This is a genomic window from Streptomyces sp. NPDC001231, assembly GCF_042896885.1.
GTDB lineage: Bacteria > Actinomycetota > Actinomycetes > Streptomycetales > Streptomycetaceae > Streptomyces.
In genome coordinates this window covers 1-54,392 of the sequence record NZ_JBIAXS010000045.1, presented here as the reverse complement: position 1 = coordinate 54,392, position 54,392 = coordinate 1, and the positions used below count along the sequence as shown (strand labels likewise).

The following is a 54,392-nucleotide window of genomic DNA, read 5'->3' as shown; positions in this document are numbered from 1 at the left end:
GCAGTACGACCACACGCGCGCGGAGCCGCCGGCCACTCCCTCCAGGTCGCGCCGGTGGCCGGACTCCAGGGTCTTGCCGTCGCGCAGGTCGCGGCAGGACGAGACGAGCCGGTTCCAGCGGTCGACGGAATTGCCCTGTTCGTCACCGGAGCCGGTGGCGGCGCCACGACCGGGGGCGGCGCTGCCCTCGCGCGGGGTACTCCCGGCGTCGTCGGTGGCGCCGGTCGTGGCGCCGCCGGACGTCGGAGTGCCCGGACCGCTGCCCGTGGAGCCGCCGGGCGAGGGCGACGCCAGCGGGTGTTCCGGTGCCGCGGGGACGGAGACGGAGGTGCCGGGGGCGGGCTCGTCGCCGCGGAACGGCGTCGGCAGCACGCCGGTGGTGGCCGCCGCCGCGACCCCGCCGACCGCGCCCACGGCGAGCGCGGCCGACACCGCGAGACGTACCGGCCGGCCCCGGCGCCGCGCCCCGGCACGCCGGGCACGCCCTCCCGTACCGCCACGCGCGTGCGTGCCGATCCGGACGAGCCCGACCTCGCCGGAGCGCGCGGAACGCGGACGGGAGTGCGCTCCGAGGGCCGCGCCACGCGCGTCGGTCCCCTCCTCGGCGCGCTCGTCGGCGCGTTGAGCGCGCGCCGTGCGGAAGGCGGCCAGCGCGGCGGCCTCACCGGGCAGCGCGGCGTCGGCGGAGTCGTCCGGGTACGCGGAGGCGGGAGAAGCGGCCGGGTCCGGGAAGGCCCGGGCGGCCGGAGGCGGCGGATACGACTCGGCGGACAGGGCGCCGAGCGCCTTGGCGAGCCGTTCGGCCTGGTGACGGACGGTGATGTCGACGGTGTCCAGTGGCTCCCCGCGCAGCAAACGCTCCGCGGTGTCGCGGTCCAGCCACCTGTGCTGCTCCTCGGCCATCACATGTCCTTCTGCGTCCGGGCACGCATATGCGTCACACCGGCGGACGTCACCGCGCGACCCCGCGGTTCTCGCGGAGGCGGCAGCGCGTCGAGCGCGTGGGGGGATTCCGGATCGTCACCGAGGAGTTCCGCGAGCCGTTTCAGACCGCGGTGCGCGGCGGTGCGCACGGCGCCGGGGCGCTTGCCGAGCGTCTCCGCAGCGGTCTTCGCGTCGAGGCCCACGACCACGCGCAGGACCACGGCCTCGGCCTGGTCCTGCGGGAGTTGGGCGATGAGCGAGAGGGTGCTGCCGGTGGCCAGGGCCTCCATGGCCTCGTCCGCGGTGTCGGACTCCGCGGCCCGGCCGGCCAGTTCTGTCTCGTCGCCGCCGATCGCGGGGCGGCGGCCGCGCATGCGTATGTGGTCCAGAGCACGGTTGCGGGCGATCCTGGCGGCCCAGCCGCGGAACCGGTCGGCGTCCCCGCTGAACCGTTCCAGATCACGGGCGATCTGGAGCCACGCCTCGGACGCCACATCCTCGGCGTCCGGCTCGCCGACCAGCGTGCGTATGTACCCGAGCAGCCGCGGGTGCACGGCACGGTACACAGTCCGGAACGCGGTCTCGTCCCCGTCCTGCGCCGCGAGCACCGCGGCGGTCAGCTCCGCGTCGTCCCCCAGCACCCGTGGTGCCCTTCCTTGCGACTGAACCGGCACCGCTGTCGCGGACCGGGCTCTGGCCGTCGTGGTTCCTCAGTTGATGGTTGCGGTGTTCGAGGCGGCAGATCGTTGCGGTGGCCATGCCCGCCGCGCCTCGGCGCGAAAGGCACGTTACGGCCTGAAACCGCCTTCCGTCCATGACCGTACAACGTGCAACCAACCGGAGCCGGGGTGAGGTGTGACAGAAACCGCACTCTCGGCGCTGTAAGGAGTACGGGCCGCGCGGCCCGTGCCGCGCGACGGCCGGGGCCTCTCCTGTGGGGGGTGGCGGCCCCGGCCGTTGCCTCGGTACTCATCGCTCCCCCGCCCCGTCCCGGGCCTCCTCCTCGAGCTGCCGCGCCAGCCGTTTCAACCCCCGGTAGGCCGCGGTGCGCACCGCGCCCGGCCGTTTGCCGAGGACGCGCGCGGCGGCGGGGCCGTCGAGGCCGACGACGACCCGCAGCAGTACCGCCTCCGCCTGGTCGCGGGGCAGCCGGCGGACGAGGTCGAGAGCGCGCTCGGTGGTCATGGACTCCAGGGCCTGGTCATGGGTGCTGTACGGGCCGGGCAGCTCCAGGACGTCCTGTTCCAGTGTGGCGGCCTGGGGCCGCACCCGCCGCCGGCGCAGATGGTCGAGCGCCCGGTGCCGGGCGATGGTCGCCGTCCAGCCGCGAAAGCCCGCCCCGTCGCCCCGGAACCGGCCGAGGTCCCGCGCGATCTCCAGCCAGGCCTCGGACGCCACGTCCTCGGCGTCGTCGCCGACGAGACCGCGCACGTACCCGAGCAGTCCGGGCTGCACCAACCGGTACGCGACGGCGAAGGACTCCTCGTCGCCTTCCTGGGCCCGCCCGACGGCCGCACCCAACTCCCCGTCGTACGCCTGCGCGCGGCGGGGTTCCCCTCCCTGGCCCAAGAACTGTCCTCGTCCGTAGCGAGTCCCCAGACGTGCGCACCACCGACCGGCCGTGTCCACGCCCCCACGGTCATCAGCGTCCGCTCCCACAGAAGTGTCACAGCTCGTCAGCGGCCCCACGGCCACGACTCAAGTCCGCTCGGTCCCCATCGCGTCCCGGCACAGCAGCCGCAGCGACCCCTGACCCGTGAAGCACCGCCCGGCCTCCTCGATGGGGTCCCACAGCCGTCCGTCCGCGGTGCGCACCCAGTGCTCGCCTCCGCTCGCCCACCACTCGGCCCGGCCGCCATGACGGACGATCACCTCGCCGGCGTACGCGCCGAAGCCGCGCAGCACGCTCCGCACGGCCGCGTGCGGAGTGCCCTCGCGGCGTATCTCCTCGATCGTCCGGTCGACGCGCCACAGGCTCTGCGCCGAGTAGTCCAGGCGCAGCCGGGCGCCCTCGCGCATCGCCGTCACGGTGTCCGCCGCCCACCGCACCGGTTTGGTGGCGGCCTGGGGCCTGCTCTGCTGATGAGTCGTCACATGCTGGACTGTCACATAGGGAAGAGCGCGATCCGCCCGCGGTTCGTCACCCGCGATCGCGATCTTGCCCACAACCGGCGCACGACCGACGCAGGACCACCGCACCGCACCCGCAGGACGCGCACAGATCTCCGCCGCGCACCCGGCCCGTCCGGGGCCCCCGGCTCACACCCGGCCGCGGGCCCGGCGGGACACCACCGCCCGCAGGACGCGGCGCCCCTCCGTGGAGACCTCCAGGGCCTGGCGGAGTCCGGCCCGCCCGTGTCCGGCGACCAGTTCCAGGACGGTGATCTGCCGGCGCAGCTCGCCGGCGACCAGCGGCGACATGCCCTCGACGGGGCCCGGAACGGGGTTCGCCCCGGCGCGGACGGAGTCGAGGGCCTCGGGGAGGGAGCCGTCGGGGGCGGCGTCCTCGGCCGGGTCGAGGAGCCGGTGGATCTGGAGCGAGGCGACCGAGCAGGCGTCGGCCCACTGCCGCACCTCGGCCGTGGACCGGGCGGCCGGCGCGGCGGCCAGCATCCGGCGGGCCAGCAGCGCGGCCTCGTCCCCGGCGTCCCCCTCGCCCAGCGCGCCGCGTGCCTGCTCCAGCCGCTCCGCCCAGTCGCCGTCCGAGGAGTGGGCGGAGTCCTCGGCGAGGCTCCCCCACAGCGGCCGCAGGACCTCGTCGTCGCCGCCGAGCAGCGGCACACACCGATCCAAACAAGCCAGCCCGCTGGCGGCCAGTCCGCGCTCGTCGGCCTGCGCGATCAGTTCCACCAGGCTCATCCACGCCTCCTCAAAGGGCGCCGACCTCTACGGAGCCCGCACTTGCCCTTACTGCGTGCGATCGGCCGGTAGTTTCACACGGGTCGCACGCAGAGTCGAGCAAGTTGGCATAAGAGAAGGTTTCGGCCAACGACCGAGATCGGCGGCCGGCACGGGGGAAGCGAGGTCAGGCCGCGGCCGGCGCCGGTCCCCGCAACGCCTTCTCGTGCTGCATACGGGTCAGCCGGAGCACCACGAGAACGGCGAACACGGCGGCGACGACGTCGAGGGTGTCGCTGAACATCATCTCCCCGGCGGCCTCGTGCAGGTCCTTGGCCGCGACGGCCTGGTTGTAGTGGGTGGACGCCAGCCGGCCGGCCAGCAGCCCGATGACCCACAGCGTCCACCAGGTATTCACCAACCAGTTCGACCTGGGCCCGTCCGCCGGGCTGCTGGCCTCCCAGATGTCCACGGCGATCCTGCGTGGGAACCACAGGTTGACGACCGGGGTGAACCACGCGCCGATCGCCCAGCCGCGCTTCATGCTGTGCCCGGAGGGATCGAACACCTCGGCGTTGACCCGCACCCGGTAGAACCAGCACAGGAAGACGACACAACTGGCGAGCAGCGTGACCACCTGGGTGACGCCCGCGACGGCGTAGAGCCGGTCGGCGTCGTCGGCCCGCCGCATCACGTCCGCGCCGACCGAGCCGTTCGCGAGGTCGCCCGAGACGTCGTACATCACGATGTCCGTCCAGACGGCGAACAGGTCGGCGGCGGCGGCGAGGAGAAGCATCGCGGCGGCGGCCCGGCCGAGTCCGACCGGCGAGCGCAGCCAGGCCCGCGGCTGCCCCGCGTACGGCGGGGCGGCCGGCGGCGGGGCGGCTGGCGCCGGAACGGCCGCGCAGCTGGTGCAGAGAGTGCCGCCGGGTGCCGCCGCCAGGTGGTGACAGCGTGCGCAGATCATGGTGGGTCCCCCCGAGGTGTCGTAGTGGAGCCGTCCCGGCTCCCCCGGAGCGCGGGCGCGGCACCCGGAACCTACGGCGCCCACCCTTCGTACGTCCACTCGATCCGGCGTCAACCCAGCTTGTCGGCAAGCCCCTTGAACTCCGCCCAGGACATCGCCGGTTCGCGCGGGTCCCACAGCTTCTGGACGGTGGCCCGCAGCGGCATCCGGATACCGGCCGCCACCTGGTCCTGGGTCTGGGAGTTCGCCAGGTCGCACCACACGGCGAACGAGCCGCCCAGTATCTGCGCGTCGTACTTGCCGGGCACCGCCTCGGTGCCGCGCAGCACGCGCGGGGTCCACTGCTCGTAGATCCGCCGGCCGGTCGGGTAGACGAAGGTCTGCGGCTCGCCGAGGACGTAGTAGAGGAACTCGTCGTTGTAGTTGAGCACCTTGCGGCCGGCGCCGAGGTACTCGAGCGGCTGCCGGGCGCCGTACTCCTTGCCCGTCCAGTAGGCGACCTCGATGTCCCGGTCGGGCGGCACCGACGAGCTCCGGAAGAATCCGTCGTTCCAGGCGCGCGGGGTGCGGTCGTGTTCGCGGACGGTGGCGGCGCGGTCGTTCAGCCAGCCCGTCGTCAGGTCGGCCACGTTGCCGCCGGCGCCGTAGGCCTTCCGCGCGGCGGCGGCCAGCTGCGGGTAGGACGCCTCGGGGTCGCGCGCGGTCAGCGCCTGGTACTCGTCGCCGCCGAGGTGCCAGTGGCCGCCGGGAAAGAGGTCCGCGTACTCGTCGAGCAGGTCGTCGACGATCGCGGCCGACCGGGGCTCGGAGATGTCGATGGCGCCGCGTGTCGCCACGCCCTGCGCGTTGCGCAATTGCAACTCGGGGTGGGCGGCGATCACGGCGCCCAGATGGCCGGGCGAGTCGATCTCGGGGACCACGGTGATGTGCCGGCCGGCGGCCAGGTCGACCAACCGCTTCACCTGGGCCTTGGTCAGGTGGTCCGCGGAGACGACCTCCGGGTGCGTGTCGGACTCGATGCGGAAGCCCTGGTCGTCGGAGAAGTGCAGGCCGAGCTCGTTGAACTTCAGGTCGCCGAGTTCCCGTACGCGGTCCTCCAGCCAGTCGGCCGTGTACGGCTTGCGGGCGATGTCCAGCATGAAACCGCGCCGCGGCTTGTCCGGCGCGTCCTCCACGACCCCCTCGGGGGCCGTGCCGCCGCCGTGCACCTCCTGCTTCAGGGTGCGGGTGCCGTAGAAGACCCCCGCGTCGGCCGGCCCGCTGATGGTCACCCGGCCGTCGCGCACGGTCATGGTGTACGACTCGGGGTTGCGGCCCGCGCCCTCGTCCAGCGCCAGCCGGACGTCCCCCGGACGCACGTCGCCGCCCCGGCCGGAGTAGGTGAGACCGAGTTCACTCGCGATCAGCTTCCCCTCGTCGGCGAGGGAGGCGTCGTCCACCACGACCCGGGCGCCTGGCTCCGGGCGCCAGCCGGGGCCGCGGGCGGCGGTGTGGGAGCGCACGGCGGGGATGGTCCGCGGCGCCTGCGACAGCGGGTAGCTGCGGGTGGGGCCGGGACTCCCCGAGCCGGAAGGCCCGCCCGGCGCCGCGTCCGCAGGGGACCCGTCGCCCCCGAAGGACCACACGGCCAGTCCGATGGCCAGTCCGACAGCGGTGACGAACCCGCCCACGGCGACAGCCCGCGTGCGCGGCGGCTTGCGTGCCGGAGCCCGGCGCCTGTGCTTGCTCACCCGGCCAACCTAACGGCCCATGACGACCGCCCGTGTCCACCGCACGTTCTCAAACTCTCCCGTCCGAGTGAAATTCAAGCACCCGTCGAACACGTCATGAGCACACCCGATAACGTAGCGGCGCATCTCTCACGGATTCCCCTGCCGACCCCCCTGCCGACACGCTGCCGGCATCCTGCCGACATCCCTGCCGACCTAGGACCCACGCTGCCCGCGCAGAACCTGGAGCGCTTCAACACCGCCCCCGCCCCCGAGGTCCACCGGACCCTCCTGACCTGCCTGCACAGCCCCCGCTGGGCCCACCGCGTCGCCGCCCACCGCCCCTATCCGGGCCTGCCGTCCCTCCTCGCGGCGGCGGACGAGGCGACGTACGACCTGGGCCCCGAGGAACTCGCCGGGGCCCTGGCGGAAGAACCCCTGCCGAAGCTGCCCGACCACACGTACGCGGCCGCCTCCACGGCCCTGAGCGCCGGCTACGCCGCCTACGAGGCCAGATTCGGCCACACCTTCGTCATCTGTCTGGACGGCACCGCCCCGGACGAGACCCTGGACCGGGTCCTGCCGGCGATCCGGTCACGTCTGACCAACGATCCGGAGGACGAGCGGGCCGTCGCCCGGGAGGAGCTGCGGAGGCTGGCGAACGGGCGACTTCGGGGCTTTCTGGGCGCCGCCACTGCGCCGTCCGTGCACCTTTGAGGGCGACTTCGATCACACGGGCGGCCCCCCCGTAAGGCCCCCGCCAGCACCTCGGTACGATACTGGGGGCCGGTGGACCGTACCCGGCCGGGCCCGACCGACAGTGAAGCCGGCGCGGCCCTAGTCCCCGCTCCCGGAGGGTTCTTCCGTGCCGGCTGGAACGCTGTACCGCGGCCGGGAAGGAATGTGGTCCTGGGTGGCTCACCGAGTCACCGGCGTCCTCATCTTCTTCTTCCTGTTCGTTCATGTGCTGGACACCGCACTCGTGCGTGTGTCTCCCGAGGCCTACGACAGGGTCGTGGCCACCTACAAGACGCCGATCGTCGCCCTACTCGAGTACGGGCTGGTCGCCGCCATCCTCTTCCACGCGCTCAACGGCCTGCGCGTCATCGCCGTCGACTTCTGGGCCAAGGGCGCGCGGTACCAGAAGCAGATGCTGTGGACCGTGGTCGGCGTCTGGGTCCTGCTCATGATCGGGGCGATCTACCCCGTCCTCGGCCACGCCGCTCGTGCAGTATTCGGGAGCTGACGCACATGTCCACCACTGAAACCACCGCTTCCGGCATCGGCCCGGTCGAGGGCGGCTCCGTCTACGGCGTGGACAACCCCGCCCCCCTCATCGAGGCCCCGCGTCAGCGCACCAGGAAGACCCCGAAGTCGACCCGGGGCAACTTCGAGATGTACGGCTGGCTGTTCATGCGGCTGTCCGGCATCGTCCTGGTCGTCCTCGTCATCGGCCACCTGCTGATCCAGCTCGTCCTGGACGGCGGCGTCTCCAAGATCGGCTTCGCCTTCGTGGCGGGCCGCTGGGCCTCCCCGTGGTGGCAGGTCTGGGACCTCGCCATGCTGTGGCTGGCGATGCTGCACGGCGCCAACGGTCTGCGTACCGTCATCAACGACTACGCGGAGCGGGCCAACACCCGGCTGTGGCTGAAGGCACTGCTGTACACCGCCACGGTGTGGACCATCCTGCTGGGCACGCTGGTGATCTTCACCTTCGACCCGAACATCCGCTAGGCCCCGGGACCGAGGTATTTTCCTGATGAAGATCCACAAGTACGACACCGTCATCGTCGGCGCCGGTGGCGCCGGTATGCGGGCCGCCATCGAGGCGACCAAGCGCAGCCGCACCGCGGTCCTGACCAAGCTCTACCCCACCCGCTCCCACACGGGTGCCGCGCAGGGCGGCATGGCCGCCGCGCTGGCCAACGTGGAGGAGGACAACTGGGAGTGGCACACCTTCGACACGGTCAAGGGCGGTGACTACCTGGTCGACCAGGACGCCGCCGAGATCCTGGCGAAGGAGGCCATCGACTCCGTCCTCGACCTGGAGAAGATGGGCCTGCCGTTCAACCGGACGCCGAACGGGACGATCGACCAGCGGCGCTTCGGCGGGCACTCCCGCAACCACGGCGAGGCCCCGGTCCGCCGCTCCTGCTACGCGGCCGACCGCACCGGCCACATGATCCTCCAGACGCTGTACCAGAACTGCGTCAAGGAGGGCGTGGAGTTCTTCAACGAGTTCTACGTCCTGGACCAGCTGATCACCGAGGTCGACGGCGTCAAGAAGTCGGCCGGCGTGGTGGCGTACGAGTTGGCGACCGGCGAGATCCACCTCTTCCAGGCGAAGTCCGTGATCTACGCCTCCGGCGGCTGCGGCAAGTTCTTCCGCGTGACGTCCAACGCGCACACGCTGACCGGTGACGGCCAGGCGGCCGTGTACCGGCGCGGGCTGCCGCTGGAGGACATGGAGTTCTTCCAGTTCCACCCGACCGGCATCTGGCGCATGGGCATCCTGCTCACCGAGGGTGCCCGCGGTGAGGGCGGCATCCTGCGCAACAAGGACGGCGAGCGCTTCATGGAGAAGTACGCGCCGGTCATGAAGGACCTCGCCTCCCGCGACGTCGTCTCCCGCTCCATCTACACGGAGATCCGCGAGGGCCGCGGCTGCGGTCCCGAGGGCGACCACGTCTACCTGGACCTGACCCACCTGCCGCCGGAGCAGCTGGACGCCAAGCTGCCGGACATCACCGAGTTCGCGCGGACCTACCTGGGCATCGAGCCGTACACCGACCCGATCCCGATCCAGCCGACCGCGCACTACGCGATGGGCGGTATCCCGACCAACGTCCAGGGCGAGGTGCTCGCGGACAACAGCACGGTCGTGCCGGGCCTGTACGCGGCCGGCGAGGTCGCCTGCGTGTCCGTGCACGGCGCCAACCGCCTGGGCACCAACTCGCTGCTGGACATCAACGTGTTCGGCAAGCGGGCCGGCATCGCCGCCGCGGAGTACGCCGAGAAGGCCGACTTCGTGGAGCTGCCGGAGGACCCCGAGTCCCTCGTCGTCGAGCAGATCGAGCGGCTGCGGACCTCCACCGGCACCGAGCGGGTGGCGAACATCCGCCGGGAGCTGCAGGAGACCATGGACGCCAACGTCATGGTGTTCCGCACCGAGCAGACGATCAAGACGGCGGTCGAGAAGATCGCCGAGCTCCGGGAGCGCTACAAGAACGTGGCGATCCAGGACAAGGGCAAGCGGTTCAACACGGACCTCCTGGAGGCCATCGAGCTGGGCAACCTGCTGGACCTGGCCGAGGTCATGGCGGTCTCCGCCCTGGCCCGCAAGGAGTCCCGCGGCGGTCACTACCGCGAGGACTACCCCAACCGCGACGACGTCAACTTCATGCGCCACACCATGGCGTACCGCGAGGTCGGCGCCGACGGGTCCGAAACCGTCCGTCTCGACTACAAGCCGGTCGTCCAGACCCGCTACCAGCCGATGGAGCGTAAGTACTGATGGCAACCCCCGTTCTGGACAAGGTGGAGGCGGAGTCCGCCGCTTCCCCCTACATCACCGTCACCTTCCGCGTCCGCCGGTTCAACCCGGAGGTCTCGGCCGAGGCGACCTGGGAAGACTTCCAGCTGGAGATCGACCCCAAGGAGCGCGTCCTCGACGGCCTGCACAAGATCAAGTGGGACCTCGACGGCACCCTGACCTTCCGTCGCTCCTGCGCGCACGGCATCTGCGGCTCGGACGCCATGCGGATCAACGGCAAGAACCGTCTGGCCTGCAAGACGCTGATCAAGGACATCAACCCCGAGAAGCCGATCACGGTCGAGCCCATCAAGGGCCTCACGGTCCTGAAGGACCTGGTCGTGGACATGGAGCCGTTCTTCCAGGCGTACCGGGACGTCATGCCGTTCCTGGTCACCAAGGAGACCAACGAGCCGACGCGGGAGCGCCTGCAGTCCGCCGAGGACCGCGCCCGCTTCGACGACACGACGAAGTGCATCCTGTGCGCGGCCTGCACCTCGTCCTGCCCGGTCTTCTGGAACGACGGCCAGTACTTCGGCCCGGCGGCCATCGTCAACGCCCACCGGTTCATCTTCGACAGCCGTGACGAGGCCGGTGAGCAGCGCCTGGAGATCCTCAACGACAAGGACGGCGTCTGGCGCTGCCGTACCACCTTCAACTGCACCGACGCCTGCCCGCGCGGCATCGAGGTGACGAAGGCGATCGCGGAGGTGAAGCGGGCGCTGATCACGCGCCGCTTCTGACGTTCCGCCGTACGTGACGCCGAGGGCCCCGTTCCGTCCGGAACGGGGCCCTCGGCGTGCTGTGCCCGGCCGCCGCCGGGTGCGCGGACGGGTCAGCCGCGCAGGACGCGACCGTCCTTGTCGGTGCGGTCGTTGCTCGTGAAGAAGAGGATGGCGTCGATCAGGGCCCAGATGCCCAGACCGCCGCAGGTCAGCAGCTGGGCGATGCCCACACCCACGGAACCGACGTAGAAGCGGCCGATGCCCAGGCTTCCGAGGAAGAGCTGGAGGATGCCCGCGACGATCTTCGACTTGTCGGAGTACGGGCGGCCCTGCGGGTCGTAGCCGTAAGGCGCGTCAGGGGTGGGGACAGTCATGGCTGGTGCTCCTGGGGAGTGGTGAGAAACCCCGGAGTGGGAACCTCCAGGGCCAGGGAGCCGACTGCCCGGTCACACGGCATCCGTGCGTGGTTCCACGCGCGTCGACCGGATGCGGCCGTCCCCCTGCGCGTTGGGAGCATAAAGATCCGGATGGGCGGCGCGGGAGAGGGTTCGAAGAAACGTTCCCGTTCCGTGATCAAATTCGGCCACATTGGCGGCATTTGACGCCGCACCCGGCTCCCGGCCCGTCCACCCGCCCTCGTCGACGCCGTACACGCTCGTTGGCGCCGCACGCCCTCGCCGACGCCGTTCCCGCCTTCCCGGCGCCGTACCGACCGCCTCTGGACGACCTCTAGACGCCTCTAGACGCCTCTAGACGCCTCTAGACGATGTTGCGGACCACGGTCCACGCCACGGCCACCAGCAGCACCGCCGCCTGCGCGCGGGGGCTGAGCCGGGGGTGCCAGCGGCGTCCGCGGAGCCCCTCCAGGGCCCATTTACCGAGCAGCGCCAGCGCGAACGGCGCGGCGAGCAGGAGCATCCTGTTGTCCAGCCAGGCCTGGGTGAGGTGGCCGTGCATCAGGTCGTACACCATGCGCGTGCCGCCGCAGGCCGGGCAGAGCAGCCCGGTGACGTACCGGAAGGGGCACTGGGGCAGGAGGTGGCCGGGCTGGTGCGGGTCGGTGACGTAGAGGTACCCGGCGCCCGCCACCCCGGCGCACAGCACCGCGAGCGGAGCCGCGGCCGGATGCCGCAGCAGCCGGCCGCGCACCGCGCCGGACACCGCGTCAGCCACGCAGGATCCGGCCCTGCGCGTCGGTGTTGTCGTTGCCGGTCAGCAGCATGATGCCGTCGATCAGGGACCAGATGCCGAACCCTCCGCAGGTGAGGAGCTGGGCGATGCCGATCCCGACGTGACCCATGTAGAAGCGGCCGATGCCGAGGGTGCCCAGGCTGAGCTGGAGGACACCGGCGACGATCTTCGACTTGTCGGAGTAGGGGCGGCCATAGGGGTCGTAGCCGTAGGGGGCGTTGGGGTCGTACTGCATCCCCGGGGGCGGCGGGTAACCACCGGGGGGCGGGTAGCCACCGGGAGGCGGCGGGTACGCGCCGGGCGGCGGGTAACCACCCGGGGGCGGCGGGTAGCCGCCGGGCTGCTGGTTGGGATACCCGTATCCCGGGGCCTGGTTGGGCTGCTGCGGCTGCTCGGACACGTGGCTCCACTCTTCGACTGCCGACGAACTGACGGTCATATTGCAGGAAGAGCGGCCGAAGCGAAACATCGGGGGTCCCGCTCGGCGCCCGGCCGCCCGGCCCGAACGAGTGACCCCGCGCCCGCTGCGCGCTCGGCCTCCCAGCCCCGGCGGATCCCCCACCTAATCTGATGGTATGTCAGATGACGAGTCGTACGAGCTGCTCGGGTTCGACAACGTCCTGCTGCCCGTGGGGAATCTGGGCGAGGCCGTGCGGTTCTACGAGCGGGCCGGGTTCGCGATGGCGTTCCGTCTGGACGAGGCCGGCATCGCACTGCTGAAGGTCGGGGGCGAGACGCCTGGGATCCTGCTGCGCGAGGAGGAGTTCGGGCACCGTCCGCCGCCGTGGCCCTCGCCGCGGGTCTGGCTGGAGGTGCCGGACGCGCGGGCGGCGGCGCGCGAGCTGACGAAGGCCGGGATCGCCCTGCTCGACGAGCCCTTCGCCGTGGCGACCGGCTGGACCGTCGAGATCGCCGACCCGTGGGGCAACGTCCTGGGCTTCACGGACTACGGCAAACGACCGGAGCTGGGGCGCAGGCCCTGAGACGTTCCGTCACCGCCGGACTCCCCCACCCCTCGTATTGAACGCGTTCAAAAACAGGTCTAGAGTCACTCCCGCCAGCGTTTTGAACGCGTTCAAAAGAAGGGGTGGGGGGCATGGACCGCACGGTCATCGCCTACGTCATCTATCTGCTCGTCAGCATCGCCCTGACCGTCTGGGTGGCCCGCACGCTCAGTAGGAACGGGCGGATCTTCCTCGCCGACGTGCTGCACGGCGACGACAAGCTCGCCGACGCCGTGAACCACCTGCTGGTGGTCGGCTTCTACCTCGTCAACCTCGGCTTCGTCGCGCTGTACCTGAGCGGCGATCAGAGCATCGACGACACACGCGGCATCTTCGAGGCCCTGTCGACGAAGCTCGGCGTGGTGCTGCTGGTGCTCGGCGTGATGCATCTGGGCAACGTGTACGCGCTGAACCGGATCCGCCGCCGCGGGGTGCTGGAGCGCGAGCAGGTGCCGCCGGTCCCGCCGCAGGACTGGGCCGCCCCCTCGGCCGGGGCGTGAGCGCGATGCCGGCCCCCGCCGGCCGGGACCGGGACGCCTCCGTGCGCGTCCCGGTCCGCGGGCTGACCGTCCTGTACGACGCCGAGTGCGCGCTGTGTTCGTTCGTGCGCGACTGGCTCGTCAGGCAGCCGCAACTGGTGCCCCTGGAACTCCTCCCGGCCGGCTCCGAGCAGGCCGGGCGGCGTTTCCCGGGCCTCGACCACGGCGCCACCCTGGACGAGGTCACGGTCGTCGGCGACTCGGGGCAGGTCTACCGGGGCGCCGCCGCCTGGATCGTCGTCCTGTGGGCGCTGCGCGAGCACCGGCCTCTCGCCCACCGGCTCAGCACCCCGGCGGGCGCGCGGCTCGCCAGGGGCGCGGTGCTGGCCGCCGCCAAGTGGCGCGGCGGGCGGTGGGGCGGGGGTGCGTACCGGCGCGGGGACGGGTGGTCCTACGACCCGCGCGACGGCTGGACCTACGACCCACCCGGCTGTGACGGCGGCGCCTGCGCCACTGGCTAGGCTCTGTCCGTGCCCACGAAGAACGACGACGGCCCCGGTGGGGGCGTGCCCGCCAGCAAGTCCGAGCAGACCCGCGCGCTCATCCTGGAGACGGCCATGCGGCTGTTCCAGGAGCGCGGCTACGACAAGACGACCATGCGGGCCATCGCCAAGGAGGCCGGGGTCTCCGTCGGCAACGCGTACTACTACTTCGAGGGCAAGGAACACCTGATCCAGGGCTTCTACGACCGGATCGCCGCCGAGCACCGGGAGGCGGTCCGGGAGGTCCTGGCCCGGGAGACCGACCTGGAGGCACGGCTGGCGGGCGTGCTGACGGCGTGGCTGGACATCGCCACGCCGTACCACGAGTTCGCTGTGCAGTTCTTCAAGAACGCCGCCGACCCCGACAGCCCGCTCAGCCCCTTCTCCGCCGATTCGGAGCACGCGCGCGCGGAGGCCATCGACGTCCACAGGGAGGTGCTGAACGGCGCGCGGACCAAGGTCCCGGCGGACCTGCGGGAGGTGCTGCCCGAGCTGATGTGGCTCTCCCAGATGGGGCTCGTCCTGTACTGGATCTTCGACCGCACGGAGGGCCGCGAACGCAGCTACCGGCTGGCCGAGCGGGGTGCCCGGCTCACCGCCCGCGGGGTGTCCCTGGCCCGCTTCCGGGTCCTGCGCCCCCTGGTGCACGAGGTGCACGACCTGTTCACGGACTTCCTCCCGGGGATGACCCGAATGCTGCCGGACCCGGCGGGCAGGGGGCGGAACACTGCGGCCGAGTGATCACCTTCGGGTGAACGGGCGCGAACGGGACACCCGGCGGGCGGCCTGCCTACGATGATGCTCTCGACACCAGCCCACGGGAGGCACGTGATGTCCGCTGCAGCCGTCGAGCAGTCCCATGGCGACCGTCCGTTGATCGCGGAAGCCAACCGGCTCATGGACCGCAATCCGGGGTATCGCGTCGAGATCATCGGAGGCCAGATCCTCGTGTCCCCGACGCCCAACGCTGCTCATGCCCGTGCTCTGTCGAGGTTGAGGACGCTCTTCACCGCCTCCGGTCTGGCCGACGGGGAGACCGAGGTTCTCGAAGGCATCGGGCTCTGGCTTCCCACTGGAGCCGAGGACTACGCAGTCCCCGACCTGGTGGTCGTCGATGCCGATATCGACGACCACCTCGTCGAGAACAATTGCTACGCCCCCGTCTGCTTCCGTCTGGTCCTCGAAGTCACCTCCAGCAACTGGAAGACCGACCTGCGGAACAAGGTCAAGGCGTATGCGGGCGCCAAGATCCCGGTCTATGTGATCGTCGACCGCAAACACCAGCGCGTCCACGTTCTGACCGACCCCGCCGGCGACGACTACGAGAACCACCGCCCGTACTCCCCCGGCGAAGTCGTCCCCCTGCCCGCTGCCATCGGCGCCGAGGTCACCCTGAGCGTCGATGAGATCCTCAAGGCCGGCCAAGTGCGGACTGGTTGACCGCGTCCACCTCGTCCTCCCTTAGTTCCACATCGTGGACCAGGGGGCCGTCGGTCACGACGACGTGGTGGGCGCGGGACCCGCGGGGCGATGCCGTGGCGGCGAGCAGGTAGGTGCCCGGACCCGGTACCGCGACGATGTAGGAGCCGTCGGCCAGGGACGTCACCCGGTCCAGTTGCCGGCCGCCCTTGGACAGGAGGGTCACGGCCGCGCCGTGGACGGGCTCGCCCTCCTCGGTGCGGATGAAGCCGTGGATCACCGCAGCGGGACCCGGCTGCCGCGGGACCGGTGCCTCCTCGGGCTCCTCCTTGGCCTCCACCGCCAGATGCGGCAGACGGCGCTCCAGCCAGGCCGGCAGCCACCAGTTGGCCCTGCCGAACAGATGCATCGCCGCCGGCACCAGTGCCGTCCGCAGCACGAACGCGTCCAGCGCGACCGCCGCCGCCAGGCCGACGCCCGCCATCGCCGCGCCCTGGTTTCCGCTGAGGACGAAGGCGAGGAAGACGCAGACCATGATCAGGGCCGCGGAGTTGATGACCCGGCTTGTCTCCGCGAGGCCCACGCGGACCGCACGGGCGTTGTCCCGGGTGTGCACCCACTCCTCGTGCATCCGGCTCACCAGGAAGACCTGGTAGTCCATCGACAGGCCGAAGAGCAGGGACAGCATGATGACCGGCAGGAACGCCTGGATCGGTCCCTCCTTGCCGAGGCCCAGCAGGTCCAGGCCCCAGCCCCACTGGTAGATCGCCACGAGGACGCCGAAGGACGCGGCGGCGGCGACCAGGTTCATCACGGCCGCCGTCAGCGGCACCAGCAGCGAGCGGAAGGCGACCAGCAGGAGCAGGAAGCCGAGGCCGACGATGGTCGCGACGAAGGACGGCAGACGGTCGCCCGTGACCGAGGCGAAGTCCTTCGAGACCGCCGTGACACCGCCGACGTGCGCCCGCGCCCCCGCCTCGGGGATCACCTCGTCGCGCAGGGTGTCGATGAGCCGGTCCGTCCGCTCGGACTGCGGCGAGGTGGTCGGGACGACCTGGATGACGGTGACGCCGTGCGCGGGCGGCAGCGCGGCCACCCGGGCCACCCCGCGGGTCTCCTCGATGCCCTTGACCAGCGCGGTGGTGTCACCGTCGGTGGAGACCACCTGGAGCGGCCCGTTGAAGCCGGGTCCGAAGCCCTCGGCCAGCAGGTCGTACGCCCTGCGGGTCGTCGTCGTGGCGTCGTCGTTGCCCTGGTCGGTGGCGCCCAGCCGCAGTGACAGCACCGGCAGCGCGAGCAGGACCATGACGACCAGCGCGAGGCCCGCGATCCAGGCGGGACGCCTCTGCACCGTGCCCGACCAGCGCGCCGCGAGCGTGCTCGCCCGCTCGTCCCGGGAGGGGCCCCCGGCCGCGAGCCGCCGCCGCTGGCGCCGGCTGAGCACCCGCGGCCCGAGGACTCCGAGCAGCGCCGGCAGCAGGGTGACGGCCGCGAGCACGCTCAGCACCACGGTGAGCGAGGTGCCGATGACCACGCCGTCCAGGAAGCGCAGGCCCGTCACCAGCATCCCGGCGAGCGCGATGCACACCGTGCCGCCCGCGAACAGCACCGCCCGGCCCGAGGTGTTGAGGGCGACGACCGCCGACTCCTCCGGTTCCAGGCCGCGCAGCAGTCCACGCCGGTGCCGGGTGACGATGAACAGCGCGTAGTCGATGCCCACGCCGAGACCGATCAGGGAGGCGAGCAGCGGGGCGATGTCGGGCACGTCCGTGACGTGGCTGATCATCTGGGTGGAGAACAGGCCGATGCCGACGCCGAAGACCGCCACGGCGATCGGCAGGAGCATCGCGAAGAGCGAGCCGAAGGCGAGGAACAGCACGACCGCCGCCGCCGCGAGGCCGACCAGCTCGGACAGACCCGTGGGCGGCTGCTGGATCCGGGTGATCGCCTGACCGCCCAACTCCACCCGCAGGCCGCTGCGTTCGGCCGCCCGCGCGGTGTCTACGACATCCTGCACGAGCTGCTTGGGCACCGCGTTCGCCCGCTCGGTGAAGGTGAGCTGCGCGTACGCGATCGTCCCGTCCCTGCTGATCTGCGCCGCGCCCCGGGCGCCCTCGTACGGGCCGCTGACCGCGCCCACCCCCGGCATCCGGCCGATCTCCGCCAGGGCGGGCTCGATCCGGGCGCGCACCGACGCGTCCCGGACCGATCCCTCGTCGACCTTCCACACCACCGTGTCGGTGTCGCCCGCGGCCTTCGGGAACGCCTTCTCCATCAGGTCGTACGCGGACTTGGAGTCCGTGTCCGGCAGGGAGAAGACGTTCGCGTAGGCCGTGCCCCCGGCGGACGCCCCCACGCCCGCTCCGAGCAGTGCCACCACCCACAGCAACAGGACCAGCAGCCGGTGCCGGTAGCACCACCGCGCCAATGTCGTCACGCTCTTCGCTCCTTCATCCGGGTCCCCCGGGTCCTGGGACACCAGCATCCGCAGCGGCGGGCGCGGACCGGCACGTGCCGCCCCGACTCTCAAGGAACTCCAAAGCACCCGCGGCCCCGCCGCCGGTCCCGCCGCGGATACTGGGGACATGACCGTCAACGAGGCAGCGCACGAAGGGGCGACGGTCCTCGTCGTCGAGGACGAGGAGTCCATCGCGGACGTCCTCGCCATCGCCCTGCGCTACCACCGCTTCCAGGTGATGACCGCGGGCACGGTCCGCGAGGCGTGCGCGCTCGCCGAGCGCACCCGGCCCGACGTGGCCCTGCTCGACGTGATGCTGCCGGACGGGGACGGCCGGGCGCTGGGCCGTGAGCTGCGCGCCCGCTGCCCGGACCTGGCGCTGGTCTTCGTCACCGCGCGGGACGCGCCCGCGGAGATCGTCGGCGCGCTCGGCTTCGGCGACGACTACATCACCAAGCCGTTCAACATCGACGAGGTCGTCGCCCGCGTACGGGCCGTGCTGCGCCGCACCCGCCCCGCCGACGTCCTCCCGCAGCGCCCGCCGCTGCGCTACGGCGACCTGGAGCTGGACGAGACGACGTACTCGGCGCACCGCGCGGGCCGTGCGGTCGAGCTCACCCCCACCGAGTACGCGCTGCTGCGCTTCCTGGTGCGCAACGGCGGCCGGGTCGTGCCCAAGGAGCAACTCCTCAGGCACGTCTGGCAGTACGAGCACACCCCGCCCGAGTCGACCGTCGTCGAGACCTACATCAGCTATCTGCGCCGCAAGCTGGACACGCTCGGACCGCCGTTGATCACGACCCGGCGGGGCGTGGGATACGGGCTGGCATGAGGCCGCGCAGACCGCGTCCGCGGCGCCGCCGGCACGGGATCCACTCCCTGCGCGGCAAGCTGACCCTGGCGAACGTCGGGCTGCTCGCCGTGGGCGTCGTGGTGGCGACCGCCGCGAGCCTGATGGGCATGCGGCACTACCTGCTCGGCCAGATCGACACCCAGCTGATCAAGACCCGTGAGTCCGTGGCGGACTCCCGGCTCACCATGCGGCAGATCGACTCGCTGGCCGCGCTGACCCTCATCCGGGACCACTTCGTACAGCCCACCGTCAACAGGCCCCGGCCGGAATCCGTCTTCACCGCCGTCGGCAGCAGCGGCGAGGCCGTGCCCATCGCCGGCTTCGCGCCGACCGACGCCCAGCGTGCCCTGGCCGCCGCGATCGGCGACCCGCACGCGCTCGCCGCCGCCCCGGCACCGCACGAGGTGACGCTGCACGGCGCCACCTACCGGGCGACCTCCGCCCGTCTGACCGACGGCAACTACCTGGTGTTCGCCACCTCCACCGACGCGCTGCACCAGGGCATCGCCAAGGCCCTCAGACTGGACCTGGGCGTCGGCACCCTGCTGCTGGCGCTGCTCGCCTGCCTGACGATGTTCAGCGTGCGCCGCCGGATGCGGCCGCTGGAGGACATGGTGGAGACCTCCTCGGCCATCGCCGAGGGCGACCTGACCCGGCGTGTGCCCTCCAGTCACCATCCCACCCAGGAGGTGGAGCAGCTGCGCGTCGCTCTGAACTCCATGCTGCACCAGGTGGAGTCGGCGTACCGCACGCGCGAGCGCAGCGCGGCCCAGCTGCGCCGCTTCGTCGCCGACGCCTCGCACGAGCTGCGCACGCCGCTGTCGGCGATACGCGGCTACCTCCAGCTGTACGACAAGGGGATGCTGACGGAACCGGACGAGCGCAGGCGCGCCTGGGACCGGATGAACGCCGAAGTGGACCGCATGGGGCGGCTCGTCGACGAACTGCTCACCCTGGCCCGCCTGGATCAGCGGCCGCGGCTGCGGCTGCGGAACGTCGACGTCGTCCGGCTGGTGCGGGACGCCGCCGAGGACCTGCGCGCACAGCAGCCGGAGCGGCCCGTGACGGTCGGCGCCGAGGGCGTCCTCCTCGTGCACGCCGACGAGTCGGGGCTGCGGCAGGTGCTCGGCAACCTGGTGGCCAACGTGCGCGTCCACACGCCCGCCGACGTTCCGGTGCGGCTCTCGGCGGAGCACGCGGACGGTGCCGTACGGCTGTGTGTGCGGGACAAGGGGCCGGGGCTGGCCGAGGAGGACGCGGCGCGTGTCTTCGACCGCTTCTTCCGCACGGGCGGTGGCGCGGGCAGTGGCCTCGGCATGGCCATCGTCCAGGGGGTGGCGGAAGCGCACGGCGGGCAGGTGGCCGTCCGCACGCACCCCGGTGAGGGGTTCGCGGTGACGGTCACGCTGCCCGCGCAGGCCCGGTCGTAGCGGTCAGATCCAGTCGAGCTTCCAGAGCCGGAAGCTGCCCGTGCCGTCCGACAGGTACTGGCCGCCGCCGACGTCCTCGCTGCTGACCACGTACTCCTTGCGCTGCCACAGCGGGATCAGCGGCACGTCGGTGGCGACGTTCGTCTGGAGGCTGCGGAAGTCCGTGGCGATCCGGCCCCGGTCGGCCAACTGCCGGGTGTCCCGGATGAGGTTGTCGACGGTCTTGCTGCTGTAGCCGGTGTTCATGGTGCTGTCGGTGCCGACGAGGGCGGAGCCGAAGGTGTCGGGGTCCGGGTAGTCGGGGACCCAGCCGACCGCGTACGCGTCGAGCTTGCCGCCCGCCCAGCGCTTCTGGAAGTCGGACCACTCGTAGCCCTTGGTGTCGACCTTGAACAGGCCGCCGGCCTCCAGCTGCCGCTTGAGCTCTTCGGCCTCCTCGCCGGCGGCGCCGCGCCCCTCGCCGTAGCCGTAGGTGAACCGCACCGGGATCGACACGCCGGCCTCGGTCAGCAACTCGCGGGCCTTCTCGGTGTTCTGCACCGGGTAGGCGTCGAAGAACGCCGTGTTGTGGCCCGTGATACCGGCCGGGATCAGCGAGTACAGCGCGTCCACGGTCCCGTCGTACACGGTGCCGGCCAGTTGCTCCCGGTTGATCAGCCAGGCGATGGCCTGCCGGACGCGGGTGTCGTGCAGCGGCGAGGAGGCACGGGTGTTGAGGTACAGGTTGCGGGTCTCGGCGCTGTCGGACACGGACACGCGCATCCTGGGGTCGCTCGGGTTGAGTCCGGCGAGGAGCTTCGGGGGCAGGTTGCGCGTGGCGACGTCGACCTGCTTGCCCTCCCATGCCTTCTCGAGCTCGGCCGGGCTGTCGAAGTAGCGCAGCTCGACCGGTCGCCCGGTGCTGCTGATGGCGCCCTTGTAGGAGCCGTTCGGCGTCAGCTCCGCTCTCTTGTCCTTGGCGTACCCCTTGAGCCCGTACGGCCCGGTGCCGTCGATCGCGGTGCCGGTGCGCAGTCCGTTGGCCGGGTAGCGGGTGTGGTCGACGATGGAGCCGGCGCCCGTGGCCACCTTCAGCGGGAAGGTGGCGTCCGGGGCCGACAGGTGGAAGGTGACGGTCATGCCGCCGGCCTCAACCGAACCGAGGGTCGACAGCAGCGAGGCGGGGCCGACGTCGGAGTTGACCTTCTTGATGCGGTCGAAGGAGAACTTCACGTCCTCGGCGTCCATCGCGCGTCCGCTGGGGAACTTGATGCCCTCGCGCAGTTCGCAGCGGTAGGTGCGCAGTCCGCTGCCGACGAAGCCGCAACTCTTGGCCGCGTCCGGAACGGGCTGGACGCCACCCGGCTCGAAGGCCAGCAGGGACTGGAACACGTTGCTGAACAGTGCCCAGGAGCCCGCGTCGTACGCTCCCGCCGGATCCAGTGACGTGACGGCGTCCGTCGTGCCCACGACGATCGTCTTGCCATTGTCGTCCTTCGACGGCAGCAACTGCCAGCCGCCCACCCCCACGACCGCCAGCACGAGCAGCGTCGTGAGGATCCGCATGCGAACCGATCGCATCCGTACCCTCCCCAGACCCCTTTTGGGCCCTTCTGCATATGCCACACACCTGAGTGGCGCCGTTACCTAATCACACACTTTTCGCCAGAGGGAAACCGGGTCTGGGGAGAATGCGAAGAAGTTACGAAGACTTGTTGTTCGAGTGTTTCGGGGGTGGTTCCGGGACTCCGGGGCCTCTCGTTTGGATCATGCCGGGCTCGCGGACCCTGGCACCGCGCCCTGATCCGGCCTGATCCGAACGAAAGACCCTAGGCCTGCTTCGAGGCGAGCTGGACGACGGTGATGTCGGAGGGGGCGCCGACCCGTGTCGGCGGGCCCCACGCGCCCGCGCCCCGGCTGACGTACAACTGGGTGTCGCCGTAGCGTTCCAGGCCCGCGACGGTCGGGTTGGCGGCGGCCGCGAGGAGGCTGCCGGGCCAGAGCTGGCCGCCGTGGGTGTGGCCGGAGAGCTGGAGGTCCACACCGTGCCGGACGGCCTCGTGGATCTGCACCGGCTGGTGGGCGAGCAGCACGCACGCGCGTGCCGTGTCGCGGTCGCCGAGCGCCCGCTCGAAGTCGGGGCCCTGCCCCTCGCTCTCGCCCCGTACGTCGTTGACGCCGGCCAGGTCGAAGGCGGGCATCTCGGTGCGCGCGTTCTCCAGGGGGTGCAGGCCGAGACGCCGCACCTCCTCCACCCACTGCTCGGCACCGGAGAAGTACTCGTGGTTGCCCGTGACGAAGTACGCCCCGTGCCGTGCCCGGAGCCCGGCCAGCGGTGCCGCCGCGGGCCCGAGGTCCTTCACGCTGCCGTCCACCAGGTCCCCGACGACGGCAATGAGGTCCGGCTGGGTCGCGTTGACCGTGTCGACGACCTTCTGCGCGAAGCCGCGTCCGAGGACGGGGCCGAGGTGGACGTCGCTGACGACGGCGATCCGGAACCCGTGCGCCGCCCGCGGCAGTTTCGCCAGCGGCACGGTGACCCGCTTCACCCGCGGCCCGCGCAGCACCCCGTAGGTCCCGTGTCCCGCAGTCCCCAGGGCGACCGCGGCGGCGCCTCCGGCGACCACCCGCGACACGAACAGCCGCCGGCTGGGGAGGTCGCGCGGGGACGGCGGCGCGGCCTCCGCCGACGGGACCGGACGGCCGGGGCCCGGTGGGGCCTCGGGCTCGGCAGGACCGGCGACCGCCGTCTTCGCCTCGTCCACCGCCAGACGACCGGAACCGGACTGCGTCTCGACGGCGGGGAGCGGCACGCGGCCGAGCACCGGCTCGGCGGCGGACGGCGGCTCCGCGGCGGAGGGTGGCTCGTGGGCGGACGGCGCCTCGTCGGCGGTCCGCGTCTCGCGGGCGGACGCCTGCGCGACGGGGAGCGGGCCATCCGGATCGGGGGCGGGCTCCGGGGGTCGAGCGGGCAGGAGACGGCGCAGGACCGGGCGGAGGGGCTCGGTCGCCAGGGTGGCCAGCAACAGGTACAGCGCCAGGGCGAGCCAGAGGAAGCCGGGCCAGGCCAGGGTGCGCTGGAGCCAGAAGGGGGCCCCGGCGCGTTCGGCGACGAGGGCTCCGACGGCCAGGAGCCAGCCGCCCGCGATCAGGACCGCGCCCGCGCGGCGCACCGGACCGGGACCGCGGGTGGTGTCGCGGAACAGGCGGCGCCACAGGTACCAGTTGGCCGCCACTACCCCCGTGACCACGAGCAGCGCCACGAGCACGAAGACGACCACCATGCCGCCTGTTCCTTCCGCCTGTTGCCTGTGCCGGCCCCTGCCCCTGCCAAAGGCCCCGTGGAGCTGTCCGGAACGCTATGACGTCCGGCGCAGTGCGCGCAGTCCGCGCAACCCGATGACCCCGATGACCGTCCCCAATACGAAGGAGACGACGGCGAGCGCCAGGTGCACCCAGAAGTACGCCGTCGGCTGCCCGTGGTCGAACGCGAGACCGCTGCCGTCCTTGACGAGATTCTTGACGAAAGTGACCCAGATGACCCAGCTCCACACCCCGAAGGCGAGCAGGAACCAGGAGACGGGGCGGCTGAGCTTCATACGTTCAGTATCGCTGTCCGGGACCCGGCTCCGCGTCCGGGGTGGGAGGCCGGGAGGGACGTCACTGCCCGCGCCCTGTACGTTTCCGACCGTGCCCGCACCCAATAAGATCATCAGGCGATCGCCGGTGGTCACTTCCGCCGCCCTGCTGTCTGCGCTGTCCGTGTTGTCGGTTCCGCTGGCCGCACCCGCCGCTCTCGCAGCGCCGGTCCCGTCGGCCGCTCCCCCGGCCCGGATGTCCACGGTGGGCGGCGCCCGCCTGGGACTGCCCGGCACACAGGTCGACCTGGGCGACGGCGCGCCCGTGCTGCCCAAGGACCTCTCCGCGCGCTCCTGGATCGTGGCCGACGCCGAGTCCGGCGCGGTGCTCGCCGCGCACAACGCGCACTGGCGCCTGCCGCCGGCCAGCACGCTGAAGATGCTGTTCGCCGACACCGTGCTGCCGAAGTTCCCCCGGACGCAGACGCACAAGGTCGCCCCGGCCGATCTGGCCGACGTGGGCGCCGGGTCCAGCCTGGTCGGCATCAAGGAGAAGGAGACCTACACGGTCCACGACCTGTGGCTGGGCGTCTTCCTGCGCTCCGGCAACGACGCCGTGCACGTGCTGTCCGCGATGAACGGCGGCGTAGGACCGACCGTGGAGGACATGAACGCGCACGCGCAGGAGCTCCAGGCACTCGACACGCACGTGGTGAGCCCGGACGGCTACGACGCCAAGGACCAGGTCTCGTCGGCGTACGACCTCACGCTGTTCGCCCGCTCGGGGATGCAGAAGAAGGACTTCCGCGAGTACTGCTCGACCGTGCGGGCGTCGTTCCCGGGCGAGACGAAGAAGAACAAGAAGGGCAAGACCTCCCGCGGCTCCTTCGAGATCCAGAACACCAACCGGTTGCTGAGCGGCGACTACGACGTCTCGGTCTACCAGGGCATCGCGGGCGTGAAGAACGGCAACACCACCCATGCGGGAGCCACCTTCACCGGAGTCGCCGAGCGCGACGGCAGGGTGCTGCTCGTGACCGTGATGAACCCGGAGAAGAAGGACCACAACGAGGTCTACAAGGAGACCGCCAAGCTCTTCGACTGGGGCTTCTCCGCCCTGGACAAGGCGCGCCCGGTGGGCGAGCTGGTGCCGCCCAGGAGCGCCGCCGAGGCGAAGAGCCGGCCGGGCGCCGGGCCCTCCGCGGGCCGGACCGACGGCGGCTCGTCCCCCGCGGCCGAGGCGAGCGCGTCCGCCGAGAACGGCTCCAGCGGAGTGGGGATCGCCCTCGGGGTCGCCGGTGGCGCGCTGGCACTGCTCGCGGCCGGCGTCTTCCTGGTCAACCGCCGCTGGCCGCTGCCGGACCTGATGCGCCGCCGGACCCGCCCCTGAGATCGACGGCCCGGCCGTCGTCGCCGCCCCCGTCCTCGCCGGGCGCACCGTTCCCCTCGCCCGCACCGCCCTGCGTCGCCGTCCAGGCGGCGCAGTACAGGACCAGCCTGGACGTGAAGTTGATCCACAGCAGCAGGGCGACGGGGACCCCGAAGGCGCCGTACATGCTCTTCGCCGCCACCCCCTGGATGTAGCCGCTCAGCAGCAGCTTCAGCAGTTCGAAGCCGACCGCGCCGAGCAGCGCGGCGACCAGCAGCCGGTGGCGTGGCGGCTCGACACCGGGCAGCAGGGTGAGGACGTACAACAGCACCAGGAAGTCGGCCAGTACGGCGACCGCGAACGCGATGATCCGCAACAGGAGGCTGCCCCAGCCCTGTTCCGCGAGCCCGATCTGGCGGGAGAGATAGCCGACGGCGGCCGAGGCGACGGTGGACACGGCGAGGGTGACCAGCAACGCGCCACCGAGGCCGATCAGGACACCCGCGTCCTTCACCTTGCTCATCAGCGGGTTCTCCTCCGGGTCGGGCAGCTCCCAGACCGCGCGCAGGCAGTCCCGCATCTGGCCGACCCAGTTGACGCCGGTCAGCAGCAGGACGGCACCGGCGATGAGCCCGACCGTCCCGGCGTTCTGCACCAGGGCGCTGATGTCCAGCTGCCGGCCCAGGCCCGGGAACTGCTGGGCGATCTTGTCCTCCAGCGTGTGCTGCCGCTCCGGACTGAGCGTGGCGGCACCGATCGCGGCGGCCACCGTGAGCAGCGGGAACAGCGCGACGAAGCTGATGAACGTCATGGCGGCGGCCAGTCGCGACCACTTGACCCGGTCCAGACGCTCGTACGACCGCCACGCGTGCGTGGTCATCAGGCGGGCCGCCCACGGCCCGACGACGGGGAGCCTCTTCAGCCAGTCCATGATCGGACTGTGCCCGCTCATCGGTCACCTGAACACCGCGTTTCTGCGTCAAAACACGCATAACCGGACGATACAGTCGTCTGCCGTGAAGGATGCCTCCGGTCTCTCTCGTCTCCCCCGGTCCCTGCTCGTCCTCGGCGGCACATCCGATATCGCCCTGGCCACCGTGCGCCGTCTGATCGCGCGCCGCACCCGCACCGTGTGGCTGGCGGGCCGCCCGTCACCGGCCCTGGAGGAGGCCGCCGGGCATCTGCGCGGCCTGGGCGTGGAGGTGCGCACCGCCCCCTTCGACGCGCTCGACTGCGCGTCCCACGAGACCGTCCTCGGCAAGGTCTTCGCCGAGGGCCGAATCGACATGGTGCTGCTGGCCTTCGGCGTCCTCGGCGACCAGGCGTACGACGAACGGGCGCCGCTGAACGCGGTCCGGGTCGCGCAGACCAACTACACGGGGGCGGTGTCCGCGGGGCTGGTGGCCGGGCAGGCGCTGCAGAACCAGGGGCACGGCTCGCTGGTGGTGCTCTCCTCGGCCGCCGGTGAACGCGCCCGCCGCGCGGACTTCATCTACGGCTCCAGCAAGGCCGGTCTGGACACCTTCACCCAGGGCCTGGGCGACGCGCTGTACGGCACCGGGGTGCACGTCATGGTCGTACGCCCCGGGTTCGTACGCTCCCGGGCGACCGCCGGCCGCGAGGCCGAACCCTTCACCGTCACCCCGGAGCAGGTCGCCACCGCCGTCGAACTCGGCCTGCGCAGACGCTCGGAGACGGTGTGGGTGCCCGGTGTGCTCCGGGTGGTGACGTCCGTACTGCGGCATCTGCCGCGCGCGGTCTTCCGGCGGCTGCCGCTGTAGCCGCCGCTTCGGCACCGCTGTTCACCGCCGGGGCGGGCCCGTCCCTGCCGGGTGGGCGGCATACCCACCGGGGGCGGCGTGCCTACCGGGCGGGCAGCGTGCCGCGGTCCACGGGGAGGGCCTGCGGGGGCACCACCGTGCTGCCGCCGAAGCCGAACTCCCGCAGTTTGCGCCACACCCCGTCGGCGCCCTGTTCGTGCAGGGCGAACCCGGTGCACGGCCACTCGGCCTCGTACTCGGCGAGCTCCTCGAAGGCGAGGTCCATCGCCGCGTCGTCGATGCCGTGCGCCACCGTCACATGCGGGTGATAGGGGAACTGGAGTTCGCGCGCCACGGGCCCGGAGGCGTCGCGGACCTGCTTCTGCAGCCACATGCACGCCTCGGCGCCCTCGACGACCCGTACGTAGACCACGGGCGACAGCGGCCGGAAGGTGTCCGTGCCGGACAGCCGCATGGTGAAGGGGCGCCCGGCCGCGGCCACCTCCGTCAGATGGGCCTCGACGGCCGGCAGCTCCGCGGAGCCGACCTCCGTCGGCGGCAGCAGGGTGACGTGCGTGGGGATGCCGTGAGCCGCGGCGTCGCCGAAGCCCGCGCGCCGCTGCTGGAGCAGGCTGCCGTGGGGCTCCGGGACCGCGATCGACACGCCGATCGTTACGGTCCCCACGTCGTCTCCTTCGTCGTGCCGGATGGGTCTTCTGTTTCGTTCTCAGCCGTTTCGTCACCGCCGTCCGGCTATGACTGTACGACCACGGCACCGTTGTGGGCAGGCGCAGCCACAGTGATGTGCAGCGCTCTGCCCGGCGGCACGCGTGTGCGGTGGTGCGCCTCAGTGCTTGGCGGGCAGGAAACCCACCCGGTCGTACGCCTGGGAGAGGGTCTCCGCGGCGACCGTGCGCGCCTTCTCCGCGCCCTTGGCCAGGATCGAGTCCAGGGTCTCCGGGTCGTCCAGGTACTGCTGGGTCCGCTCCCGGAACGGCGTCACGAACTCGACCATGACCTCGGCGAGGTCCGTCTTGAGCGCACCGTAGCCCTTGCCGGCGTACTTCTCCTCCAGTTCGCCGATACCCGCCCCGGTCAGCGTCGAATAGATCGTCAGGAGGTTGCTGACGCCCGCCTTGGTCTCCGGGTCGTAGCGGATGACGGTGTCGGTGTCCGTGACCGCGCTCTTGACCTTCTTGGCGGTGGCCTTCGGATCGTCCAGCAGATTGATGAGGCCCTTCGGCGTGGACGCCGACTTGCTCATCTTGATCGTCGGGTCCTGGAGGTCGTAGATCTTCGCCGTCTCCTTGAGGATGTACGCGCCCGGGACGGTGAAGGTCTGGCCGAAGCGGCCGTTGAAACGCTCGGCGAGGTCGCGGGTGAGCTCGATGTGCTGACGCTGGTCCTCGCCGACCGGCACCTCGTTGGCCTGGTACAGCAGGATGTCGGCGACCTGGAGGATCGGGTACGTGAACAGGCCGACGGAGGTCCGGTCGGCGCCCTGCTTGAGGGACTTGTCCTTGAACTGGGTCATGCGGCCGGCCTCGCCGAAGCCGGTGAGGCAGTTCATGACCCAGGCGAGCTGGGCGTGCTCGGGGACGTGGCTCTGGACGAACAGCGTGCAGCGGGCCGGGTCCAGCCCGGCGGCCAGGAGCTGGGCGGCGGCGAGCCGGGTGTTGGCACGCAGCTCGGCCGGGTCCTGCGGGACCGTGATCGCGTGCAGGTCGACGACCATGTAGAAGGCGTCGTGGGTCTCCTGAAGGGCCACCCACTGACGGACGGCGCCGAGGTAGTTGCCGAGGTGGAACGATCCGGCGGTGGGCTGGATTCCGGAGAGCACGCGGGGTCGGTCAGTCGCCATGCTCACCATTCTCTCAGGTACGGGGGCCCGATCCGGAACCGGCCGGAAACAGGTGGGAACCGAATCGTCCCGCGCGGTGTAACAAGGGTGTGAGAACGCGGGAGGGGGGCCGCATCGTCGATGAGGCCGCGGTGATCGCACGCGTACGCGCCGGAGAGCCGGAGGCGTACGCGGAGCTGGTGCGGGCCCATACGGGCATCGCGCTCAGGGCGGCCACCGCGCTCGGGGCGGGGGCGGACGCGGAGGACGTGGTGCAGCAGGCCTTCGTCAAGGCGTACTGCGCCCTGGGCCGGTTCAGGGACGGCTCGGCCTTCAAGCCGTGGCTGCTGTCGATCGTCGCCAATGAGACGAGGAACACAGTGCGCGCCGCGGCCCGGCGGCGCACGCTCGCCGGCCGGGAGGCGGCGTTCGTGGAGGCCGAGCCGCTGATACCGGAGTCGGCGGACCCCGCGGTGGCGACGCTGCGCGCGGAGCGCCGCGCCGCCCTGCTGGCCGCGCTGGAACAGCTGAGCGAGGAGCACCGTCTGGTCGTCACCTACCGCTATCTGCTGGAGATGGAGGAGTCGGAGACCGCCCAGGCCCTGGGCTGGCCCCGCGGCACGGTGAAGTCCCGTCTCAACCGCGCCCTGCGCAAGCTGGGCCGGCTGCTGCCGGACGTCCGGTCCCGGGAAGGAGGTGAGGAGCGTGCGTGAACAGGAGGGGGCGGGGGTCCCCGGGCTGCCGGAGGAGCTGCGGGCGCTCGGGCGGTCGCTGGACGCGCCCGGGGCGGCGGGTCCGGCGACGGGACCCGAGTCGATGGTGGAGCGGGTGCTTCAGCAGATACTGGCCGATCAGGTGCCGGTACCGGTGGCCGAGCCGGCGGGTGCCGGTGAGCGGCTGCGGGCGGTGCGGCGCTGGACGCGGACGCGATGGCGTTCGCTGACGGCGGCCCTGTGCGGTCTGCTGACGGTCCTCGCGCTCACTCCCCCGGTGCGGGCGGCGGTCCTCGACTGGTTCGGCTTCGCCGGCGTCGAGGTGCGGTACGACCCGTCGGCGGTGCCCTCACCCGGCGCCGAGGTACCCGGCTGCGGCCGCTCGCTGTCCCTGGAGCAGGCCCGGCGGCAGGCCGGTTTCGAGCCCCTGGTGCCGGACGCGCTCGGCGTGCCGGACGCGGTGACGGTGACCGCCGAGCCGCGGGGGCGGTTCCTGGTGACCCTGTGCTGGCACGAACAGGGACGGACGATACGGCTCGACGAGTTCCCGGAGCGGCTGGACGTCAGCTTCGTCAAGAGCCTGCGGGAACCACCGGAGTGGATCCCGCTGCACACGACGTCGGCCGATGGCGTTCAGGACACCGCCCTGTGGTTCCCGAGACCGCATCTGCTCGGCTTCTGGCTGATGGACGCCGACGGCCACCGCTTCACCCGGAGCGAGCGCACCGCCGGTCCGACCCTGCTGTGGATGCGCGGGAGGGGCGACGACGCCGTGACGCTCCGGCTGGAGGGAGTGGCGTCGAAGGCGCGCGCGACGCGGATCGCCCGGTCGGACGTGCTGGAGTCCGGGACTTCCGGGCGGCCTTCGCCCTAGGTGAGCGTGACCGGACAGGTCGGTGACGCGGGGTGGGAACCCGGGCGGGCCGGGCGGTGTACCAGAAGTGATGCGCGGCCCGGGGCGGGCCGCGCCGGATTCGGCCGGTGGGGGTTCGGATGGGCAGGTGGAGGGTTCGTGAACTGACCGCGCTCATGGGCGCGTTGACGACGGTGCTCGCCGTGATGGTGTGGGGCGCGTCCTCCGCTGCGGCGGGCGGTCCGACCAGCGTGCTGGTGACCTCGCCGCAGAGCGGGGAGGCCGGCGCGCTGTACTACTCCGCGAAGGAGTATGGGCAGTTGGAGAGCCTCCTGGGCCCGGCGGGCTCGGGCAGCCGCGACAAACCGCCCGAGGCCGACCTGGTCCATGCCCGGCAGATCAACGTGACCTGGCTGGCGCACGACATATCACCGTGGCGACTCGACCGGGTCTTCCCGGTGACCGGCGAAAGCGCCGTCTGGATCCACACGGCGGCGAACGTGCCCGAGTCCACGAACGGGTACTGGCACCGCGCCGAGCAGCCGGCCCGGCTGCGTGCCCTGCTCACGAAGCTGGGCGTGATGGGCAAGGCCTCGGCCTCGGGCCAGGGGTACACCGGTATCTTCCCGGCGCCGTGGCAGGCGGAGACGGCCACGCCGGACACCACCGGTCCCGACGCGGACGAGGGGACGCAGACGGTGCGGGTGAGTGTGCCGGCCGCGGGTGGCGATGGCACCGACTGGTGGTGGGCGATACCGGGAGCGGCAGGCGGGGCGGTGCTCGCGCTGGTGCTGCGGCCCTTCGCCTCGAGGCTTCCGCTCGACCGCCTGCGGCGGGAGCGGGACCCGGGGCCCCGGCAGGAACTGCGGGACGTGTAGGGCGCGTGCCGAGGACGAGACACGTGCGTGGGAGAACGGAAGGGGGCGGTCGGATGGCACTGCGCGGCGGGCGCTCGGCGCCATGGCTGATCTCGGTGCTGCCGGTGACGGTGGTCGGAGTGGGGGTGCTGCTGTGCGGGGTGCCGCCGGTCGCGGCGGCCTCGGACGGGGGCGGTGCGCCGCGTGCGCCCGATGTGGCCCTGGTCGTCGCGGGCGGCTCGGGGCGGACCCGGGCGTTGCACCTGGGCGATCGCGACTTCGCCCTGCTCCGGGAGTTGCTGCGCCCGGCGTACACGGGGACGGAGCCGGTGCCGGACACCTGGGCGCGGGGGCGGCATCCAGGGGTGCGGGTGACCGTGGTGTGGGGGCTGACCGGGGTCGGGGGATGGCCGGTGACGAGCAGGCCGCCGGGAGGGGATGTGGCCGTGGAGCGGCAGGATCAGGTGATCGTGGCGGAGGACGGCACACCGTGGGTGCGCTCGGACCTGGCCCCGGACGTGGAGGACGACGACATCCGCTGGCACCGGGCGCCGCGGGACCTGTACGAACGGCTGGCCCCCACGGGGCTGCTGGACGACACGGACGGTGCGCCGTCCGGCAGCACTCCGGGCGGCCGGGGTGAACACTTGTGGTGGGCGGCCGGCGGGCTGGCCGCGGGGCCGGCGGCACGCTGCTGATATGCCGCGCGGCGGCCCGGCGCGGTGCCGGGCCGCCGCGGGAGGAACCACGTCAGGAGCTGATCGACCTGTGAGCCATGTGCCCTGCGAGTCCTACGAGCCCTGCGAGCCCTGTGCCGTGTGAGTCCCGTGCGGGGACGGGTCAGCCGAGGTCGATCTCCGGGTAGAGGGGGAAGCCCGCCACGAGGTCCGTGGCCCGGTGGGAGATCTCGTCCGCGATCTTCGGGTCGAGGACGTGCTGGGCCTTGGACGGGGTGCCCTTGCCGGTGGTGCCGGGCTCGGTGGCCGTCAGGACGCGGTCGATCAGGCCGGCGACCTCGTCCATCTCGGCGATGCCCAGACCACGGGTGGTCAGCGCGGGGGTGCCGATGCGGATGCCGGAGGTGTACCAGGCGCCGTTGGGGTCGGCCGGGATCGCGTTGCGGTTGGTGACGATGCCGGACTCGAGCAGGGCGGCCTCGGCCTGACGGCCGGTGAGGCCGTAGGAGGAGGCGACGTCGATCAGGTTGAGGTGGTTGTCGGTGCCGCCGGTGACGAGGGTGGCACCGCGGCGCGTCAGGCCCTCGGCCAGGGCGCGGGAGTTGTCGACGATGCGCTGGGCGTAGTCCTGGAAGGAGGGCTGCCGGGCCTCGGCCAGGGCGACCGCCTTGGCGGCCATGACGTGCGGAAGGGGGCCGCCGAGGACCATCGGGCAGCCCCGGTCGACCTGGTCCTTGAGGGAGTCGTCGCACAGGACCATGCCGCCGCGGGGGCCGCGCAGGGACTTGTGGGTGGTGGTGGTGACGATCTGCGCGTGCGGGACCGGGTCGAAGTCGCCGGTGAGAACCTTGCCGGCGACCAGGCCCGCGAAGTGGGCCATGTCGACCATGAGCGTGGCGCCTACCTCGTCGGCGATCTCGCGCATGATGCGGAAGTTCACCAGGCGCGGGTAGGCGGAGTAGCCGGCGACGATGATCAGCGGCTTGAACTCGCGGGCGGAGGCGCGCAGGGCCTCGTAGTCGAGGAGGCCGGTGGCCGGGTCGGTGCCGTAGGAGCGCTGATCGAACATCTTTCCGGAGATGTTCGGGCGGAAGCCGTGGGTGAGGTGTCCGCCGGCGTCCAGGGACATGCCGAGCATGCGCTGGTTGCCGAAGGCCTGGCGCAGTTCGGCCCAGTCCGCCTCGGAGAGGTCGTTGACCTGGCGGACCCCGGCCTTCTCCAGTGCGGGGGCCTCCACGCGCTGGGCGAGGACGGCCCAGAAGGCGACGAGGTTGGCGTCGATGCCGGAGTGCGGCTGGACGTAGGCGTGACGGGCGCCGAAGAGTTCCTTGGCGTGCTCGGCGGCCAACGACTCGACGGTGTCGACGTTGCGGCAGCCGGCGTAGAAGCGGCGGCCGATGGTGCCCTCGGCGTACTTGTCGCTGAACCAGTTGCCCATGGCCAGCAGGGTGGCCGGGGAGGCGTAGTTCTCGGAGGCGATCAGCTTGAGCATCTCGCGCTGGTCGGCGACCTCCTGGCCGATGGCGTCGGCCACGCGCGGCTCGACGGCGCGGATCACGTCGAGGGCGGCGCGGAAGGCGGTGGACTCGTTGGACAGGGGCGCGGTGTTCTCAGGCATCGGGACCTCCGGACGTGGCGTCGACGTTCACGTTACGGCCCAGGCGCACGGCACACTTTCCGCTCGGGCCGCTCCCTGATGGTCGGTCCCATCCCAGCGCGCCAGTCACGGCCCGTCGTCAGCCTACCGGGCGCACCCCACGGCGCAGTTCCCGCGTCCGCCATGCGAGCGAGGATAGGAAGGAGGACAACCTCCCCTTCCCGGGAGGCGACCCTCGTCCTCGGGAGCCGCCGTGACCGCCACGGAAGACCTCATCGCCACCGCCGACGCCCACAGCGCATACATCTACCACCCGCTGCCCGTGGTGATCGCCACGGCGGAGGGCGCGTGGATGACGGACGTGGAGGGCCGCCGGTACCTCGATCTGCTGGCCGGCTACTCGGCGCTGAACTTCGGGCACCGCAACCGGCGGCTGATCGAGGCGGCCAAGGCGCAGATGGAGCGGGTGACACTGACCTCGCGGGCCTTCCACCACGACCGGTTCGCGGCGTTCTGCGAACAGCTGGCGGAGCTGTGCGGCATGGAGTCGGTACTGCCGATGAACACGGGCACCGAGGCGGTGGAGACGGCGGTGAAGACGGCCCGGAAGTGGGGCTACCGGGTCAAGGGCGTGCCCGCGGAGATGGCGAAGATCGTGGTCGCGGGCAACAACTTCCACGGCCGGACGACGACGGTCATCAGCTTCTCCACCGACCCGCAGGCCAGGGCGGACTTCGGGCCGTACACGCCGGGTTTCGAGATCGTGCCGTACGGGGACCTCACGGCGATGCGGTCGGCGATGACGGAGAACACGGTCGCCGTGCTGCTGGAGCCGATCCAGGGCGAGGCGGGGGTGCTGGTGCCGCCGGCCGGTTATCTGCCGGCGGTGCGGGAGCTGACACGGGAGCGGAACGTGTTGTTCGTCGCCGACGAGATCCAGTCGGGGCTCGGGCGCACCGGCCGTACCTTCGCGTGCGAGCACGAGGGGGTGGTGCCGGATGTGTACGTGCTCGGGAAGGCGCTGGGCGGCGGGATCGTGCCGGTGTCGGCGGTGGTGTCCTCGCGGGAGGTGCTCGGCGTGTTCCGGCCGGGCGAGCACGGGTCGACGTTCGGCGGGAACCCTTTGGCGTGCGCGGTGGCGCTGGAGGTGATCGCGATCCTGCGCTCGGGCGAGTTCCAGGCACGGGCCGCGGAGCTGGGCGAGCATCTGCACCGCGAGCTGGAGCGGCTGGCCGACACGGGCCGGGTGCGGGCGGTGCGCGGACGCGGGCTGTGGGCGGGCGTGGACGTCGACCGTTCGCTGGGTACCGGGCGGGAGGTCGCCCGGAAGCTGATGGACCGGGGCGTCCTGGTGAAGGACACCCACACCTCGACGATCCGGATCGCCCCGCCGCTGGTGATCGGCGAGGAGGACCTGGACTGGGGACTGTCCCAGCTGCGGGCGGTGCTCGGCGCGTAGCGGGGTGACTCGGAGCCCGGCCGGAGCGGGTGGTGCGTGCGGCCGGATCGGGCGGCGCGCGGATCCACCGCTCCCCTAGAGTCGCTTCGTGCTCTTCGGAATGGTGTGCGCGCTCGGTGCGGCGGTGTGTTTCGGCACGGCGACGGTGCTCCAGGCCATCGCCGCGCGCGCCGCGGCGGACACCGGCGGGGGCGGGGACGCGGCGCTGCTGCTGCGCGCGGTGCGGCAGTGGCGGTACCTGGCGGGCCTGGGCCTGGACGGCCTCGGGTTCCTGCTCCAGATCGCGGCCCTGCGCTCACTGCCGATCTACGTGGTCGGCGCGGCCCTCGCCGCCAGCCTCGCGGTGACGGCGGTGACCGCGTCCCGGCTGCTGCGGGTGCGGCTGAGCGCGGTGGAGTGGTCGGCGGTGGGCGTCGTCTGCGCCGGTCTGGCCATGCTGGGGCTGGCCTCGGGCACGGAGGGCCGCGAGGACGGCTCGGCGGCGCTGAAGTGGGCGATGCTCGGGGCGGCGCTGGCCGTGCTGCTGCTCGGAGCGGTCGCCGGCCGCCTGCCCGAACGCGTCCGTGCCCTGCTGCTGGGCCTGGGCGCGGGCTTCGGGTTCGGCGTGGTCGAGGTGTCGGTGCGGCTGATCGACTCGCTCGCCCCGTCGGCGCTGTTCACCAACCCGGCGGCCTACGCCCTGCTCCTCGGCGGGGGAGCCGCCTTCCTGCTGCTGACCTCGGCCCTCCAGCGCGGTTCGGTGACCACGGCCACCGCGGGCATGGTCATCGGCGAGACGATCGGCCCCGCGGCGATCGGGGTGGTGTGGCTGGGCGACCGCACCCGCGAGGGCCTGGCCTGGCTCGCGGTGCTCGGCTTCGCGGTGGCGGTGGCGGGCGCCCTGGCTCTGGCGCGGTTCAGGGAGGCGCCGGCCGAGGAAGGACCGGTCGAGAAGGTGCCTGCCGAGGAGGGGTGATCACCGCCCGACGGGCCGCCCGGCGGGCCGTCAGGGCAGCACCCGGCACAGGGCGTCCAGGGCCGCCGCCCACGCGTGGTCCGGCGGGGTGCCGTAGCCGACGACCAGGGCGTCCAACGGTGCCACGGCGGCCTGCTCGTGGTGGAAGCGGGACAGTCCGTGGAGGGCGAGGCCCTGCCAGGCGGCCGCCTGGACCACCGCGGCTTCGGTGCCGGGCGGCAGGCGCAGCACGGCGTGCAGTCCGGCGGCGATGCCGGTGGGGCGGACGTCGGGCGCGCGGGTGGCGAGGGCCTCGACCAGGGTGTCGCGGCGGCGGCGGTAGCGAAGGCGGGCCGAGCGCACATGGCGGTCGTAGGCGCCGGAGGTGATGAACTCCGCGAGCGTCAACTGGTCGAACACCCCGCAGGTGTCGGAGGGCCCCTTGGCGGCCGTGGCCTCCGCCATGAGGGAGGGGGGCAGCGCCATCCAGGCCAGGCGCAGGCCGGGGGCCAGGGACTTGCTCGCCGTGCCCAGGTAGACCACGCAGTCGGGGTCCAGTCCCTGGAGCGCGCCGACGGGCTGGCGGTCGTAGCGGAACTCGCCGTCGTAGTCGTCCTCCAGGATCAGGCCGCCGGTGCGCCGGGCCCAGTCCGTCACGGCCGCGCGCCGGTCGGGGTGCAGGGGCACGCCCATCGGGAACTGGTGGGCGGGGGTGAGCAGGACCGCTCCGGGGCCGCTCAGTTCGCCGGTGACCGTGCCGAGTTCGTCGAAGGGCAGGGGAAGGGTGCGCAGGCCCGCGCGGGTCAGGAGGTCCCAGTGCACGTCGAGGCCGTACGACTCGACGGCGACCGTGGTGACGCCGCGGGCCCGCAGCACCGTGCCGAGGATCCGCAGTCCGTGTGAGAAGCCCGCGCACACCAGCAGGTGGTCGGGGTCGGTGCGGACGCCCCGGACCCGGGCGAGATGGCCGGCCAGCGCGGTGCGCAGTTCGGGCCGGCCGCGCGGGTCGCCGTAGCCGAGGGCGTGGTGGGGGGCGGCGGCCAGGGCACGGCGGGCGGCCTTGAGCCACTGGGTGCGGGGGAAGGAGGCGAGGTCCGGGGTGCCGGGGACGAGATCGTGGACGGGGCGGGGGCGTTCGCGCGGGTGGCGTGCCGCGCCGGTCTGCCGGACGTCCGCGCTCGGCGACGGCCCGAACGGCGAGGCGGGTGCCCCCATGGCCACGCGTGTGCCCGAGCCCTGGCGGGCGGTGAGCCAGCCCTCGGCGACCAGGTCGGCGTAGGCATCGGCGACCGTGTTGCGGGCGATGCCCAGGTCGGCGGCGAGGGTCCGGGAGGAGGGCAGCCGGGTTCCAGGGGCCAGACGGCCGGTGCGGACCGCCTCGCGCAGGGCGTCGGTGAGGCCGCGGCGCACACCGGGACCGGCCGGTTCCAGATGCAGGTCGACGCCCAGAGTGGCCCATGATTCCGCCATGGAAATGGACCATACTCCTGGGCTGCTTCGCTCATAGGGTCGGGCGTATGGCTACGACGACGAACACCGGCGAACACACGGACACCACCGAAGGCGCCCCCGCGTACGCACCCGAGCACGAGCCCCGTATGCAGTGGGCCAAGCACGCCCCCGAGGTCTACAAGGCGATGGTCCGGCTGGACGCGGCCGCGGGACAGGGCCTGGAACCGCGGCTGCGCGAGCTGGTCAAGATCCGGGCCTCGCAGCTGAACCACTGCGCGTTCTGCCTGGACATGCACACCAAGGACGCGCTCGCGGCCGGCGAGAGCGTGGAGCGGATCGTGCAGCTCGGTGCCTGGGAGGAGTCGCGGCACTTCTACACGGAGAAGGAGCTCGCTGCGATCGAGCTGACCGAGGCCATCACGGTCCTCACCGACGGCTTCGTGCCGGACGAGGTGTACGAGAGGGCGGCCGCGCACTTCGAGGAGGCCGAGCTGGCCCACTTGATCGCCTCGATCACGGTGATCAACGCCTGGAACCGGTTCGGTGTGACGGCCCGCGCGGTCCCGGGCCACTACACGCCGGGGCAGTACAAGTGACGACCCCGGTCCAGGGTCCGGCCGGGCCCCTGGACCGGGAGGCCCGGCGGGCCCCGTCCGCGCTCAGGGCAGCCACGCCTTCCATGTGGACCGGTGGCCGTCCACCCACTTCTTCGCCGCCTCGGCCGGGGTGAGCTTCCGGTCGGCGATCATCAAGGAGACCTGGTTCTGGTCCTCGGTGGTCCACTTGAACTTCTTCAGGAAGGCGGCCGCCGCGCCGCCGGACCGGGCGAAGTCGGCGTTGAGGTACTTGCGCAGCGCCGTGTGCGGGTGGGCGCAGGCGACCTTGGCCGCGTCCTCTTGGCGAGATACGTCGGCTTCCGCGGCGACGAGGTCGGCGAAGTAGCGGAAGGCACCCTGAAGGCACCCTCGCCGCCGTCGAAGGTACGGCGGCGGCCTCAACGGCCACGTCCGCGTCCTATTCGTCACCCTCCGCGACCACGGCGAACGGAGCCGCGTCCGCGGGGTCGAGGATCTCGCGTGTCGCGCCGCCGATCGCCTCGCGCCACTCCCCGCCCGCGTGGATAGTGCCGCGCGCACCATGTCCCGCACTGTCCGCCATGATCGGTACGGCCTTCCGCTCCTGCTCAGTTGACCTGCGTCACGTCGCGCCCTGCGCAGGGGGAGTGAGCGGGCACCTGCCCCCTTCCTCGAGGTCCATGCCCTACCGATGACCGGACATGCTCCGAGTCACGGAAGTCGGGGAAATTGCTGGACAAAAAGGAAGACGCGCGGGTGTCGGGAGCGGCGGTGGATCAGTCTGCGCAGGTGGCGGAGGACGGACAGAACCAGTCCAGCGCCGCGCTGAGGACCTCCTGCTCGTCGTCGCGGCCGTCGGATTCGGGGCCGTAGGACGCGAGCGCGTACAGCCTGCCGTCGGCGGCCCGGAAGCGTTCGTCCACGACGTGCCAGGTGCCGATGTCCGGTTCGCCCCTGAGGGAGTCGGCCAGGTACTCCAGCCGGGAGCCGGTGAAGTCGCCGCTGTCCAGGTTCACCCGGGACAGCGTCCGGAAGCCCGGGGGCTTGGGCACGTCCGCGGACAGGTACAGGTCGAACGACTCGTCCGGGGAGGACTCCTGCACCTCGTACACCTGGAGCCGGTGACGGCCCGTGGAATCACGGTAGTTGACGACGTCCATCCCGTACTGGGAGCTCACGGTGGACCGCTGGTGCTGCCAGCCGTCGGGCACGGCGATGCGGAAGCCCTCCGGGTCGTCGTAGGCGGTGTAGCCGGCCGGAAGCTCGTCGGCCGACGGGGACGGCGTCCCGGTGTCCGGTTCCGGTGAGGCGTACGTGCTCGGGGGCGGTGCGGACGTGGCCGGGGTACCGCTCGTCGTGGCGGCCACCCGGTCGCCGCCGTGCCCTCCGCCGCCGGGACCGAGGGTCACCACCAGGGCGACGGCGACACCCACGGCGGCGGCCGAGCCGATCACCGCCACGGCGGTGCGGCGGCTGTGCCCACCGGGCACGGCCGGCGGCGCCGACGGGGCCGCCACGGGCCATGGGCCGGTGGGCGCGTCGGCGTCGGGATCACGGACCTCGCCCGGCGGCCATGCCGGTGTGTGCGCCGGACGGGCGGGCGGTGGCGGGGTCGCCCGCGCCACCTCCGCGGTGCCGTCCTCCCAGCGCTGGGTCTCCTCGTTCCAGTGACGCTGTCCCCCGTTCATCGCGCTCTCACTGCCCCAGCAGTCCCGCCACGGCACCCGCGGAGGCGAGGACGTTCAGCAGGGACTGGGAGTCGGCGAGCAGCCCGCGCAGCCGCTCACGCCGGGACGGGCCGGCCTGGCCGGTGGTGGTGATCTCCTCCTCCGTACCGGCGAGTTCGGCGTCCAGCGCGGCGGTCTGCTCGGTGCCGCGCACCCGGGTCAGATCGGCGCGCAGCTCGCGCACCGCGGCCAGCAGTTGCTCGGTGACCTCGTCGCGCTGCGGTCCCGTGCCGTGATGGCCGACCGCGCTGGCATGGCTGCCGATGGCGAAAGTGCTGCCCGAGACGTTCCCCATGGATACGTTCGGCTCATGCCGGTCGGTCATCGCTGCCCGTTCCCTTCCGCGGCTCGGGGCCGCTGCTCGCGGTCGCGTGCGAACCGACGGCGAAGGTGGAGCCCTCCACCGAGTCGATGTTCACACCGCCGTTGCTGATGTTGACGATCTTCTGGACGAACTCGCCGGTCTGGTATCCGGCGTCGGCGAGCGCGGCGCGCACGCCGTGCGCGATCCGGTCCTGGATCGTGCGCAGGTAGCGGTCGACATCCATCTGCTGGAACAGCGACCCGTCCGGCGCGGACCCCAGCTCACGCACCGACAGGGCGGGGCCCTCCGGCAGCGCGCCGGCGTTGCCGGCCGTCAGCAGCCGCCAGTCGAACCGGATCATCCGTCCCAGGTCGAACAGGGCGATGCCCAGGGACACCGGTACCCGTGGCACGGCATAGGCGGCCTTGCCCAGCAGGCTGTTGCGGTTGTAGCGGTGAGCGGTGCGGTCGGCGTCCTTGAACTCCAGCCGCACCGGGTTCAGTACGTGCGGGGCGACCTCCAGCATGAGCATCCGGCCCTGGGTGTGCACGCGGACGAAGACGCTGACGATCAGCTCCCCCTCCCAGCCGCCGACCCGCACGCACAGGAAGTGCCGCCGTTTCTCGGCGCCTTCCTCGGCCGCACGCATCCGGTGGTTCTCGAAGGCCTGCGGATCGTACGGGGCGTCCTCACGGCGCAGCATCCCCTCGACGGGCAGGAAGACGCACTCGTCGATCTCGAGCCGGCGCAGTCGGTCGCGCACGGGGTACGCGGCGGTCGTCGCCGATTCGCGGAGCTGTTCCAGCAGCGGGCGGACGGTCTCCAGGACCGCCCGGTTGCTCAGCGGGCGCTGCTTCTTCATGCCGTCGGGGCGCAGTTCGACGGCGAGCACCCAGGTGTCGTGCGCGGTTCCGGCCCCGCAGAACGGGCGGGCCTCGTGGTACATGACCAACTGCTGGTGCTGTTCCGCGCGGACGCGCCCGACCAGCCGCCGGAACCGTCCGCCCTCGGCCCGGAGGGCCGGATCGCTCGCGGCGTCCGGGAAACGCCGAGGGGAGAGTTCCGCCGTCAACGCCCGGGTGACCTGGCTGCGCCGGGCGGCGAGACAGAGGGCGATCAGCGCGAGGACAGTGATCGAGAACCATGCCTCCCGAGGGCCGATCGTCCCGTCCGTGAACAGGTCGGACAGGTTGGTCGGTGAGCCGCTCGACGTCCCGTACTCGCTGTAGTACGACGACGTGCCCGAGGAGGAGTGGCCACCACCGGAGAACGCGGCGATCAAGGTCAGCAGGAGGAGCCAGGCCAGACCGATACGGCTGTACCACCGCAGGAACCAGGCCGGTACGCGCCGGTACAGCGGCGGGTGGTCGCTCTTGCCCCCGATCAGGTTGGCGACGGCCAGTTGGACGCCCAGGACGAGGAAGAGCAGCAGCCAGTACCCGGTCAGCGCGGCGCCCGCCACCCACAGCCCGAGGAGGGCTCCGTCCCAGGCCAGTTCCAGACGTCGCGCACGCAGGGCGTGGGCCAGGACCCGTGCGGCGTCGAAGCCGAACGAAGGAGCACACAGGCGCTGCTCGTTGACGTACAGCTCGTCGATGACCCGGTCCCGGTATTCGCTGTCCAGGTAGGTGCCCGCGCACAGCAGCCGGGTGGCCTCACTGGCGTACGGCGGCACGGGCGGGGTCGCGTCCGGAGGCCTCGACTGCTGTTGCTGCGGCACGGATACGGTGCTCACGCGACTCCCCCGAGGTGTGAACGGTCCCCAGTTCAAGGAACTGACGAACCATCAGCATAGGGGTGCGGAAAGCCGTGCGGGAAGCGATTTGTCAAGAGGGCCCCTCGGGCCCCGACCGCAGGAGGCGCCGGCGTACGCGGGCACCGAACGCGCGGGCCCCGCTCCGGCCGGAACCGGAACGGGGCCTCGCGGACAGGCGCGGTGGCTCAGATGAGGCCGAGCGAGCGGACCGCCTCGCGCTCCTCCGCCAGCTCCTTGACGGAGGCGTCGATGCGAGTGCGGGAGAAGTCGTTGATCTCCAGGCCCTGGACGATCTCGTACGAGCCGTCCTTGCAGGTGACCGGGAAGGAGGAGATCAGGCCCTCGGGAACGCCGTAGGAGCCGTCCGACGGGATGCCCATGGAGGCCCAGTCGCCGTCGGCGGTGCCGTTGACCCAGGTGTGGACGTGGTCGATGGCGGCGTTGGCGGCGGAGGCGGCCGAGGAGGCGCCGCGGGCCTCGATGATGGCCGCGCCGCGCTTGGCGACGGTCGGGATGAAGTCGTCGGCCAGCCACTTCTCGTCGTTCACGACCTCGGCGGCGCTCTTGCCGGCGATCGACGCGTGGAAGATGTCCGGGTACTGGGTCGCGGAGTGGTTGCCCCAGATGGTGAGGCGCTTGATGTCGGCGACCGTCGAGCCCGTCTTCTTGGCGAGCTGGGTCAGCGCGCGGTTGTGGTCCAGACGGGTCATCGCGGTGAAGCGCTCCGCCGGCACGTCCGGCGCGGCGGCCTGGGCGATCAGCGCGTTGGTGTTCGCCGGGTTGCCGACGACCAGGACCTTGATGTCGTCCGCGGCGTGGTCGTTGATGGCCTTGCCCTGCGGCTTGAAGATGCCGCCGTTGGCCTCGAGGAGGTCACCCCGCTCCATGCCCTTGGTGCGCGGGCGGGCGCCGACGAGGAGGGCGACGTTGGCACCGTCGAAGGCGACGTTCGGGTCGTCGCTGATGTCGATGCCCTGAAGGAGCGGGAACGCGCAGTCGTCGAGCTCCATGGCCGTGCCCTCGGCGGCCTTCAGCGCCGGCGTGATCTCCAGGAGGCGCAGTTTGACCGGCACGTCCGCGCCGAGCAGCTGACCGGAGGCGATGCGGAAGAGCAGGGCGTAACCGATCTGGCCGGCCGCGCCGGTGACGGTGACGTTCACGGGAGTGCGGGTCATGGCGTTCTCCGTATGACAGCAGGCGGTGGGGCGTCCCTGCCCCGGGGTGCGGGATCCCGCCGCCGGCGGCTGGCCGGCGGCGCCGCGATGACCGATCACGTAACGGATGATCGATCTCTTGGCGTCAAGAGAGATCCAGCCGTCAGGCTATCGCCTCTCCGGGATCCCGGTGGGCCGGGCCCCTGTGGCCCGGCCCACAGAGCGACCCGTTGACGTGGGAGAGGCGGCCGCCCGTCCGGGAGAGGAGGGACGAGGGCGGCCGCCGTATGGGGGTTGCCGGAAAACCGGACTCCCGTGGGGGTACTGTCCGCGTGCCCGGTTCGGCGGCCCCCACACCTGTCCCGCGCCACTTGTCATCCGGACGGACCTGGACCCCTGCCCCCCGGTCTCACTGACTGGTGCACCCCGTCTGTCCCGACGCCAGCGTCGCGCACGCCTTGGCCTGCGTCGCGTCCCGCACCGCGACCATGGGCGTGTACGCGATCGTCTCGCCGGTCGCCGCGAGGGTGCCGCGCTCCGTGCGCGCGCCGACCGTGACCCGGACCTCGTCGCCCTGGGCGGCCTGGGTGATACGGGCCCAGGCGGCACCGCAGGTCTTGCTGTAGCGGACCTCGACCAGGGTCGTGCCGACGGTGACGCTCTCGACCGTGCTCACCAGGTTGCCGCTGCACCCCATGGCCTCGGCGTCCTTGCCGGTGCAGCCGTCCGCGACGCACTTGACACCGGGCGGCAGGCTGATGTCGGCGGACGGGGAAGGCGACTTGGCCGCGTCCGTGGCCTTCTTGTCGTCCCCGCCGCCGGTGAGGAAGAGGACGGCGCCGATCACGGCCAGGGCGCTGGCCGCGCCCGCGAGGAACATCATCACCTGCCGCTTGCGCGCTCCGCCGCCGGAGGAGGCGGGGCGGGGAGACCGCGGAGGCTCGCCGTGCGGGCCCGGGGAGCCCTTGGTGTACGGGCGGCCGGCGTCGCCCTGGGCGTACGGGCCGGTGGAAGCCGCGGCGCCGGGGGCGCGTACGCCCGTCCGGGAGGGTCCCCGGTAACCGGCCAGCCCCCAGGAGTTGCCGCCCGACGCCTCGGAATCGGAACCCGATCCGGTGGCGGAGTCGGGGCGGGCACCGGAGGCGGAGTCGGGGTCCGGGCCGGTGCCGGGCGCGGCGGGCGTGGGAGCGGCGGCCGGGAGGACAGCCGTTCCCGAGTCGCCCTCCGAGGCCGGCGGCGCCTTCCTCGCCGTGCCCTCACGGGCGTCGGCGTCGGACGCCGTCGGCTGCACCGGCACCGCGGGGGACGTGCCCGCCGGGCCCGCGCCCCCCGGGGCCACCGTGGCGGTGCCGTTCTTGCGGGCCGCCTTGCCCCCGCCCGCCTCGGCGCCGGGTGCCACCGCGCCGAACTCCCCCAGCGCGGCCCGCGCCTGGGATATCCGGATGGCCTCCATGGTCCGGTCGTGGCGCATCTCCGCACGGCTCCAGGCCCGTTCGGCCAGCTCCCACATGGTGGTGAGGTGGACCGGATTGGTGCCGGTGACCTCGGCGAGTGCCACGACCGCGCCCTTGGGTGCCAGGAGCCGTCCGTTGAGATAGCGCTCCCAGGACGTCTTGCTGTAGCCCGTGCGATCGGCCAACGCGGCGATGCTCAGTCCGCCGCGGTCGACGAGCCTCCGCAACTGGCTCGCGAACTCCCTTATCTGCGGATCGAGTTCATCGGGCAAGGCCTTCCAACGAGGCATCGCTTCCCCTTCCCCCCGGTACGTGCTGGTTGTTCCCCGCGCATGACGCCCTGTGCCGAGTCCGTGCCTCGGTCTTCGGTGTTCTTCAGTGTTCTCGGTTCTCGGTTCTCGGTTCTCGCTACCCACAGGAGTGCGCCCCGCCAGGATCTCAGGTCCTGCTTCAGGGGCGCACGGGAGCATTCGAACCGAAGCGCGCGCCGGTGCGCCGACCGCCCACGCTAGCCCGAAGGGCGGAAGTCCTCACCCGCGCGGCGGGCTCTGTCGACACATCGGCACATCCCGGATCCCGGCGTGACCTCGTGCGCCGCAGAGGTCCCCGGCTCACCCGGCGAGGCCGGGTCAGGCCCTGTGGCAGAGCGCGGACACCGTAGCGGAACGGTCACTTCCGTGCCACAGCGCACGGACAGGCGTTGAACAGCCCGTTCACGGTGCAGGAGGGTTGGTCCCGGCGGCGGCCCGTCCTGGCTCGGGGGAGAGGACGGGCCGCCACCGCGAACGCCCTACGGCTAGCCGTTGCGGACTGTGAAGTGCAGCGCGTCGTCCAGGAACGGAATCTCCAGCCAGGGCCTGGGCTGGGCCATCAGCGCCAGCAGGACGATGACGCAGCCCAGCAGGCCGTAGGTGACGATGTCCGTGAAGCGGGAGCGGACCGCGAGCATGCCGACCCGGGGCAGGAACCAGCGCAGCCCGGCCCCGCCGAGCAGCGCGAGCCCGATCAGCAGCAGACCGACCCTGAAGGCGTCGAAGGCGGTCACCAGCAGCCCGAGCCCCACCGTGCCCAGCACGGCCAGCAGCGGCCACTGCCGGGCGGGCGCCGGGGCGCCGCCGGGCGCGGCCCGGCCGCCGCCCTCCGGCCGCGCGGTGTCCCGCGTGAGCGTCGGAAAGCGGCGTGTGTCCCGGCGCGGCTTCCCCTCGGCGGCCGGCACCCCGGCCGCGTCCCGTACCTCTGTCTCCGGCTCCGCGGGAGACGGCTTCCCCTCGGCGGCCGGCACCCCGGCCGCGTCCCGTACCTCTGTCTCCGGCTCCGCGGGAGACGGCTTCCGCCCGGTGCCCTCCACCTCAGCCGACACTGCGCTCCGCCGCCTCGACGACGTTCACCAGCAGCTCGGCCCGGGTCATCGGGCCGACTCCGCCGGGGTTCGGGGACAGCCAGCCGGCCACCTGGGCCACGTCCGGGTGGACGTCGCCGACGATCTTGCCCTCGGCGTTGCGGGAGACACCGACGTCGAGGACGGCCGCGCCGGGCTTGACGTCCTCGGCGCGGACCAGGTGCGGGGAGCCGGCCGCGGCGACGATGATGTCCGCGCGGCGCAGGTGCGCGGACAGGTCGCGGGTGCCGGTGTGGCACTGGGTCACCGTGGCGTTCTCGCTGCGCCGGGTCAGCAGCAGCGGCATCGGCCGTCCGATGGTCACGCCGCGGCCGACGACCACGACCTCGGCGCCCTTGATCTCCACGCCGTGGCGGCGCAGCAGCGTCAGCACGCCGTTGGGGGTGCAGGGCAGTGGGGCCGGCTCGTTGAGGACGAGCCGGCCGAGGTTCATCGGGTGCAGGCCGTCCGCGTCCTTGTCCGGGTCCATCAGCTCCAGGATGCGGTTCTCGTCGATGCCCTTGGGCAGGGGCAGCTGGACGATGTAGCCGGTGCAGGCGGGGTCCTCGTTCAGCTCCCGTACGACCGCCTCGATCTCGTCCTGGGTCGCCGTGGCCGGCAGTTCCCGCTGGATGGAGGCGATGCCGACCTGGGCGCAGTCACGGTGCTTGCCGGCGACGTACTTGCGGCTGCCGGGGTCGTCCCCGACCAGGATCGTGCCGAGTCCGGGCGTGACGCCCTTCTCCTTCAGCGCCGCCACGCGGGCGGTCAGATCGGTTTTGATCTCGGCTGCGGTGGCCTTGCCATCGAGAATCTGGGCGGTCATGTCCTTATCCTCGCGGATGACCGGCTCACGGTTCCAATCCGGGAGGTCCCGCCGCCTCTGTCCGCGCCCGGCGCCCACGGCCGTCTTGATCGGTGATGTTGCACTTGCACAACACATCCGGAATGCGGCTGGACAAGTAAGTCGCCGGTAAAGAACCATGATGAGCACAGTGCCGCGGGCAGCTCTTCGGGGGGACGGACCGCACTTCTGTGAACTCTCCTCCGTACGGTGCCGCGCGTTCCCGTACCTGATCGACGGAGGAAGCAACCGCCATGAGTTACGGCGACTCGAACAACCCCTACGGCGCGCCGCAGCAGCCGCCCCAGCAGCCCGGTTTCGGCTATCCGCAGGGCCAGGCCCCCGGCTACGGCTACCCGCAGGCCCCGCCCGTGCAGCAGCCGTACGGCGCACCGGTGCCGCAGACGATGCCGGGCACCGTGAAGGCGGCCCGCGTGATGCTGTTCGTGCTCGGCGCCTTCCAGGTGGTGGGCGGCGTGGTGATGATGGTGGCGAGCGGCTGGTTCGCCGACAAGATCCAGGAAATCGTCTCCGCCGACGACACCGTCTCCGCCGCGGACGCGGACAAGGCGGCCAGCATCGGTGCGGGCGTCATGATCGTCCTCGGTGTCTTCGTGCTGGCGTTCGCGTTCTGGGCGATCTTCACCGCTGTGAAGTTCCCCGCCGGGCGCGGCGGCGTGCGCGTCTCCGCGATCGTGTACAGCTCGTTCGTCATCCTGTTCAGCCTGCTGAGCCTGGTGGGCGGCAACGTCCTGGCACTGCTCAGCCTCGCCATGGGCATTCTGATCATCGTCTTCTGCGCCAACAGGGCCGGCGGCGCCTGGTTCAACCGCCCCAGCTACTGAACAGTTCGCGCCAATTGCTCCAAGGGCCGTGCCGGAACCACACAAAGCGGGACACGGCCCTGGTGCGTCGCCCCAGTCCGGATTCCGTAGCCGTCAGGCACGGGGAGGCGCACCTTGTACAGCATCGTCGTGGTACCTCCGCCGACCACGGGCGACACAGCACCCGGTTCCGGCTCGCGCCCTGCGAGCGCCTCGCCTTCGGGCGCTCCGCCCCGGACAACGCCTGGTGATCGCGCACGACGGGGTGTCCCGCCGCGCCGGTGAGATCACCGCGCACGGGGCGTTCTGGATATTGAGCGACCGCCGAGACCGGCCTCCGACTCAACGGGAAGAAGGAGTCGCCGGTCTCCCTGGCCCTGCGCTTCGACCTGTCGTGGGCCGCATGGACTCCAACCCGTCCTGGTTCGTCTGCGAGTTCGACGGCGGGCAGAACCACGGCGGCCCGCACCCCACCCGCTGGGTCCACACCGAGGCGGACAACGGGGCCTGGGGCTGGATGAGCGACAACGACATCGCCTCGGAGACCAACCCGCTGCCCTCGTGCTGAGGTCCGCGTGAACGCGGCCTCCGGCTCTCTCCGCGAGAGAGCCGGAGGCCGCGGCCGTCAGGGTCGTTCGCCGATCAGTGGAAGAAGTGGCGGGTCCCGGTGAAGTACATCGTCACGCCCGCCTTCTGCGCGGCCTCGACGACCTGCTCGTCGCGGATCGAGCCGCCCGGCTGGACGATCGCGCGGACGCCGGCGGCCATGAGGATCTCGGGGCCGTCGGGGAACGGGAAGAACGCGTCCGAGGCCGCGTAGGAGCCGCGGGCCCGCTCCGCGCCGGCCCGCTCCACCGCCAGCTTGCAGGAGTCGACACGGTTGACCTGGCCCATGCCGACGCCGACCGAGGCGCCGTCCTTGGCGAGCAGGATCGCGTTGGACTTGACCGCCCGGCAGGCACGCCACGCGAAGGCGAGCTCGGCCAGCTCGTCGGCCGACAGCGCCTCGCCGCTGGCGAGGGTCCAGTTGGCCGGGTCGTCGCCGTCGGCCTGGAGCCGGTCGGTGGCCTGAAGCAGCACGCCGCCGTCGATGTGCTTGGCCTCCACCCGGCCGCACGGGCCGTTCGGGGCCTTCAGCACCCGGATGTTCTTCTTCTTGGCGAGGGCCTCCAGCGCGCCGTCCTCGTAGTCCGGCGCGACGATGACCTCGGTGAAGATCTCGGCGACCTGCTCGGCCATCTCCTTGCTGACCGGGCGGTTGACCGCGATCACCCCGCCGAACGCGGACAGCGGGTCGCAGGCGTGCGCCTTGCGGTGCGCCTCGGCGACGTCCGCGCCGACCGCGATGCCGCACGGGTTGGCGTGCTTGATGATCGCCACGCACGGCTCGTCGTGGTCGTACGCGGCACGGCGGGCGGCGTCCGTGTCCGTGTAGTTGTTGTACGACATCTCCTTGCCGTGCAGCTGCTCGGCCTCGGCGAGTCCGCCGACCGGGCCGCCGGTGTAGAGGGCGGCGGGCTGGTGCGGGTTCTCGCCGTAGCGGAGGGTGTTCTTGCGCGCGTAGGTGGCGCCGAGGAAGTCCGGGAAGGAGGACTCGTCGACGGGCGCGTAGGAGGAGGCGAACCAGGAGGCGACGGCCACGTCGTAGGCGGCCGTGTGCTGGAAGGCCTCGGCGGCCAGGCGCTTGCGGGTGGCGAGGTCGAAGCCGCCGTCCCGCACCGCGGCCAGGACGTCGGCGTAGCGGTCCGGGCTGGTGACCACGGCCACGGACGGGTGGTTCTTGGCGGCGGCGCGGACCATCGAGGGGCCGCCGATGTCGATCTGCTCGACGCACTCGTCGGGCGAGGCGCCGGAGGCGACGGTCTCGCGGAACGGGTAGAGGTTGACCACGACGAGGTCGAAGGGCTCGACACCCAGCTCGCCCAACTGCCGCCGGTGGTCCTCCAGACGCAGGTCGGCGAGGATGCCGGCGTGCACCTTGGGGTGCAGGGTCTTGACCCGGCCGTCCAGGCACTCGGGGAAGCCGGTGAGGTCCTCGACCTTGGTGACGGGCACGCCGGCCGCGGCGATCCGGCCGGCGGTGGAGCCGGTGGAGACGAGTTCGACGCCCGCTTCGTGCAGCCCGCGCGCGAGCTCCTCCAGGCCGGTCTTGTCGTAGACGCTGACGAGCGCGCGCCGGATGGGCCGCTTGTTCTCGGCGGTCACTGGATAACTACCTTTCGTCCCTCGATGCGATAGCCGTTGCGGGCGAGCCGCCCCACGACCTCGACGAGCAGCCTTCGCTCGACTTCCTTGATGCGCTCGTGCAGCGCGCTCTCGTCGTCCTCGTCCCGGACCTCGACCACGCCCTGGGCGATGATCGGGCCGGTGTCGACGCCGTCGTCGACGAAGTGGACGGTGCAGCCGGTGACCCTGGCGCCGTACGCGAGCGCGTCCCGCACACCGTGGGCCCCGGGAAAACTGGGCAGCAGGGCGGGGTGCGTGTTGACGAACCGCCCACCGAACCGCGCGAGGAACTCCTTCCCCACGATCTTCATGAACCCGGCGGAGACGACGAGGTCGGGCTCGTGGGCGGCGACGGCCTCGGCCAGCGCCGCGTCCCACTCCTCGCGCGTGCCGTAGTCCTTGACCTTCCGCACGAAGGTCGGCAGCCCGGCGCGCTCTGCGCGCGCCAGCCCCTCGATGCCGTCGCGGTCGGCGCCTACGGCGACGATCTCGGCGCCGTAGGCCTCGGCTCCCACGTCGGCGATCGCGTCGAGGAGCGCCTGAAGGTTGGTGCCGGATCCGGAGACCAGCACGACGAGGCGCTTGGCCACGGGCTTGGCGGCCACGATGGGGCCCTTTCTCGGGGAAGCTGTTTTGTACGGTCGTACGAATGCTTCGCGCCCCCGGATACGGGGAAGCCTACGAAGCGGCCGACCGTCAGCAACGATACCGGCACTTCGGACGGCCCCCATGGGACGGTGGCGTGGCCGGAAGGTAGCGTCTGGGGAGAGCTGGTACGGGAACGCACCGCACGCACCGTGCGTTCACGCGGTGAGAGTCCCCGGACCGTGGGCACCCAGCGCCTTCGGGGGGAACCTCTCCACCGATGTCCGTGCCGGAACGGTCGTGCCAGATCAGTCGTGACTCACAAGGGGAAGACGCTCACTTGATGCCGGACCGCAGCCTGCGACTCCTCACCTTCCCTTCCCAGTCGGCGCAGGGACGGCTGCGCGGTGCCGTGTTGCTGCGGGAGCGCTCGTCCTCGCCTCCGGACGCGTCCTCGGACGGGCGGGACGGCGCCGGACGCGGCAGCGCCACCCCCGACGACAACCCCTTCGCACCGCCCCCGGAGGGCACCCCCGACCGACCGTGGCAGCCCCGTCCGCAGTCCGGCCGTGACGCGTCGTCCGAGGGCGGATCCGACGGGTCCGGCGAGGGCGGCGGCCACGCCCCCTGGGGCAGCCAGTGGAGCGACCGCCAGCCCGGCCGCTCCTCCAGCGGCTTCGGCGAGCGCCCGCAGCGGCCCGGCGGCCCGCAGAACCCGAGCGGTGGCCCCGGTCCGCGCTGGGACCCCACCGACCCCGCCCAGCGCCGTGCGCGGTACGCCCTGCTGTGCGGCATGTGGGCCTTCTTCTTCGCCCTGTTCAGCTGGCCGTACGTGGCCCTGCTGCTGGGCGCGCTCTCCCTGTATTGGGGTGTCAGCTCGCTGCGTGCCAAGCCGCGCGGGCAGGGCCAGGGCGGACCGGCGCCCGAGGGCCGCCCCCAGACGACGGCCGCGGTCAGCGGCCTGGTCACCGCGTCACTGGCGCTCGCCCTGGTCGCCGTGAACTTCACGGCGCAGCTGGTCTACCGCGACTACTACTCGTGCGTGAACGACGCCCTCACCAACGAGGCCAAGCAGTCCTGCGACCAGCATCTGCCGCCTGAGCTGCGGGGAGTTCTGGGGATCAGCGACTGACGGGGGCGTCCGGCGCGGGGGGTTCCTCCGCGCCGGGGTCCTGTGCGGGGGGTCGTGGCGCGAGGGGTTCGCGCGGGGATTCCCACGGGAACTCCCGTACGGAAGCTTTCCGCCGGGTGGGCGGGGCCACGTGGTTCCCGTGACCGGGGGCCTGACCGGGGCCCGGAGGGGGATCCACCGGCTTCGGGGGTGCGGGCGGCCTCACGGTTCCTTCCGGTTTCGCGGGCACGGGCGGCTCCACGGTTCGTTCCGGCTTCGCGTTCTCCTCGGCCGCCGCGGCCTCGCGCGGTGTCTCCGTCCCCGCCGGCGTCTCCTTCAACGCGGCCCAGCGGGCCTGCCGGGCTCCGTCGCCCTCGTGCCGGGAGGGCGGTTCAGGCACCGGCGGGTCGAAGAGCAGTACGTCGTACGGCTCGAGGTGGTCGTCGTGGCGAACGGGCACCGGCGTGGGCTGCGGGGGCCGGGGCTTCGTGGCCTTCGCCCGCAGAAGCAGGCCCCACCGGCGCACTCTTCCGCGCATGGCTTCGGCGGGCGACGGACGCGGCACCGTGACGGTCGCGCCCGCCCGGGGTTCGCCCGTCTTCGGCTCGGCCGCGCCGCCCACCGCCACCCAGCCCGAGCGGCACCGCCACGCCCGCAGCACCGCCGCCGCCGGCACGGCCGCGGTCACGGTCCACACCAGCGCCGCAGCGCCCACCTGCCACCCGACGGGCCCGAACCGGGCGAGTGCGGAGCCGCCGAGCGCACCGCCGGCCAGTGCCGCGAGCGCCCCGAGAACCGCCGCGCACAGCAGACAGGCCAGCCCGGCACCGGCCACCGTCCGCCGCCACGACCAGGCCCGCACGCCCGCGCGTGCGTCCCCGCCGTCCCGCTCTGCGCCGCCCCGCTCCTCCCGCACCGCCGACCTGGCCACGAACCAGCCCATCGTCAGCCCGGCCGTCACCGGCAGCGACGCCGTCGCCCAGTTCAGCGCGGTGCCGGGACCGGGGTCCGGAAGCGCGGCGAGCAGCGGGAAGGGCGGCAGCAGCGGGGCCGGGGCGGAGGACAGCGGACCGACGGCATGACCGGCGCCGAGCACGAAGCCGGGTCCGAGGGAGTACGCCGCCGCCCACAGCACCGCGTTCGGCAGCAGCGCCAGGCACAGCAGCAGTACGGTGAACCGTCCCGACCAGCCCTCGGTCAGCTCCAGGAAGGCCTCCTGGGCCGTCCCGGCGTGCACCACCAGCGACACCACGAGCATCAGCGCCCCGCCGCCGGCGAACACCATGGCCCCGGCCCCCGCCGCCCGCGCCGCGACACCCGGGCGCACCCGCGGACCCGGCCCGAGGAGCAGCCGCCTCACGCCGCCCGGCAGCCGTCGCAACGCCCGCTCCAGGGGTGCGCGGGGGCGGCCGTACGCCGTCCACACGCCACTGCCCGCGGCCGCCGCGGTGACCAGCGGAACGCACACCGCCGCCCACGCCCACGAGGGCCGCAGCGCACCGCCGTCCGCGTACGCGGCGGCGCCGGATCCGACGGCGAGGTAGCCGAGGACGATGCCCGTCCAGGCGGTGCGGGGTGGGAGGAGCGGCCCGTCGTCGCCCCCGTCGGCCGCGTCCCGGGCCGCACGGTGCACCAGCAGCGCGGGCAGCGCGAGCAACAGCAGCGGGGTCACTCCGACGGGCGCGGGGACCCCTGTGAGGGTTTCGGTGCGGATCAGTTCGGCGCCGTGCGCCAGCAGCCACAGCGCGGCGGCGACATGCAGCGCGCCGCCGGGTCCGCTGTCCGGATACGGCGAGCTGATCCACAGCGCGACGACGAGCACGGCGAACGAGCCGAGACCGAGCCCCGCCGCGACCGCACCGCCCACGAAGCCGGCCCCCAAGCCGGGTGAGCGGTCCCGCAGGCGGGTGCGAAGGCGTGACAGCGGTGAACGTCGGCGGGTCGTCTGGATCACGGCTTCCATGCTCCCAACGACACACGCTTCACAGGCGCAACAGGCGAACCTCCGCCGTGTCACTCAATATACGATTATGTTCCTATTCACACCGAGGGACGCATCATGACGAACAGTCATGCGAACCCGCTTCCATCCCCCACGGAGGGCCGGCGCTCCGGTACGGCCGCCTCCCTGACGCGGGATCAGGCCGTCGACGAGGCGGACAACGCTCTGACACCCGCTCAGGCCTTCGACGCCCTGTACGCGTTCTGCGCCCCCGCCCTCGTACGGCAGGCCTATCTGCTCACCGGCCGGCACGAGCGGGCGCGCCAGTCCGTGGAAAGGGCCTTTCAACTGGCCTGGCAGCGCTGGCCGGAGGTGGCCCAAGACCGGGACCCGGCGGGCTGGGTGCGGGCGGTGGCGTACGAGTGCGCACTGTCCCCCTGGCACCTCTTCCGCCGGCGGGGCCACATCCCCGACCCGCCGTCCGACCCCGCGGACCGCGCGCTGCAACGCGCCCTGCTGCGGCTCCCGCCGTCGTACCGCCGCACCCTGGTGCTCTACGACGGTGTCGGCCTCGACCTGCCCGAGACGGCGGCGGAGACGGAGGCGAGCACCCCGGCCGCGGCGAACCGGCTGATGCACGCGCGCGAGGCGCTCGCCACGCGCATGCCGGAGCTGTCCGATCCGGCGGAGCTGCACCGGCGGCTGGTCCGCCTGGCCTCGGCGGAACGCCTCGGGGCGGGCGAGCCGACGGGCGTACGCACGGCCGGGGAACGCCGGACCCGGTTCTGGACCCGGTCCGCCGTCGCCTTCACGGCCACCATCATCGGCGCGACGACGTTCACCCTGCGCACCGCCCCCATGCACTACCTGGCCCCGGTGTCCCCCGGGCACACGGTCCAGGGGCTGCCGGTGCAGGGCATGCTCGGCCCGCTCTCGCCGGAGGCGCTCGAGCCGCGCGCCGAGCTGAGGAAGGAGGGGGCGGGCGGGCCGGAGCGGCTGGCACCGGAGCTCAGATGACTCGGCTGGTCCGCCGACCGGCTGGTCCGCTCCCGAAAACGCCGGTGGGCTCCGCGCAAACGCCGGTGCGACCCCGGAAATGACGGTGCGACCCCGGAAAAACGCCGGTGGGCTCCGCGGAAACGCCGGTGGGCCCGCCCCCGTCTGGGAGTGGGCCCACCGGACCGGCTCGGAAAGCTCGGCCGCCGAGGGCGGCCGTGTTCAGCCGCCCGGGGCGGCCCGTGCTCAGCTGCCGAGGATGGCGCGAGCCAGCTTGGCCGTCTCGGTCGGGGTCTTGCCGACCTTGACGCCCGCGGCCTCCAGGGCCTCCTTCTTCGCCTGGGCGGTACCGGAGGAACCCGAGACGATGGCGCCCG

54 protein-coding genes, 4 pseudogenes and 1 riboswitch (1 of these 59 running past the window's edge) are annotated in these 54,392 nt (G+C 72.3%); of the genes and pseudogenes, 26 read left to right on the top strand and 32 right to left on the bottom strand.

Annotated elements, in window-relative coordinates; all coding sequences use genetic code 11:
* From ACFY3J_RS36015 to ACFY3J_RS35985, 7 genes are all read right to left on the bottom strand, one after another.
* Positions 1–903: the 5' portion of an extensin gene (locus ACFY3J_RS36015; RefSeq protein ID WP_390842634.1), read on the bottom strand. The gene continues 336 nt to the left of window position 1, outside the view; the window shows 903 of its 1,239 coding nt (coding positions 1–903); it begins with the start codon at positions 901–903; its stop codon lies beyond the left edge, outside the window.
* Positions 903–1,565, bottom strand: coding sequence for an RNA polymerase sigma factor (locus tag ACFY3J_RS36010; RefSeq protein ID WP_384172428.1), 663 nt, complete (start codon positions 1,563–1,565; stop codon positions 903–905). The genes ACFY3J_RS36015 and ACFY3J_RS36010 overlap by 1 nt, the downstream gene beginning before the upstream one ends.
* A 328-nt stretch (positions 1,566–1,893) precedes the next feature.
* The gene (locus ACFY3J_RS36005; protein ID WP_384172430.1) at positions 1,894–2,493 is read right to left on the bottom strand and encodes an RNA polymerase sigma factor; all 600 of its coding nucleotides are present in this window, start codon (positions 2,491–2,493) and stop codon (positions 1,894–1,896) included.
* Between the two features lie 129 nt (positions 2,494–2,622).
* Positions 2,623–3,018, bottom strand: a complete 396-nt coding sequence (locus ACFY3J_RS36000) for a hypothetical protein (protein WP_390842633.1) — start codon at positions 3,016–3,018, stop codon at positions 2,623–2,625.
* 165 nt (positions 3,019–3,183) lie between these two features.
* Positions 3,184–3,783: a hypothetical protein gene (locus tag ACFY3J_RS35995; protein ID WP_384172436.1), complete on the bottom strand. Its 600-nt coding sequence runs from the start codon at positions 3,781–3,783 to the stop codon at positions 3,184–3,186.
* 166 nt (positions 3,784–3,949) lie between these two features.
* Positions 3,950–4,729, bottom strand: coding sequence for a DUF4328 domain-containing protein (locus ACFY3J_RS35990; RefSeq protein ID WP_384172439.1), 780 nt, complete (start codon positions 4,727–4,729; stop codon positions 3,950–3,952).
* A 110-nt stretch (positions 4,730–4,839) separates the two neighbouring features.
* Positions 4,840–6,459 (bottom strand): glycoside hydrolase family 20 protein, encoded by a 1,620-nt coding sequence (locus ACFY3J_RS35985; protein WP_390842632.1) that lies wholly within the window; start codon positions 6,457–6,459, stop codon positions 4,840–4,842.
* Between the two features lie 96 nt (positions 6,460–6,555).
* Here ACFY3J_RS35985 and ACFY3J_RS35980 point away from each other — a divergent pair, with 96 nt between their 5' ends.
* From ACFY3J_RS35980 to ACFY3J_RS35960, 5 genes are all read left to right on the top strand, one after another.
* Positions 6,556–7,155 carry a 2-oxo-4-hydroxy-4-carboxy-5-ureidoimidazoline decarboxylase gene (locus tag ACFY3J_RS35980; protein ID WP_384172445.1) on the top strand — a complete coding sequence of 200 codons (600 nt, stop codon included), beginning with the start codon at positions 6,556–6,558 and terminating at the stop codon, positions 7,153–7,155.
* 148 nt (positions 7,156–7,303) lie between these two features.
* Entirely contained in the window at positions 7,304–7,684 is a 381-nt protein-coding gene (sdhC, locus tag ACFY3J_RS35975; protein ID WP_384172448.1) for a succinate dehydrogenase, cytochrome b556 subunit, read from the top strand.
* Between the two features lie 5 nt (positions 7,685–7,689).
* On the top strand, positions 7,690–8,172 hold the full coding sequence (locus ACFY3J_RS35970; RefSeq protein WP_384172451.1) for a succinate dehydrogenase hydrophobic membrane anchor subunit: 483 nt from the start codon (positions 7,690–7,692) through the stop codon (positions 8,170–8,172).
* Between the two features lie 25 nt (positions 8,173–8,197).
* Positions 8,198–9,952, top strand: coding sequence for a succinate dehydrogenase flavoprotein subunit (gene sdhA, locus ACFY3J_RS35965; protein WP_384172454.1), 1,755 nt, complete (start codon positions 8,198–8,200; stop codon positions 9,950–9,952).
* Positions 9,952–10,713 carry a succinate dehydrogenase iron-sulfur subunit gene (locus ACFY3J_RS35960; protein ID WP_141359142.1) on the top strand — a complete coding sequence of 254 codons (762 nt, stop codon included), beginning with the start codon at positions 9,952–9,954 and terminating at the stop codon, positions 10,711–10,713. The genes sdhA and ACFY3J_RS35960 overlap by 1 nt, the downstream gene beginning before the upstream one ends.
* 92 nt (positions 10,714–10,805) lie before the next feature.
* Here the strand turns inward: ACFY3J_RS35960 and ACFY3J_RS35955 are convergent, their stop codons facing one another.
* The 3 genes from ACFY3J_RS35955 to ACFY3J_RS35945 form a co-directional block, all read right to left on the bottom strand.
* Positions 10,806–11,069 carry a TM2 domain-containing protein gene (locus tag ACFY3J_RS35955; protein WP_361415927.1) on the bottom strand — a complete coding sequence of 88 codons (264 nt, stop codon included), beginning with the start codon at positions 11,067–11,069 and terminating at the stop codon, positions 10,806–10,808.
* Positions 11,070–11,454: 385 nt separating this feature from the next.
* Positions 11,455–11,868, bottom strand: coding sequence for a DUF2752 domain-containing protein (locus ACFY3J_RS35950; protein WP_390842631.1), 414 nt, complete (start codon positions 11,866–11,868; stop codon positions 11,455–11,457).
* The gene (locus tag ACFY3J_RS35945) at positions 11,861–12,286 is read right to left on the bottom strand and encodes a TM2 domain-containing protein (protein ID WP_384172461.1); all 426 of its coding nucleotides are present in this window, start codon (positions 12,284–12,286) and stop codon (positions 11,861–11,863) included. The genes ACFY3J_RS35950 and ACFY3J_RS35945 overlap by 8 nt, the downstream gene beginning before the upstream one ends.
* Positions 12,287–12,461: 175 nt before the next feature.
* Between ACFY3J_RS35945 and ACFY3J_RS35940 the strand changes: the two genes are divergently transcribed.
* The 5 genes from ACFY3J_RS35940 to ACFY3J_RS35920 all read left to right on the top strand — a co-directional run bounded on the left by ACFY3J_RS35940 (position 12,462) and on the right by ACFY3J_RS35920 (position 15,351).
* Positions 12,462–12,869 (top strand): VOC family protein, encoded by a 408-nt coding sequence (locus tag ACFY3J_RS35940; RefSeq protein WP_384172464.1) that lies wholly within the window; start codon positions 12,462–12,464, stop codon positions 12,867–12,869.
* Positions 12,870–12,982: 113 nt separating this feature from the next.
* Entirely contained in the window at positions 12,983–13,390 is a 408-nt protein-coding gene (locus ACFY3J_RS35935; protein ID WP_384172467.1) for a hypothetical protein, read from the top strand.
* Between the two features lie 5 nt (positions 13,391–13,395).
* The gene (locus tag ACFY3J_RS35930) at positions 13,396–13,890 is read left to right on the top strand and encodes a thiol-disulfide oxidoreductase DCC family protein (protein WP_390842637.1); all 495 of its coding nucleotides are present in this window, start codon (positions 13,396–13,398) and stop codon (positions 13,888–13,890) included.
* A gap of 9 nt (positions 13,891–13,899) precedes the next feature.
* A complete protein-coding gene (locus tag ACFY3J_RS35925; RefSeq protein ID WP_390842630.1) occupies positions 13,900–14,652 on the top strand; it encodes a TetR family transcriptional regulator in 753 nt (250 codons plus the stop codon).
* A 90-nt stretch (positions 14,653–14,742) separates the two neighbouring features.
* Positions 14,743–15,351 carry a Uma2 family endonuclease gene (locus tag ACFY3J_RS35920; RefSeq protein WP_384172473.1) on the top strand — a complete coding sequence of 203 codons (609 nt, stop codon included), beginning with the start codon at positions 14,743–14,745 and terminating at the stop codon, positions 15,349–15,351.
* Here ACFY3J_RS35920 and ACFY3J_RS35915 read toward each other — a convergent pair.
* Positions 15,323–17,758 carry an MMPL family transporter gene (locus ACFY3J_RS35915; protein WP_384172657.1) on the bottom strand — a complete coding sequence of 812 codons (2,436 nt, stop codon included), beginning with the start codon at positions 17,756–17,758 and terminating at the stop codon, positions 15,323–15,325. The genes ACFY3J_RS35920 and ACFY3J_RS35915 overlap by 29 nt on opposite strands.
* A 157-nt stretch (positions 17,759–17,915) precedes the next feature.
* Here ACFY3J_RS35915 and ACFY3J_RS35910 point away from each other — a divergent pair, with 157 nt between their 5' ends.
* The gene (locus tag ACFY3J_RS35910) at positions 17,916–18,620 is read left to right on the top strand and encodes a response regulator transcription factor (protein ID WP_281156152.1); all 705 of its coding nucleotides are present in this window, start codon (positions 17,916–17,918) and stop codon (positions 18,618–18,620) included.
* Positions 18,617–20,071, top strand: coding sequence for a sensor histidine kinase (locus tag ACFY3J_RS35905; RefSeq protein WP_384172477.1), 1,455 nt, complete (start codon positions 18,617–18,619; stop codon positions 20,069–20,071). The genes ACFY3J_RS35910 and ACFY3J_RS35905 overlap by 4 nt, the downstream gene beginning before the upstream one ends.
* Positions 20,072–20,074: 3 nt before the next feature.
* On the opposite strand, the gene ACFY3J_RS35900 is transcribed toward ACFY3J_RS35905, so the two are convergent.
* From ACFY3J_RS35900 to ACFY3J_RS35890, 3 genes are all read right to left on the bottom strand, one after another.
* Positions 20,075–21,631 (bottom strand): ABC transporter substrate-binding protein, encoded by a 1,557-nt coding sequence (locus tag ACFY3J_RS35900; RefSeq protein ID WP_384172480.1) that lies wholly within the window; start codon positions 21,629–21,631, stop codon positions 20,075–20,077.
* A gap of 248 nt (positions 21,632–21,879) precedes the next feature.
* The gene (locus ACFY3J_RS35895) at positions 21,880–23,334 is read right to left on the bottom strand and encodes a metallophosphoesterase (protein ID WP_390842629.1); all 1,455 of its coding nucleotides are present in this window, start codon (positions 23,332–23,334) and stop codon (positions 21,880–21,882) included.
* A gap of 75 nt (positions 23,335–23,409) precedes the next feature.
* Positions 23,410–23,649 (bottom strand): SCO4848 family membrane protein, encoded by a 240-nt coding sequence (locus tag ACFY3J_RS35890; RefSeq protein ID WP_225078982.1) that lies wholly within the window; start codon positions 23,647–23,649, stop codon positions 23,410–23,412.
* Between the two features lie 91 nt (positions 23,650–23,740).
* Between ACFY3J_RS35890 and ACFY3J_RS35885 the strand changes: the two genes are divergently transcribed.
* Positions 23,741–25,018, top strand: a complete 1,278-nt coding sequence (locus tag ACFY3J_RS35885; RefSeq protein ID WP_384172487.1) for a D-alanyl-D-alanine carboxypeptidase family protein — start codon at positions 23,741–23,743, stop codon at positions 25,016–25,018.
* Here ACFY3J_RS35885 and ACFY3J_RS35880 read toward each other — a convergent pair.
* Positions 24,966–25,928 carry a YihY/virulence factor BrkB family protein gene (locus ACFY3J_RS35880; RefSeq protein ID WP_384172490.1) on the bottom strand — a complete coding sequence of 321 codons (963 nt, stop codon included), beginning with the start codon at positions 25,926–25,928 and terminating at the stop codon, positions 24,966–24,968. The two genes, ACFY3J_RS35885 and ACFY3J_RS35880, sit on opposite strands and share 53 nt — an antisense overlap.
* Positions 25,929–26,013: 85 nt before the next feature.
* Between ACFY3J_RS35880 and ACFY3J_RS35875 the strand changes: the two genes are divergently transcribed.
* Positions 26,014–26,778, top strand: a complete 765-nt coding sequence (locus ACFY3J_RS35875) for a decaprenylphospho-beta-D-erythro-pentofuranosid-2-ulose 2-reductase (protein ID WP_390842628.1) — start codon at positions 26,014–26,016, stop codon at positions 26,776–26,778.
* 82 nt (positions 26,779–26,860) lie between these two features.
* Here the strand turns inward: ACFY3J_RS35875 and ACFY3J_RS35870 are convergent, their stop codons facing one another.
* On the bottom strand, positions 26,861–27,442 hold the full coding sequence (locus ACFY3J_RS35870; protein WP_384172495.1) for a 2'-5' RNA ligase family protein: 582 nt from the start codon (positions 27,440–27,442) through the stop codon (positions 26,861–26,863).
* Positions 27,443–27,604: 162 nt separating this feature from the next.
* Positions 27,605–28,618 carry a tryptophan--tRNA ligase gene (trpS, locus tag ACFY3J_RS35865; RefSeq protein WP_384172497.1) on the bottom strand — a complete coding sequence of 338 codons (1,014 nt, stop codon included), beginning with the start codon at positions 28,616–28,618 and terminating at the stop codon, positions 27,605–27,607.
* Between the two features lie 131 nt (positions 28,619–28,749).
* Here trpS and ACFY3J_RS35860 point away from each other — a divergent pair, with 131 nt between their 5' ends.
* The 4 genes and pseudogenes from ACFY3J_RS35860 (at position 28,750) to ACFY3J_RS35845 (ending at position 31,792) form a co-directional block, all read left to right on the top strand.
* Positions 28,750–29,310, top strand: a complete 561-nt coding sequence (locus tag ACFY3J_RS35860; RefSeq protein WP_390842627.1) for an RNA polymerase sigma factor — start codon at positions 28,750–28,752, stop codon at positions 29,308–29,310.
* A complete protein-coding gene (locus tag ACFY3J_RS35855; RefSeq protein WP_390842626.1) occupies positions 29,303–30,184 on the top strand; it encodes a hypothetical protein in 882 nt (293 codons plus the stop codon). The genes ACFY3J_RS35860 and ACFY3J_RS35855 overlap by 8 nt, the downstream gene beginning before the upstream one ends.
* A gap of 119 nt (positions 30,185–30,303) precedes the next feature.
* A complete protein-coding gene (locus tag ACFY3J_RS35850) occupies positions 30,304–31,041 on the top strand; it encodes a hypothetical protein (protein ID WP_390842625.1) in 738 nt (245 codons plus the stop codon).
* A 53-nt stretch (positions 31,042–31,094) separates the two neighbouring features.
* Positions 31,095–31,792: pseudogene (locus ACFY3J_RS35845) on the top strand (hypothetical protein).
* A 68-nt stretch (positions 31,793–31,860) separates the two neighbouring features.
* On the opposite strand, the gene ACFY3J_RS35840 reads toward ACFY3J_RS35845, so the two are convergent.
* Positions 31,861–33,315, bottom strand: a complete 1,455-nt coding sequence (locus tag ACFY3J_RS35840) for a glycine hydroxymethyltransferase (protein WP_384172512.1) — start codon at positions 33,313–33,315, stop codon at positions 31,861–31,863.
* 30 nt (positions 33,316–33,345) lie between these two features.
* A riboswitch (ZMP/ZTP riboswitch) is annotated at positions 33,346–33,434 on the bottom strand.
* A gap of 113 nt (positions 33,435–33,547) precedes the next feature.
* Here ACFY3J_RS35840 and rocD point away from each other — a divergent pair.
* Positions 33,548–34,753 carry an ornithine--oxo-acid transaminase gene (gene rocD / locus ACFY3J_RS35835; RefSeq protein ID WP_384172516.1) on the top strand — a complete coding sequence of 402 codons (1,206 nt, stop codon included), beginning with the start codon at positions 33,548–33,550 and terminating at the stop codon, positions 34,751–34,753.
* Positions 34,754–34,853: 100 nt separating this feature from the next.
* Entirely contained in the window at positions 34,854–35,708 is an 855-nt protein-coding gene (locus ACFY3J_RS35830; protein ID WP_390842636.1) for a hypothetical protein, read from the top strand.
* Between the two features lie 30 nt (positions 35,709–35,738).
* On the opposite strand, the gene ACFY3J_RS35825 is transcribed toward ACFY3J_RS35830, so the two are convergent.
* Entirely contained in the window at positions 35,739–37,157 is a 1,419-nt protein-coding gene (locus tag ACFY3J_RS35825) for a PLP-dependent aminotransferase family protein (protein WP_390842624.1), read from the bottom strand.
* A gap of 47 nt (positions 37,158–37,204) precedes the next feature.
* Between ACFY3J_RS35825 and ACFY3J_RS35820 the strand changes: the two genes are divergently transcribed.
* A complete protein-coding gene (locus ACFY3J_RS35820; RefSeq protein WP_384172522.1) occupies positions 37,205–37,735 on the top strand; it encodes a carboxymuconolactone decarboxylase family protein in 531 nt (176 codons plus the stop codon).
* 63 nt (positions 37,736–37,798) lie between these two features.
* Here the strand turns inward: ACFY3J_RS35820 and ACFY3J_RS35815 are convergent.
* The 9 genes and pseudogenes from ACFY3J_RS35815 to ACFY3J_RS35775 form a co-directional block, all read right to left on the bottom strand.
* A pseudogene (locus ACFY3J_RS35815) lies at positions 37,799–38,032 on the bottom strand (glycine betaine ABC transporter substrate-binding protein); the annotation flags it as partial.
* A 121-nt stretch (positions 38,033–38,153) separates the two neighbouring features.
* Positions 38,154–38,297, bottom strand: a complete 144-nt coding sequence (locus tag ACFY3J_RS35810; RefSeq protein WP_384172666.1) for a hypothetical protein — start codon at positions 38,295–38,297, stop codon at positions 38,154–38,156.
* 193 nt (positions 38,298–38,490) lie between these two features.
* Positions 38,491–39,402, bottom strand: coding sequence for a hypothetical protein (locus ACFY3J_RS35805; protein WP_390842623.1), 912 nt, complete (start codon positions 39,400–39,402; stop codon positions 38,491–38,493).
* Between the two features lie 7 nt (positions 39,403–39,409).
* Positions 39,410–39,766 carry a hypothetical protein gene (locus ACFY3J_RS35800; protein ID WP_384172528.1) on the bottom strand — a complete coding sequence of 119 codons (357 nt, stop codon included), beginning with the start codon at positions 39,764–39,766 and terminating at the stop codon, positions 39,410–39,412.
* A complete protein-coding gene (locus tag ACFY3J_RS35795) occupies positions 39,750–41,480 on the bottom strand; it encodes a hypothetical protein (RefSeq protein WP_390842622.1) in 1,731 nt (576 codons plus the stop codon). Before ACFY3J_RS35795 ends, ACFY3J_RS35800 begins: the two co-directional genes overlap by 17 nt.
* A gap of 206 nt (positions 41,481–41,686) precedes the next feature.
* The gene (locus tag ACFY3J_RS35790; protein ID WP_390842621.1) at positions 41,687–42,676 is read right to left on the bottom strand and encodes a malate dehydrogenase; all 990 of its coding nucleotides are present in this window, start codon (positions 42,674–42,676) and stop codon (positions 41,687–41,689) included.
* Positions 42,677–43,064: 388 nt separating this feature from the next.
* The gene (locus ACFY3J_RS35785) at positions 43,065–44,399 is read right to left on the bottom strand and encodes a helix-turn-helix domain-containing protein (protein WP_390842620.1); all 1,335 of its coding nucleotides are present in this window, start codon (positions 44,397–44,399) and stop codon (positions 43,065–43,067) included.
* Positions 44,400–44,905: 506 nt separating this feature from the next.
* A complete protein-coding gene (locus tag ACFY3J_RS35780; protein ID WP_390842619.1) occupies positions 44,906–45,469 on the bottom strand; it encodes a DUF3017 domain-containing protein in 564 nt (187 codons plus the stop codon).
* Positions 45,459–46,313: a bifunctional methylenetetrahydrofolate dehydrogenase/methenyltetrahydrofolate cyclohydrolase gene (locus ACFY3J_RS35775; protein ID WP_390842618.1), complete on the bottom strand. Its 855-nt coding sequence runs from the start codon at positions 46,311–46,313 to the stop codon at positions 45,459–45,461. Before ACFY3J_RS35775 ends, ACFY3J_RS35780 begins: the two co-directional genes overlap by 11 nt.
* A gap of 272 nt (positions 46,314–46,585) precedes the next feature.
* Here ACFY3J_RS35775 and ACFY3J_RS35770 point away from each other — a divergent pair, with 272 nt between their 5' ends.
* The 3 genes and pseudogenes from ACFY3J_RS35770 to ACFY3J_RS35760 all read left to right on the top strand — a co-directional run bounded on the left by ACFY3J_RS35770 (position 46,586) and on the right by ACFY3J_RS35760 (position 47,723).
* A complete protein-coding gene (locus ACFY3J_RS35770) occupies positions 46,586–47,176 on the top strand; it encodes a hypothetical protein (protein WP_390842617.1) in 591 nt (196 codons plus the stop codon).
* 114 nt (positions 47,177–47,290) lie between these two features.
* Positions 47,291–47,477: pseudogene (locus ACFY3J_RS35765) on the top strand (FHA domain-containing protein); the annotation flags it as partial.
* An 81-nt stretch (positions 47,478–47,558) separates the two neighbouring features.
* Complete coding sequence (locus ACFY3J_RS35760; protein WP_384172669.1) at positions 47,559–47,723, top strand: hypothetical protein; 165 nt, start codon at positions 47,559–47,561, stop codon at positions 47,721–47,723.
* A gap of 74 nt (positions 47,724–47,797) precedes the next feature.
* On the opposite strand, the gene purH is transcribed toward ACFY3J_RS35760, so the two are convergent.
* Together purH and purN are read right to left on the bottom strand one after the other, a co-directional pair.
* Complete coding sequence (gene purH / locus ACFY3J_RS35755) at positions 47,798–49,360, bottom strand: bifunctional phosphoribosylaminoimidazolecarboxamide formyltransferase/IMP cyclohydrolase (protein WP_384172546.1); 1,563 nt, start codon at positions 49,358–49,360, stop codon at positions 47,798–47,800.
* Positions 49,357–49,986 carry a phosphoribosylglycinamide formyltransferase gene (gene purN / locus ACFY3J_RS35750; RefSeq protein ID WP_384172549.1) on the bottom strand — a complete coding sequence of 210 codons (630 nt, stop codon included), beginning with the start codon at positions 49,984–49,986 and terminating at the stop codon, positions 49,357–49,359. Before purN ends, purH begins: the two co-directional genes overlap by 4 nt.
* Before the next feature lie 323 nt (positions 49,987–50,309).
* Here purN and ACFY3J_RS35745 point away from each other — a divergent pair, with 323 nt between their 5' ends.
* A complete protein-coding gene (locus ACFY3J_RS35745; RefSeq protein ID WP_384172552.1) occupies positions 50,310–51,098 on the top strand; it encodes a hypothetical protein in 789 nt (262 codons plus the stop codon).
* On the opposite strand, the gene ACFY3J_RS35740 is transcribed toward ACFY3J_RS35745, so the two are convergent.
* The gene (locus tag ACFY3J_RS35740; protein ID WP_390842616.1) at positions 51,088–53,040 is read right to left on the bottom strand and encodes a DUF6350 family protein; all 1,953 of its coding nucleotides are present in this window, start codon (positions 53,038–53,040) and stop codon (positions 51,088–51,090) included. The genes ACFY3J_RS35745 and ACFY3J_RS35740 overlap by 11 nt on opposite strands.
* 96 nt (positions 53,041–53,136) lie before the next feature.
* Between ACFY3J_RS35740 and ACFY3J_RS35735 the strand changes: the two genes are divergently transcribed.
* Complete coding sequence (locus tag ACFY3J_RS35735) at positions 53,137–54,036, top strand: RNA polymerase sigma factor (RefSeq protein WP_390842615.1); 900 nt, start codon at positions 53,137–53,139, stop codon at positions 54,034–54,036.
* 225 nt (positions 54,037–54,261) lie between these two features.
* Here ACFY3J_RS35735 and ACFY3J_RS35730 read toward each other — a convergent pair.
* Positions 54,262–54,392, bottom strand: a pseudogene (locus tag ACFY3J_RS35730) (succinate--CoA ligase subunit alpha); the annotation flags it as partial.

Excerpts from the sequence above, each read along its gene's own strand:
- ACFY3J_RS35790 (WP_390842621.1), bottom strand. The coding sequence starts at position 42,676 with ATGACCCGCACTCCCGTGAACGTCACCGTCACCGGCGCGGCCGGCCAG.
- ACFY3J_RS35930 (WP_390842637.1), top strand. The coding sequence starts at position 13,396 with ATGCCGGCCCCCGCCGGCCGGGACCGGGACGCCTCCGTGCGCGTCCCG.
- ACFY3J_RS35935 (WP_384172467.1), top strand. The coding sequence starts at position 12,983 with ATGGACCGCACGGTCATCGCCTACGTCATCTATCTGCTCGTCAGCATC.
- ACFY3J_RS35775 (WP_390842618.1), bottom strand. The coding sequence starts at position 46,313 with ATGACCGCCCAGATTCTCGATGGCAAGGCCACCGCAGCCGAGATCAAA.
- ACFY3J_RS35955 (WP_361415927.1), bottom strand. The coding sequence starts at position 11,069 with ATGACTGTCCCCACCCCTGACGCGCCTTACGGCTACGACCCGCAGGGC.
- ACFY3J_RS35900 (WP_384172480.1), bottom strand. The coding sequence starts at position 21,631 with ATGCGATCGGTTCGCATGCGGATCCTCACGACGCTGCTCGTGCTGGCG.
- ACFY3J_RS35890 (WP_225078982.1), bottom strand. The coding sequence starts at position 23,649 with ATGAAGCTCAGCCGCCCCGTCTCCTGGTTCCTGCTCGCCTTCGGGGTG.
- ACFY3J_RS35990 (WP_384172439.1), bottom strand. The coding sequence starts at position 4,729 with ATGATCTGCGCACGCTGTCACCACCTGGCGGCGGCACCCGGCGGCACT.
- ACFY3J_RS35805 (WP_390842623.1), bottom strand. The coding sequence starts at position 39,402 with ATGAACGGGGGACAGCGTCACTGGAACGAGGAGACCCAGCGCTGGGAG.
- ACFY3J_RS35910 (WP_281156152.1), top strand. The coding sequence starts at position 17,916 with ATGACCGTCAACGAGGCAGCGCACGAAGGGGCGACGGTCCTCGTCGTC.
- ACFY3J_RS35940 (WP_384172464.1), top strand. The coding sequence starts at position 12,462 with ATGTCAGATGACGAGTCGTACGAGCTGCTCGGGTTCGACAACGTCCTG.
- ACFY3J_RS35960 (WP_141359142.1), top strand. The coding sequence starts at position 9,952 with ATGGCAACCCCCGTTCTGGACAAGGTGGAGGCGGAGTCCGCCGCTTCC.
- ACFY3J_RS35980 (WP_384172445.1), top strand. The coding sequence starts at position 6,556 with ATGAGCACACCCGATAACGTAGCGGCGCATCTCTCACGGATTCCCCTG.
- ACFY3J_RS35840 (WP_384172512.1), bottom strand. The coding sequence starts at position 33,315 with ATGCCTGAGAACACCGCGCCCCTGTCCAACGAGTCCACCGCCTTCCGC.
- ACFY3J_RS35760 (WP_384172669.1), top strand. The coding sequence starts at position 47,559 with ATGGACTCCAACCCGTCCTGGTTCGTCTGCGAGTTCGACGGCGGGCAG.
- ACFY3J_RS35820 (WP_384172522.1), top strand. The coding sequence starts at position 37,205 with ATGGCTACGACGACGAACACCGGCGAACACACGGACACCACCGAAGGC.
- ACFY3J_RS35830 (WP_390842636.1), top strand. The coding sequence starts at position 34,854 with ATGGTGTGCGCGCTCGGTGCGGCGGTGTGTTTCGGCACGGCGACGGTG.
- trpS (WP_384172497.1), bottom strand. The coding sequence starts at position 28,618 with ATGGCGACTGACCGACCCCGCGTGCTCTCCGGAATCCAGCCCACCGCC.
- ACFY3J_RS35825 (WP_390842624.1), bottom strand. The coding sequence starts at position 37,157 with ATGGCGGAATCATGGGCCACTCTGGGCGTCGACCTGCATCTGGAACCG.
- ACFY3J_RS35905 (WP_384172477.1), top strand. The coding sequence starts at position 18,617 with ATGAGGCCGCGCAGACCGCGTCCGCGGCGCCGCCGGCACGGGATCCAC.
- ACFY3J_RS35800 (WP_384172528.1), bottom strand. The coding sequence starts at position 39,766 with ATGACCGACCGGCATGAGCCGAACGTATCCATGGGGAACGTCTCGGGC.
- ACFY3J_RS35810 (WP_384172666.1), bottom strand. The coding sequence starts at position 38,297 with ATGGCGGACAGTGCGGGACATGGTGCGCGCGGCACTATCCACGCGGGC.
- ACFY3J_RS35785 (WP_390842620.1), bottom strand. The coding sequence starts at position 44,399 with ATGCCTCGTTGGAAGGCCTTGCCCGATGAACTCGATCCGCAGATAAGG.
- sdhA (WP_384172454.1), top strand. The coding sequence starts at position 8,198 with ATGAAGATCCACAAGTACGACACCGTCATCGTCGGCGCCGGTGGCGCC.
- ACFY3J_RS35895 (WP_390842629.1), bottom strand. The coding sequence starts at position 23,334 with ATGGTGGTCGTCTTCGTGCTCGTGGCGCTGCTCGTGGTCACGGGGGTA.
- ACFY3J_RS35880 (WP_384172490.1), bottom strand. The coding sequence starts at position 25,928 with ATGGACTGGCTGAAGAGGCTCCCCGTCGTCGGGCCGTGGGCGGCCCGC.
- ACFY3J_RS35850 (WP_390842625.1), top strand. The coding sequence starts at position 30,304 with ATGGGCAGGTGGAGGGTTCGTGAACTGACCGCGCTCATGGGCGCGTTG.
- ACFY3J_RS35735 (WP_390842615.1), top strand. The coding sequence starts at position 53,137 with ATGACGAACAGTCATGCGAACCCGCTTCCATCCCCCACGGAGGGCCGG.
- ACFY3J_RS35995 (WP_384172436.1), bottom strand. The coding sequence starts at position 3,783 with ATGAGCCTGGTGGAACTGATCGCGCAGGCCGACGAGCGCGGACTGGCC.
- ACFY3J_RS35970 (WP_384172451.1), top strand. The coding sequence starts at position 7,690 with ATGTCCACCACTGAAACCACCGCTTCCGGCATCGGCCCGGTCGAGGGC.
- ACFY3J_RS35920 (WP_384172473.1), top strand. The coding sequence starts at position 14,743 with ATGTCCGCTGCAGCCGTCGAGCAGTCCCATGGCGACCGTCCGTTGATC.
- ACFY3J_RS35770 (WP_390842617.1), top strand. The coding sequence starts at position 46,586 with ATGAGTTACGGCGACTCGAACAACCCCTACGGCGCGCCGCAGCAGCCG.
- ACFY3J_RS35745 (WP_384172552.1), top strand. The coding sequence starts at position 50,310 with ATGCCGGACCGCAGCCTGCGACTCCTCACCTTCCCTTCCCAGTCGGCG.
- ACFY3J_RS35740 (WP_390842616.1), bottom strand. The coding sequence starts at position 53,040 with ATGGAAGCCGTGATCCAGACGACCCGCCGACGTTCACCGCTGTCACGC.